This window comes from Marinobacter sp. UBA3604, assembly GCF_002375325.1.
Classification (GTDB): domain Bacteria; phylum Pseudomonadota; class Gammaproteobacteria; order Pseudomonadales; family Oleiphilaceae; genus Marinobacter; species Marinobacter salarius.
In genome coordinates this window covers 1-56552 of sequence record NZ_DFMB01000015.1, presented here as the reverse complement: position 1 = coordinate 56552, position 56552 = coordinate 1, and the positions used below count along the sequence as shown (strand labels likewise).

The window sequence follows — 56552 nt, the reverse complement described above, 5'->3', positions numbered from 1 at the left end:
CCAGGTACATGGTCACCGGGTCGCTGGTTTTCTCGCCCTGGGTAAAGGCCGGGGAGGGCGTGGTCGGGCTCATCAGCACATCCACTTCCTTGAAGGCGTTAATAAAGTCCTGCTGGATCAGCCGGCGAACTTTCTGAGCCTTGAGGTAGTACGCATCGAAATAGCCGGCGGATAGCGCGTAGGTGCCCACCAGAATCCGCCGCTTGACCTCGGTGCCGAAACCTTCGGCCCGGGTGCGTGTGTACATGTCCAGCAGGTCTTTCGGGTCTTCGCAGCGGTAGCCATAACGGGCGCCGTCAAAACGGGACAAGTTGGCCGAGGCCTCGGCCGGGGCGATAACGTAGTAGGCCGCGATGGCGAGGTCAGCGTGGGGAAGGGACACTTCCTTTACCGTGGCGCCGAGCTTCTCGTACTCCCGGATAGCACCCCGAACTTGTTCTTCCATGGCGGCACTGAGGTTGCCAGCAAAGTATTCCTTCGGCAGCCCGATGCGTAACCCTGTCAACGGCTCGTTCAGCGTTGCGGTATAGTCCGGAACGTCACGGTCAATGGAGGTGGAGTCCTTGGGGTCAAAGCCCGCCATTACATTCAGCATCAGCGCATTGTCTTCGGCTGTGCGGGCCATGGTGCCACCCTGGTCCAGGCTCGAAGCAAAGGCAATCATGCCGTAACGGGACACGCGGCCATAGGTTGGTTTCAGCCCGGTCACGCCACACAGCGCGGCCGGTTGACGGATGGACCCGCCGGTATCCGTGGCTGTCGCCGCGGGCACCAGCCGCGCTGCAACCGCCGCCGCGGAGCCGCCGGAAGAACCACCCGGCACCCGCTTCTCGCCCTGGCTCAGACCCCAGGGGTTGGCAGTGGCGCCAAAATAGCTGGACTCGGTAGACGACCCCATGGCGAACTCGTCCATGTTGGTCTTACCCAGGCACACAGCGCCCGCCTTGCGGAAATTTTCCGTGACCGTTGCATCGTAGGGCGGCACAAAATTCGCCAGCATCTTCGAGCCACAGGTGGTCGCTACGCCATTGGTGCAGAATATGTCCTTGTGGGCGAAGGGCACGCCCGTCCAGGGTGTGGCCTTACCCGCTGCCCGTTGCTCGTCTGCCGCATGGGCGTCGGCCAGGGCCTGTTCTTCCGTAATGGTGATAAAGCTATTGAGCTGCTCGTCTTCCTTTTCAAGGCGGCCCAGGAACTGCCGGGTCAGCTCCACGCTGGAAATCTTGCCGCTTTCCAACTCTCGGGAAAGCTCTGCTACGGATTTGTTATGCATGATACGTCCTGTTTACGTCGCTGTTTGTCGGGTCACTCGATGCCCTTTATTCAATCACTCGGGGAACCAGATAGAGGCCATTCTCGGTAGCCGGCGCAATGGCCTGGAAAGCCTCCCGTTCATTGGTTTCCGTTACCTCATCCGGGCGCAGGCGCTGGACGGCATCCAGGGGGTGGGCCATGGGCGCCACCGAATCGGTATCCGCCGCGCTCAGCTGGTCCACCAGATCCAGGATATTGCCCAGATCCTTTTCCAGCGCTGAAACCTGCTCCTCGTCCACCCGAATGCGGGCGAGCACAGCGACTTTTTCAATGTCCTTGCGGGAAATGGTCACACTTCCTCCCATATATATGAAGTTTCAGTAACTTAAATGCGCGCTTTATATCAACTGAAGTTTGCACGGATGATGAGGGTGCTTGAGAGACAGCCTTCCAAAACTGTGCGGAGCCATGGATGGCGGAGCCCAAGCGCCACACGGACGTGCTTGAGCGTGTTTTGGAAGGCTGTCTCTCAAGCGCCCATGCACCCAAGTTCAAAAAGAAAGCGCTATGGTAACAGATTCAAACAATCGCGGGAGGGGCCAAAACAAAGGAGAAAAGCGCGAAAGGCGCCTCGGGAGCCCCGATGGTGCCTTGCCTGCGGGGGTGCTCACTGCTAAAGTTGCCGCATCATTTTTGCGACTGCAACTCTCAGGTTGAAACTACACGAATGTTGATCAAAAGACTCCGAGGTTTATTTTCCAGCGACCTGTCCATCGACCTGGGCACCGCCAACACCCTTATATACGTGCGCGAACGCGGTATCGTACTCAACGAGCCCTCCGTTGTAGCCATCCGCACCGCTGGCTCACAGAAAATGGTCGCAGCCGTCGGCGCCGAAGCCAAACGCATGCTTGGCCGCACACCAGGAAACATCACCGCCATCCGCCCGATGAAAGACGGTGTGATCGCAGATTTCGTGGTTACCGAGAAAATGCTCCAGCACTTCATTCACAAGGTGCATGAGAACAGCTTTATCACCCCAAGCCCCCGCGTACTGGTTTGCGTTCCCAGCAAATCCACCCAGGTCGAGCGTAAGGCTATCCGTGAATCCGCCCTGGGCGCTGGTGCCAGGGAAGTGTTCCTGATTGAAGAGCCGATGGCGGCGGCCATTGGTGCTGGCCTGCCGGTGGAGGAAGCCAGCGGTTCCATGATTGTGGACATCGGCGGTGGCACCACCGAAATCGCTATCATCTCCCTGAATGGCATTGTGTACGCCGAGTCTGTTCGTACCGGTGGCGACAAGTTCGATGAAGCGATCGTTACCTACGTTCGTCGCAACTACGGCAGCCTGATCGGTGACTCCACTGCGGAGCGCATCAAACACGAAATTGGCTGCGCCTATGAGGGGCTGGATATCCGCGAGATCGACGTTCGCGGCCGCAACCTGGCAGAGGGCGTGCCCCGGGCGTTTACCCTGAACAGCGAGGAAATCCTCGACGCTCTCCAGGAATCCCTGGCTCAGATCGTCCAGACGGTGAAAAGCGCCCTGGAACAGTCGCCGCCGGAGTTGGCCTCTGATATCGCCGAGCGTGGCATTGTGCTTACGGGTGGTGGTGCGTTGCTGCGCGGTTTGGATAAACTGATCAGCGAGGAAACCGGCCTGCCGGTGATTATTGCGGAAGACCCGCTGACCTGTGTCGCCCGTGGTGGCGGCAAGGCGCTGGAAGTGATTGATCGTGGCGGAATCGGAATGTTCTCCCAGGAGGGCTGACCTTGACTCCGGCTTTACGCCCCGACATTGCCTTTACCCGGCCGCCGCTCGTGAATGATCACGGCGGCGGTTGTCGTATGGACACCTGCATGGAGTGCGGGAGGGTGAGCTATTAAAACCATCTTTGTCCAAGGCCCCGTTCCCGGTTTCAGGCTGCTACTGGTTATTGTGCTCTCAGCGATACTGATTGTTGCGGATGCCCGCTTCGATCAGGTAACGCCGGTTCGCAGCGCGATCGGTACCGGCCTTGCCCCGGTTCACTGGCTTGGCAATGCACCCTCCGAATTCAGCGACTGGGTCGCCAGCCTGTTTACCACCCGTGAAGACCTCCAGGAAGAAAACGAAGCTCTGCGTGCTCGTTTGCTGATACTGGAGCGCCGGGCGCTCAAGTATGCCGCCCTGGCCTCAGAAAACAACGAACTGCGCAAGCTGATGAACTCCTCAGAGGTCCTTGATGACCGGGTCATAGTTGGCGAAATAGTCGGTGTTTCACCGGACCCGTTCTCTCACGAAGTGGTGATCAACAAAGGCAGTCGCGACGGTGTTGTGGTCGGCCAGGCTATTCTGGATGCCAACGGCCTGATGGGGCAGGTCCAACAAACCAGCAGTTTTACCTCACGGGTTCTATTGGTATCGGACAGCAGCCACGCGGTGCCTGTGGAAGTGGTTCGCAACGGCTTGCGAGCTATCCTGCTTGGAAATGGGGACACCAGCACGCTTGAATTGGTGCATGTGCCGGATACCGCCGATATTCGCGAAGGGGATCTGTTGGTCAGCTCCGGGTTGGGGGGGCGTTTTCCCAAGGGCTACCCGGTAGCGGAAGTGGACCAGATTTCCAAGGAGCCGGGTGAACCGTTTGTGAAAATTCGTGCTACGCCAATGGCGGAACTGAACCGGAGTCGCCTGGTGTTGGTTGTGTTTTCACCGGAACAGGACGACGCCACGAATGACGCTGAAAGCTCGCCCGAAGGCTCCGATGCTGGATCACCAGAACAGGATGGGGTGCGCTAATGCTGTCGGTGATCAGTTATCCCGTTTTTGCCCTGAGCGTTTTGTTTGCCCTGGTGCTCAGCAGTTCGCTGTTTCCGCTGGGCTGGTTTGAGTTCCGGCCGGAATGGCTGGGCCTGATTGTGTTCTACTGGACATTCCGGGCACCGGCCCAGTTCGGCATCCTGTTGGCCTGGTGCCTCGGTCTGCTGCTGGACGTACTGGAAGCCACCCCGCTGGGCGTGAATGCCCTGGCCATGGGTGTTATTGCGTTCCTGGTACTGACCATTCACCAGCGGCTGCGTATGTACCCTTTGCCGCAGCAGTGCCTGATGGTGTTCCTGTTGTTGGGTATCAACCAGATGCTGGTGCATTTTATCAAGCAGACACTGGGAGCTGACAGCTCCGGTTTCAGCTACTTGTGGCCGGCGCTGACCAGTGCTCTGGTCTGGCCGGTGTTGTGTGTGTTGCTGGATAACCTGAATCGCAAGCTTGGCTAGGATTGGAGGGCGCTATGCAGTCTATTGTTCTTGCCTCAGCGTCTCCTCGAAGAGCCGAACTGTTAAGGCAGATCGGTCTGTCGTTCCTGGTTCAGCCGGCGGATATTGACGAAACGCCCGCGAGCAACGAGTCAGCCGAACACTATGTCGAACGCCTTGCCCGGGAAAAGGCTCTGGCGGGAAGTGCTTCCAAGCCTGGCTGCCTGGTGATTGGTTCGGACACCTCGGTTGTACTGGAGGGCCGGATCCTGGGCAAGCCAGACACCACCGGCGATGCGACCGTTATGTTACAGGCGCTCTCGGGAACCACCCATCAGGTCATGACCGGTGTTGCTGTGGTTCACAAGGGTATTTGTGAGTCGCGCCTGGTGATAGCGAATGTTCGTTTCCGCGAGCTGCTGGCGGCGGAAATCGCTGCCTATGTGGCAACTGGTGAGCCCATGGATAAAGCGGGCGGCTATGGCATTCAGGGGCGGGGTGGTATTTTTGTAGAGGAACTCCGAGGCAGTTACAGCGCCGTAGTGGGACTGCCCCTGCAGGAAACCGCAGCATTACTGGCCGGTGCCGGATACCCGGTATGGGAAACCTGGAACAGCAGGCAGGAGAGCCGCAATGAGTGAAGAAATACTGATCAATGTGACCCCGGTGGAAACCCGGGTGGCGCTCGTGGAGAACGGTATGCTCCAGGAGGCCTACATTGAGCGCACCAGCCGCAAGGGCATCGTGGGCAACATTTACAAGGGCAAGGTGGTTCGTGTATTGCCCGGCATGGAGGCGGCATTTGTAGACATCGGCCTGGAACGTGCGGCGTTTATTCATGCCTCTGATGTCGTCACCAGTCAGCAGCCGGCCAGCGAAGCCCCCGAGACACCGAAAACGGTTCCGGATATCCGCACCCTGCTCCGAGAAGGGCAGTCCCTCGTGGTTCAGGTCACCAAGGACCCCATTGGAACCAAGGGTGCACGGCTGACCACCCAGCTATCCATCCCCTCGCGCTATCTGGTATTCATGCCTGGCGTCCGTCATGTTGGTATTTCCCAGCGAATTGAAGATGAGACCGAACGTTCACGGTTGAAGTCACTGGTTGAAGAGGGTGCTGCCGCAGAACCGGACATCTCTGGCGGCTACATTATTCGCACCGCTGCAGAGGCTGCCTCGGAAGATGACCTGATCGGCGATATGACCTACCTGCACCGTCTGAACCAGGCCATTGAGGAGCGCATTACCCGAAGTCAGGCGCCTTCGGTGGTGTATCAGGATCTTCCCCTGTTTATCCGCACCATTCGCGACCTGATTCGTCCACAGACTGAGAAGGTGCGCATCGATAGTCGGGAAAGCCACCAGCGGGTGATGGAGTTTGTTGAGGAGTTTGTGACCGAGTTTTCCGACAAGGTCGAGTATTACCCGGGCGAACGTCCCATTTTTGACCTGTATTCCGTTGAGGATGAAATTCAGAAAGCCCTCAGTCGCAAGGTCCAGCTCAAATCCGGTGGCTACGTGATCATCGACCAGACCGAAGCGATGACCACGATCGATATCAACACCGGCGCGTTTGTGGGGCACCGCAATCTGGAAGAAACCATTTTCAAGACCAACCTCGAGGCGGCCCGTGCCATTAGTCGCCAGCTCAGGTTAAGGAATCTCGGTGGTATTATCATCATCGATTTCATCGATATGGAGGATTCCGAGCACCAGCGCCAGGTCCACCGAATGCTGGAGAAAATGCTGGAGCGGGATCACGCCAAAACGAAGATTACCGGGGTTTCCGAGCTCGGATTGGTGGAAATGACCCGTAAGCGCACCACCGAAAGCCTTGGTCAGATTTTATGTGAGCCTTGCCCCATCTGTGATGGACGCGGCTTTCTCAAGACCAGCGAAACGGTCTGTTATGAAGTATTCCGTGAAATTCTCAGGGTCAATCGCGCCTATGACGCGGAAAGCTATCTGGTGATGGCGTCCCAGAGCGTGGTGGATCGGCTGTTGGATGAAGAGTCCGACAACGTGGCAGACCTTGAGACGTTTATCAGCAAAACCATCCGTTTTCAGGTTGAGCCATTCTACAGTCAGGAGCAGTATGATGTGGTACTGCTGTAACGCCGGCCCGGCAGGCATTGGTTAGGCGTGGCGATTACCCCTGATGGCATCCAGTGTGGCTGATCAAACTCTGAAACATCTGTTACTTCGAATCGTCTCGGGCGCCGCCAGTCTGATCTGGTGGTTGTTGCTGGCGGTCGTCGTCCTGCTTGCACTTTATGCCGGAATAGGGCGCCAGGTTACTCAGAACATCAACGAATATCGCTCTTCGATTGAACAACGGTTGTCGTCTGAGCTGGGCCAGCCGGTCAGTATTGGTTCGCTTTCCTCTAGCTGGAACTGGCTGGATCCAACCATTGTCGCCCGCGATATCGTGGTCGTCTCCGAAAACGACCGTAGTGACGTTGCCGGGTCACTGAAGAGCGTCCGCATTGGCCTCGATTTTCTCGCCTCGCTCATGCGCCTGCGTATTGTGTTCGCTGATTTTGACGCCGATGGGCTGGAACTGACGATCAACCAGACTCCGAGGGGGGCGGTGACCGTCGAAGGTGTCGATATTCCCGATCCCGTGGCAAGCGACCTTGAACTCTGGCTGGATATTGCCGGCGAATGGCTGTCCGACCCTTCCGTCAAGATTACACGCCTGGACCTTGGTATTCGCGACGCCAATGGCACCCTGCGGCATGTAGAGGTGCCCCAGTTGGACCTGATCTACCGGCGCGGGCTGTTTCATGCATCAGGCCGTGCCATGCGGCCGGGAACGACCGAACAACTGGCCAGCTTCGAGCTGGTTGGTCGGCACTTCTTCCGTGGTGACTTCACGGGGCAGGTTTATGCAGATATTAACTCCGGCCGGTTGTTTGATGGACTCGCAGAGGATTACGCCTGGCGGAACATTCGGGCGGAAGGTTTTGATCTCGGAGGTCAGGTCTGGATGACGTTTCGGGATGGGCACATCGAGCAAGTCAGTGGCAACCTGGAAACACCGTATCTGCAACTCGGTGTCGGTCTCCAATCCCTGGCCCCACTAGAGAACATCAGGGCGAAATTTGGTTGGCGCAGGCACGACACGTTGGGCGAGCGTGAGCCAGAAGCGGCGGCTAAGCCCTGGTACGCCACCGGTGAGTTTCACGTAAAGGAACTTGAGTGGGAGTGGAACGGCAATACGGTTTCTCCGTTCAGCCTCCGGTTCAGTCATCGCGACGGGGGCCGAAGATTGATCGCTGATGCGCTTCCACTCCAACCCCTTAGACGGTTGGTCGCAGGCATGAACCTGTTGCCAGGCAGGGCTGAAAGGGCCCTTGAGAACTATCGCCCCACCGGCCGCCTGGACCGGGTGATGCTTAACCTGCCCACGGATGATAGCGGTGGCTTTGAGCTGACGGCAGCGTTGAACAATCTTGGCGTCAGGGCCCATGACGGTGCGCCGGGTGTGTCTGGTCTTGATGGTAGCCTGGTTATTGACCGGGAAGGCGGTTTCGTCAGAGTGAACAGCGAGGGGCTGTCACTCGGTTTTCCGGAGCTGTTCCGGGGGTTCTGGAGCCTCCGCGACGTCCGCGCAGGTGTGGCCTGGCGTTTTGAGGGAGGGGTAACCCGCGTATACGCGGATGATATCCGTATGGTTTATGGTGCCAACACCCGGCTGACGGGTGCCTTTGACCTGCGGATGGATCTGGGCGGGGAGGACAATTTGGGGCTGAGGGTCGGTGTGCGGGATGGTACGGCCGATATGCTTGCCGACTTCGTGCCAATGAAGGTTGTCGACCCTGACCTCTACCAATGGCTGACGACGTCGATCACCAAGGCCGATATTTCCAGCGGTGAGTTTTACGGTCATGGCCAGATTGATCGTGACGCCCCGGAAAATTCTTTCTCGTCCTCAATGGTTTACCGATTCGAAGAAGCCAGTATCCGCTACGACGAGCGATGGCCCGAGGTGGCGGATGCCAGTGGTGAAGTCTTTATTCAGGATGGTCGCACCCGGGTCGACATCCGCGCAGGACGAACGGGAGGGCTGGAACTGGAGCCCGGCGAGGTGAGGGTTGTCCCGGAGGGTGAGGACATTCAGGTGTACGTCGATGCGTCAGCCCCGGTTCCCGGGTCAGCGTTGGCTTTCTGGATGGACAACAGCCCCCTGGGTGAGCTGGCGGGAGAAGCAGGGCGGAGCATCGTCCTGGATGGCGATTTCCACCTGGATCTCGGGCTTGGTTTGCCTTTGATATCCGATGCGCCGCCCACCATCAACGCCAGCGTCAGAGCCGATTCCGGTACCCTGACTTATCCCGAAGCCGATCTGCAGTGGACCCAGGTCAATGGGGAACTGGGGTTTAACAGCGATGAGGGATTTTCCGAGAACCCCCTGCAAGCTCGGTTTATGGGAGCTCCGGTCACGGTTCTGATGCGGCGGAGTGAGAACGGTCAATCGCTCAATATCCGTCAATATGGTCGCCTTGACGTTCGCCAGCTCCTGGATCGAACTGAGTTGCCGGAGGGCATGGACATGGGGCTCAGTGGCGACATTGGCTACCAGGCAACGTTGGACGTCTCAACGGACACCGCTTCTGCCGTTACGCTGTATTCGGATCTGGCCGGGCTCTCGGTTGACTGGCCTGAACCGCTGGCAAAAGACATTGATGATGAAGCGCCCCTGAGGGTAACAGTCACGCCCCGACAAGAGTCCGGCGTTGATATGTCAGTCGACTGGCAAGATCGCGCCAACCTGGATATGACCTGGGAGTCGGGAATGGTAGACGTTGCCCTGAACGAACTGTTTCTGGGCGACCGCCAACTGACTGATATTACGGTGTCTGCGCGGCAAAGTGACAGTGAGTGGTTGATCACTACCGACTCGGAATGGGCGTCAGGCCATGTGCTCTGGCCCCAGGACGATCGACCGGTCAGCGTCGACTTTGAGCGCCTGATGCTCTCCAGGGGCAATAGTGAGTCGGGCGATGAACAGGAGCCCGAACAGCAGGCACAGACATTCCGTGACCTGGGCCTCGGCAACTGGCCGGACGTGGATGTCCATATTGCCGATCTCAACATGGATGGGGAAAACGCCGGTAGCTGGTCGTTCCAACTGAGGCCCGAAGCCACACAACTGCTAGTACAGGACATTGTTGGCACTCTCAAATCCCTGACCCTGACGGGAGAGCTGGCCTGGAGCATCGCAGCCGGGCGGGAAATCACCCGTTTTACCGGTGATATCAACGGTAAGTCGCTGGCGGACCTGGACACCTTGGTTGGCGCTGAGATTCCCTTCCGCAGCAAGAACACGGCCGTTAAGCTTGATGTTGACTGGCCCGGCCGCCCGGATCAGTTTGATGTTTCGGGCCTTAGTGGCTCGGTCAGTGTGCGTTTTGATGACGGTGTCATCCTTGAGGGCAACAATACGGCTCAGCTGTTCCGGGTGTTCAACCTGCTCAATGCTGACACGCTCTGGCGACGCCTCAAGCTCGATTTCTCCGATCTGTACGAAGCGGGTGTCGCCTTCGATGCCATCTCCGGCAAGGCCAGCATGATTAACGGCCTGCTGACGTTGGATCCAGAGCTGCAGGTGGTAGGGCCTTCCGGCGCGTTCAAGCTGACGGGCACCTCCAACATGATTGAGGAAACCCTCGACATGAGAATGGTGGTGGTGTTGCCACTGACTCAGAACCTGCCCCTCGCCGCTCTGTTGATGGGGGCCGGTGCTCCGATTGGCGGTGCGTTGTTTGTCCTCGACAAAGTGTTGGGCGACCCATTGAGCAAACTCACCAGTGCAACCTATAGTGTAAGTGGAAGCTGGGACGAACCAGACGTTCGACTGAGGCGGGTATTCGATACCGGCAATTGATGGTTTTGGCAGGAGGGCCACGATGTCAACGCAAAAAGACAACCCCGTCAAATGGCAGGCAAGTCGGGTGGCGGCGGTACAGATGGTCAGTACTCATGACATCGCCGCCAACCTCAACGAGGCAGCAAGGCTGCTGAAGGAGGCGGCTGACGCAGGCGCCAGCATTGCGGTGCTGCCCGAGAACTTTGCGGTACTGGCCACAAAACAGATGATCGGCTGCGGTCGACGGGAAGCAGAACCGGATAATGTGATTCGGCAATTCCTGGAGCAGCAAGCGGCCGAACTGGGTATCTGGGTGGTGGGAGGCTCTCTGCCCATTGCCTCCAGGCCGGACGGTTCCACCGTGACCGATCGGGTTCGTGCCTGCTGTTATGTCTATGACGACCGTGGCCGTGAGGTTGCCCGCTACGACAAGATCCATCTTTTTGACGCCACGGTGGAAGATGCCCAGGGGCAGTATCGCGAGTCGGATACCTTCGAGCCGGGTGAGGACGTGGTTGTGGTTGATACGCCGGCAGGGCGGCTCGGCATGGCCATCTGTTATGACCTGCGTTTCCCTGAGCTGTTCCGACAACTCCGGGAGCAGGACGCCGAATGGGTATCCCTGCCCAGTGCTTTTACCTGGCATACCGGTGACGCCCACTGGCATGCGCTGATACGTGCCCGTGCCATTGAAAATCAGGTCTGGCTGGTGGCGGCAGCCCAGGGCGGCCAGAACAGCGAGCGCCGGCGCACCTATGGGCACAGCGCGATCGTGGATCCCTGGGGCCGAATACTGTCCGAGATCGATGAAGGGCCGGGTGTCGTCGTTGGCGAGCTTGATCGCGAAACACTCAAGGACATCCGCACGCGGATGCCCGTCTGGGAGCACCGAAGACTTTAGTTTCCGGTGGCTTCCGCGTCGTCGATGCACTCCCTGAGGTAGCGAAACAGCTTTCGTGGCTGGCCGGTATTCTTTTCTTTCTGTACGTCCCGGCGAGCGTTGCGCGCGAGGTTGCGCAAATGCTGTATATCCGCCGTTGCGCAGTAGTTCAGGAATTCGCCGACGGCCGGGTCGCCTTCCTCAATCATCCGGTCACGCCAACGTTCAGCAAGGTGATGTCGGCGGGTGTGCTCTTCGCTCCCGGCATCGAAGGCGTCGATGGCTCGAGTCAGCCCTTCCGGGTCGTCTTCCTGGCGGATAATCTTGCCGATGTACTGCAGGTGGCGGCGACGGGCTTCGTTCTGGCGAATGCGACGGGATTCCTCGATGGCCGCCCGCAGGGTGTCGCTGATGGGCAGGGTATTGAGCTGATCGTTACTCAGATCCAGCATGCGCCTGCCAAGATCCTGCAACTGGTGCATTTCACGCTTGAGTTGGGATTTGCTCGGGCCGAGGTATTCCGGGGCGTCGTCTTGGGAGTCGTTCATTTTAAGTCCGTGTTGTCGGATACAGGTTATCCGTAGAATATCGTCGCCAGACCAAGGAAGGCCATAAAGCCGACCACATCCGTGACCGTTGTCAGTATAACGCTACCGGCCAGTGCCGGATCAATGTTGCGGGACTTCAGGAACAGAGGCAGCACGGTACCCACGAGGGCCGCAGCGATCAGGTTGATAATCAGCGCGGCGGCGATAATGGCGCCAATCATGATGTCGCTGAACCAGAGGGTTGCCGCTGATGCAACCACCACCGCCCACAGCAATCCGTTCAGGGCACCCGCAATAAATTCGCGGTTTAGCAGCCAACCCACGTTAGCGCCACTGATCTGTCCCACGGCCATGCCGCGGATGACCAGGGTAAGGGTCTGACTGCCGGCGATGCCGCCCATGGATGCCACGATGGGCATCAATACCGCCAGGGCCACAACCTTCTCGATGGTCGCCTCAAACAGCCCGATCACGGCCGAAGCGGTAAAGGCTGTGAGCAGGTTGATGCCCAGCCACACGGCCCTGCGCCGGGTGGTCTTCAGAATCGGCGCGAAGGTGTCTTCGTCTTCATCAAGGCCGGCCATGCTCATCAGGGAGTGGTCTGCGTCTTCGCGAATAACGTCAACCACGTCATCGATGGTGATTCGGCCCAGGAGTCGGCCTTCCTCACTGACCACGGGTGCTGAGATCAGGTCGTAACGTTCGAACAGGGTTGCCACCTTGGTGTCGGACAGCGTAACCGGTATCGGTTCGATGTCCGTGTCCATCACTTCCCGCACGGTTGCCGCCGGGTTGGATACGAGCATTTTGGTGATGGGCAACATGCCGATGAACTCGTCGCGCCGGCTGACCACGATAAGACTATCCGTCATCGGCGGCAGGTTGCGATGACGGCGCAGGTAGCGCAAAACCACGTCGATACTGATGTCCGGGCGCACCGTAATGGTGTCCGTGTTCATCAGGCCGCCGGCGGTATCTTCCGGGTAGGAGAGGACTTCCTCGACGCGTTGACGGTCCTGCTCGTCCATGGTGTCCAGGACTTCCTGGATGACCGTGTCGGGCAACTGCTGCAGTAAGTCGGCCAGATCGTCCGACTCGAAATCCTCGATGATGTCAGCGAGTTCCTGAGCGTTCAGCTGGCTCAGGAAGTAACCTCGGATATCGTCGTTCAGATACTGGAGAACTTCGCCTTCAAGCTGCTTGTCGACCAGGTTCCAGAGCAGGGCACGCTGGCGCGGTGGCGATGATTCCAGCAGGTGGGCGATGTCACTGGGGCTCAGGCCACCATTCAGGATGCGGGCAACCTGTTTCAGGGCGCCACTGTCCAGCGCTTCGCTCAGGGAGCGAAGGCGTTGGCGCGCTTGGCTTTTCTCCAGAATATCGGTCATGGATCACCCACGGTCAGAAAACCCTCGTATTATAGCGAAGTTAGGCAACATAGGTGAGGAAGAGTTGTAGGTGAATGCCGTAGACGGGCAAGGATGTCCAGTGTGGAGGTGGTTATTCGCCTTCCCCGAAGTAGTCGTTGATCAGCGTAACCAGCGCATCGACAGCTTCGGACTCATCCGGACCGTCTACAATCAGCTCTACCTCTGATCCCTGGCTGGCGGCGAGCATCATGACTGGCATGATGCTTTTGGCGTCCACCTGTCGCCCTTTGCGACTGATCTGAATGCTGCTGTCGAATTCAGATGCCTTGCCCACCAGTTTGGCTGCGGCCCGGGCATGGAGCCCAAGTTTGTTGATGATGGTAATGGGGCGGCGGATCATAGGCGGTTCAGCTTTCCCTGCTTTGCAGGTGGGGCAGTTCGGTGTGGCGAACCTGCACATTGCTGTATTTGCCCGAGAAATAGCGGCCGAGCTGATCGCAGATATAAACCGAGCGATGCTGGCCACCGGTGCAGCCGATGGATATGGTCATATAGCTGCGGTTGCTGTCTGAGAACGAGGGTAGCCAGTTTTCCAGGAATTGGGTCAGGTCCTCGACCATCTTACGGCTCAACGGTTCCTTTTCCAGGAAATCGATAACCGGCTGGTCGGTGCCCACAAACTGCCGAAGGCTGGTGTCCCAATAGGGATTGGGCAGACAGCGCACATCGAACACATAGTCCGAATCCAACGGTACACCGTGCTTGAACCCGAACGACTGGAACAGCAGCGCCAGTTCCTGGTGACGCCTGCCCGCAACCCGCTGCTTCACCATATCCCGGAGCTCATACATGGACAGCCCCGTGGTGTCGATGTAGAGGTCTGCCAGCTTGGAAAGCGGCTCCAGAAGCTTCTTTTCGTTACCGATGGCCTCCCTCAGGGAGGTCTTGTCATCACTCAGTGGATGCTTTCGGCGCGTGGCATGGAAGCGCTGCAGAAGAGACTGTTCATCGGCGTCGAGATAGATGATCTCGATGGTTACGCCAGTATCCTGAAGGCTGCGGTAGATATCCTCGAAGTTGCTCAATTCTCCGGAAAGGTTACGGGCATCGATGCTGACCGCCATCTTTCCCAGCCGGCTGGGAGAGTTCTGGTTGGTGGCTTCCTGCGTGAGGGGGAACAGGAGGCCAATGGGCAGGTTGTCAATGCAGTAAAAGCCCAGGTCTTCCAGAACATGTAACGCGGTACTTTTCCCGGAACCTGATCGGCCGCTGACGATGATCAGTTTCATAGCCCGTTCACCTTGGATGTGGAGTGGTTCAGCCTGTCTCGGCTGTCATCCGGCGATAGAGAGAGCCTGCATCAGTGCACTGACGCAGCTGGTCGCAGAATGCACGCTCGTTGAACTTTTCGGCAAGCTGGCTCAAAAGCTCAAGATGCTCGCTGGTGGCTTCCTTGGGGACAATCAAGGTGAAGACGAGGTCCACCGGCTGATTGTCGATAGCATCGAACGCAACGCCTTCTTCCAGGGTCAGCAATACGCCGACCACGTGATCCAGCCCTTCCAGCCTGCAATGGGGGATCGCGATGCCCTGTCCGATGCCTGTGCTCCCCAGTCGCTCCCGCGCGACCAGGTTGGTGAATATCTGGGTGTCGCTGAGCAAAGAGTCGTGCTGCTGGATCTGCTCGGCAATGGTTTCCATAACCCGCTTTTTGCTGGAGGCAGGCACCCGGCAAAGGGTTAGCTCCGGCGCGAGAATGTTCTCGATAGTCAGGGATGTGTCGGTCATGAATCGACTGCATTTCCGTAAAAAAAGGCTGCGGCACCTATTGCATGGTTAGCCAGTGCCGCAGCTCGATTAACTGTCATGCCGGGGCGTCGTCCTAGCGGGCGCCATTCCCGTGCATCCGGTCTACGTTCTTTTCCTTGTGCTTCAGAATCTGCCTGTCCAGCTTGTCTACCAGTCCATCAATGGCAGCGTACATATCGCTGTTTTCGGCCTTTGCGTGAATCTCACCACCTATCACGTGAAGCGTAGCTTCCGCCATCTGGCGCACTTTTTCCACCTCAAGGGTAACCTGGCAATTGCTGATATGGTCGAAGTGCCGCTCAAGCTTTTCAAATTTGCCTGATACGTAATCTTTCAGTGCGGGAGTCAGTTCTACGTGATGGCCTGAAATATTGAGTTGCATAGGCTTCTCCTGTTTTCAGCTTGCCGGCACCCGTTAGGATACCGGCTGTGTGCCACAGCGTTATGCTGCAGGCGGTATACTTTCAGGAAAGGGCTCTCCCCGTGAGGCCGGGAACAGACGCTTCCTACACCAATCGCTTTCGCTCGTTGGACGGAGGAATGTGCATTGCCTCGCGATACTTGGCCACGGTTCGTCTAGCCACCTTTATACCCTGGTCTCCTAGCATGGCTGCAATTTTGCTATCGCTCAATGGCTTTTTCGGAGTTTCCGTTGCAATCAGCTTCTTGATCATCGCGCGGATTGCCGTGGATGAGCACTCTCCACCTTCGTCGGTACTGACATGGCTCGAGAAAAAATACTTAAGTTCAAATATGCCCCGCGGTGTGTGCATGTATTTCTGGGTGGTGACCCTTGAAATGGTCGACTCGTGCATTTCCACCGCCTGGGCAATATCCGAGAGAATCAATGGTTTCATGGCTTCCTCGCCATGGTCCAGAAACCCCTGCTGGTGCTCGACAATGCGCGTGGCCACCTTGAGCAGGGTTTCGTTGCGGCTCTGCAGGCTCTTGATGAACCACTTTGCCTCCTGCAACTGGTCCCGCAGGTAGGTGTTGTCGGCGCTGCTGTCCGCACGCTTTATAAGAGAAGCATAGCTTGCATTCACACGAATGCGTGGTGCAATTTCAGGATTCAGTTCCACGCGCCAGCGCTCATTGTGCTTGCGCACGATCACATCCGGGATGACATAGTCCGGCTCGGCCTGGTCCAGGGTGTCGCCGGGGCGGGGGTTCAAACCGGTAATAAGTGCCAGGACATCCCGTAGCTGTTCTTCTTTCAGGCGGCTGCGGCGCAACAGCTGGGCGTAATCGCGGTTACCCAGCAGGTTTATGTAGTGGGTAATCACCAGTCGCGCCTGAGCCAGCCAGGGTGTTTCCGGGGGCAGTTGGTTCAGCTGGATCAGCAGGCATTCCTGCAGATCACGGGCGAACACGCCGGGTGGATCGAAGTGCTGCAGGCGATGAAGAACGGCTTCCACTTCGTCCAGTTCCAGCGGGTCTTCGTCGGATTCGTCCACCATGCCTGAATGAATTTCTTCAAGCGGAGAGGTCAGGTAGCCGTGGTTATCAACCGCATCCATCAGGGCATGGGCGATGGCCTGATCCCGCTCGCTCATGGGCGTCAGGTTCAGTTGCCATTCCAGGTGGTCCTGGAGCGTTTCGGTGGGGGAGTTACGGGTTTCGAAGTCGTGGTCGTTTTCGTCGTCGTTACGGGCTGCTGACGCGGGGGCTGACTGGTAAATGTCATCCCAGGCGGTGTCGACGGGAAGATCATCGGGAATGGTGTCGGGACTGTCCGTTTCTGATGACCAGTCAGGTCCATTTTCGGATTCGTCCCACTCAGTAGCAGTGTCTGAAGCGGTGTTGGATTCCTCGGTTGACGCTGTTTCAGACGACTCGTTGTCACTGTCCGTTGATTCCGGATTCTGGTTGTCGTCGTCTTCGGAGGTTTCCAGCATTGGGTTGGATTCCAATGCCTGCTGGATTTCCTGCTGGAGGTCCAGGGTGGAGAGCTGCAGAAGCCTGATAGCCTGTTGCAGCTGGGGCGTCATGGTCAGGCTTTGGCCCAGCTTTAACTGTAGTGAGGCTTTCATAACCATGGTTCAGGATCCGTCACTCGGTCTCTCTCTTCCGTCACTCAGGCTCTCTCTTTACGTCATCAGGGCGCTTTCTGGAGCCGGGGTTGCACAAAAACTCTTTGTATGCTGGCTACTTGCCGCACCAAGCAAGTTCTTTGCCGAGTCTACTACAGGCGAAACTCGTTGCCTAGATACACTTCCTTGACCTGTTGGTTGGCCAGTATATCGTCCGAATTACCAGAGGCAATGATGTGGCCGCCGCTGACAATGTACGCATTCTCGCAGATGTCGAGGGTTTCCCGCACGTTGTGGTCGGTGATCAGTACGCCGATACCCTTGTCCCGCAAGTGTCGGATGATCTGCTTGATGTCGCTCACGGAGATCGGGTCGACTCCGGCGAAGGGTTCGTCCAGCAGGATGAACGCCGGCTCCATCGCCAGCGCCCGGGCAATTTCCACCCGTCGTCGCTCGCCGCCTGACAGGGCCATGCCGACGCTATCGCGGATGTGGGTAATGTGAAACTCTTCAAGCAGTTCCTCTAACTTGGCCTCCCGGTCAGTGCGTTTGAGTTCGCGGCGGGTTTCCAGGATCGCCAGTATGTTGTCGCGTACGGTAAGCTTGCGGAACACGGATGCTTCCTGGGGCAGGTACCCGATTCCCTTGCGGGCACGACCATGCATGGGCAGCGGCGTTATGTCCTGATTGTCGATGGTGATTCGACCGTTGTCGGCGGGAACCAGGCCAACAATCATGTAGAAACACGTCGTTTTGCCCGCGCCATTGGGGCCGAGTAAGCCGACGATTTCGCCACTGCGAATTTCCAGGGAAACGTCGATGACGACCTTCTTCTGTTTGTAGCTTTTTGCGAGGTTACTGGCCCTGAGAACTGCCATCGATATCCTGTCCGTTAGGGTTGTTATCTGGATTGCTACCGGCGTTGCCGCGCGGCTGGATGACCATTTCGACGCGACCGCTGCCATCGCCCTGGTCAGCAGAGCCTTCTGCGGTCACCACGCGTTCGGCGCTGTCATAATGAATGACGTCACCCCGGAACAGGTTGCCGCCCTGTTCGATCACAGCTTCGCGCTGAAAGGTAACCCGGTTGTCGGAGGCGGACCAGGTGATCGTTAGCGCACGGGCGTCGGTTTCGCCCTGGCCTTCCATGGCAGGCTGGCGGTAGCGTGCCGGGGTACCGGTGGCTTCAATGCGGCTGACGCCATTCTCATCCCGGTGGAGTACAACTTTGTCCGCCATAAGGTTGGCATCGCCCTGGCTCATTTCAACCGAGCCGGTATAGGTTGCAATGCCCTGGCCTTCGTCGAGCCGCGCGTTGTCGGCATTGACCCTGATGGGTTGGTCAGACTCAAGATCAAAGGCCGCGGCGAACGGCATGCCCACGGTCATTGTCAGCGCCAGGACAATCGCTGAGACTGCCGGGCGCAATGCCACCGGTTGGTGCCTATTGCGGTGAGGGTTGGGCATGAATTTACTTGCCGGTCTCATAGCGTCCTTCCACGTCAGAGTCGAGTTCGAGGATTCGGTCATCAATCCAGGCCTTCATGCCGGTTGCGCGGGTCAGGCTGAACGAGTCGGTCAGTTCCACCGGGGCGTCTGTGTAAACAGTACGCTCTGTGTTATCCAGTGTCAGCGTTGACGTGGTTAATGTCAGGGGGCGCCCACCTTGGGCTTGCTGGGACACCCGAACATCCCCCGTCAAGTGGACCAGGTCGTCAGCTTCCATGAATTGGCCTTTGTTGGCCTGGACTTGCCAGGGTGCGTTGCCGGGGTCGCCGTAGAGCGTCGCATTCGGCGATTCCATAATGGTTTCGTTGCGGGCCTCGAATTGCTCGATACGTGGGCTTTCGAAGTGTGCGGTAAGCCGCCCGGTCTCGTCGAAAGACAGATAGCGACCATTGACCACGAAACCGTCTGGTTCCGATTCGCCTCTCAGCGCGGCGGCATCCACCGGCTCTGATGACTCGTCACTTTGCCAGAGCAGGAAAAACAGTGCCACTATCGTGACAGCCAGCCCCAGGGTTCGTACCCAGGGCCGGGTAAAGAGGGCTTCAGCGGCCATTCAGTCCTGCTCCAGGTAGGGTTGCAGGCTTGCGTTGAGCTGCCCGCAGGCGCAGAGCAGCAGTTCGCAGGCTTCACGGACCGCGCCGCTACCCCCTGCGGCCGACGTGCAAAAATCCGCGTGCTGGCGCACCAGCCAGTAGCCGTTGGGTACTGTTATGCCCAGTCCGGCGTAACGGATTGCGGGCAGGTCCGGCAGGTCATCACCCATGTAGGCAATCTGGTGTGGCGCGATCTCCAGCCGTGCCGCCAGTTCCCGCAGGGCGATTTTCTTGTCCTCTCGGCCTTGCATCAGGTGTGGGATGCCGAGGTCATTCATGCGTTTCTCTGTCAGCGGCGAGCGCCGTCCGGTAATGACGGCAACGTTGATGCCAGCAGCCATAACCTGTTTGATGCCCAGGCCGTCGAGAATGTTGAACCCTTTCATTTCATCGCCTGAAGCGCTGAACAGCAGCGTGCCGTCGGTCATGATGCCGTCCACATCCAGGGCCAGCAGGCGAATGGCAGCGGCTTTTTCAATCAGCTCCGCTGGCCATTGAGGGCGCAGAGTGTCGGCCATCAGATCACTCCCGCCCGCAACAGGTCGTGCATGTTGATAGCGCCGGTCAGTTTGCCGTCACGATTGATGACGGGCAGGGCGTTGATCTTCAGCTCTTCCATCATGTTCAGTGCCTCGGCGGCCAGTTGGTCATCGTGGATCACACGACCGTTGCGGGTCATGGCCTCGGCAATCGGCGTGTTGTGAATGTCCACGGAGCGGTCCAGGGTGCGGCGCAGGTCGCCGTCTGTAAATACACCGACCAGGTCGCCCTCGGCATTAATGACCGTCGTCATACCCAGCCCCTTGCGGGAAATCTCCAGCAATGCGCCGCTGAGGGTGGTGTCTTCCTGCACTCGGGGGATCTGGTCCCCAGTGTGCATAATATCGCTGACACGCAGCAGCAACCTGCGGCCCAGACTGCCACCGGGGTGTGAGAGCGCAAAGTCTTCGGTGCTGAACCCCCGGGCTTCAAGCAGTGCCACGGCCAGGGCATCGCCCATCACCAGAGTGGCCGTGGTGCTGGAGGTGGGGGCCAGGCCAAGAGGACAGGCCTCCTGGGCGACACTGATATCCAGGTTGGCAACGGCCTCCCGAGCCAGGGTGGAGTTCTCGTTGCCTGTCATGCTGATCAGCGGGGCTCCCATGCGCTTTATTAACGGCAAAATGGTCAGCACTTCGCTGGTGTTGCCGCTGTTGGAAATGCCCAGGACCACGTCCTGACTGGTGATCATGCCCAGGTCACCGTGGCTGGCCTCGCCCGGGTGTACGAAGAACGAGGGCGTTCCGGTGCTGGCGAGGGTGGCAGCGATCTTGTTGCCGATATGGCCGGATTTGCCCATGCCGGTCACGACAACACGCCCCTTGCACGCCATGATTACTTCGCAGGCGCGGACGAAACGGTCATCAATCCGGTCGGTCAGAGCGTGAATGGCCTCACGCTCGATCTCGATGGCTCGGAGGGCGGATTCTTTGAAGGTCTGGCTGGTTTCGGTGTTCATCTGGCTTCCGGGTTCGAAATGTTGATGCTTTCGTCGTGACAAAAGTATATCACTTCAAGGGCTTTGGCTGCCCTTCATGACAAGACGTTCAGCAAAACTGATCATTGACATCAGTTCATTTTGTGAAGGATGGATTGAGGTTCACGGCAGGTTGACATAATGTAGCGCACTCATTAAAGGCTGGGAATGCGGGTTCACCGACACTCAGGCGGTTTTGGAAGCAGGTATGGACACATCCCCCTACATTGAATTGAGAGACGTGGTTTTCAGTCGCGGGAATCGTCGTATTTTTGATGGCGTCAGCCTGGACATTCCCCGCAGCAAGATTACCGCCATCATGGGGCCGAGTGGCACTGGCAAGACTACCTTGTTGCGGCTGATCGGCGGCCAGCTGAAACCAGATTCGGGCAGCATATTCGTAGCGGGGGAGAACGTTCCTCAGCTCAAGCGCAAGGCGCTTTACCGTCTGCGGGAAAAGATGGGGATGCTGTTCCAGAGTGGAGCGCTGTTCACGGATCTCAGTGTCTTTGAAAACGTGGCGTTCCCGCTCAGGGTTCATACCACCTTGCCGGAGGACATGATCCGCGACATCGTTCTAATGAAGCTCGAAGCTGTGGGGCTTCGCGGAGCCCGGGATCTGATGCCGGCAGAGCTGTCAGGTGGTATGACCCGGCGCGTGGCCCTGGCCCGCAGCATCGCGATGGACCCGGAACTCATCATGTACGACGAGCCCTTTGCCGGCCAGGACCCGATTGCCATGGGCGTGCTGGTCAAGTTGATCCGGGATCTCAACAGTTCCATGGGCCTGACCAGCGTGCTTGTTTCCCATGACGTGCCGGAGTCCCTGAGCATCTGTCACTACGCCTGTATTGTTTCGGATGGCCGTATCATCGGTGACGGTACGCCCGAGGAGTTAAGGGCGCATCCATCGGAGCAGGTGCAGCAGTTCCTGCATGGTCATCCTGATGGGCCTGTGCCCTTTCATTATCCAGCTGCCGATGCGGGCCAGGACTGGGGCGTGAACGGGAGGAATGACTGATGGACAAGTTGGCGGCTTTCGGCCGATCGGGGCTGAACATGATTGCATCACTGGGCCGCTCCGGGCGTTTTCTCGCCGGTGCCCTGGGGGGTGTTCCGCGGCCATCGGTTGGCTTTCCGTTGCTGCTGAAGCAACTGTATTCAGTCGGCGTTCTTTCCCTGGCCATTATTGTGGTGTCCGGTCTGTTTATCGGGATGGTTCTCGGGCTGCAGGGGTATACCATCCTCAGTGACTACGGGTCCGAGGCTGCGATCGGGCAGATGATAGCCCTGACCCTGGTGCGGGAATTGGGCCCGGTGGTGACAGCGTTGCTGTTTGCCGGCCGAGCAGGCTCGGCACTGACGGCGGAAATCGGATTGATGAAAACCACCGAACAACTGTCCAGTATGGAAATGATGGGGGTTGATCCGCTCCGCCGGGTAATCGCCCCCAGGCTCTGGGCGGGTTTTATCTCGGTACCGATACTGGCGGCGGTATTTTCCATGGTGGGTATCTGGGGCGGCATGCTCGTGGGTGTGGAGTGGCTGGGCGTGTTCGAAGGCTCATTCTGGGGCAATATGCAGTCGTCCGTGAGTTTCACTACCGATGTCCTGAATGGCGTTCTCAAAAGCGTTGTCTTTGGGTTTGTCTGCACCTGGATTGCGGTCTACCAGGGATATGATTGTGTGCCCACCTCGGCCGGCATCAGCGCTGCAACCACCAAGACCGTGGTGTATTCGTCGCTGGCCGTACTCGGGCTGGATTTTGTGCTTACCGCCGTCATGTTTGGTGACTTCTGATCGCGGTATAATGGAACGTCAGGAAACAGGGGGCCGAAATGGCACAGAGAACAACCGAAGTGATTGTGGGGCTGTTCATGATCGCGGGCATCGCCGCCATGATGTTTCTGGCGTTGCAGGTCAGCGGGCTGACACCGAAAGCGCCGGAAAGCTCCTACACGCTCTACGCCAACTTCAACGATGCCGGCGGGCTGACGCCTCGCGCAAAGGTGTCCATGGCGGGAGTGACCGTTGGCAAAATCCGCGAAATAACCCTGAACCGGGAAACCTACCAGGCCCGGGTGGTTATTGATGTAAACGCCAGCGTGGACAATATTCCGGCGGACAGCTCAGCAGTAATACGTACATCCGGCCTGCTTGGCGAACAGTACATTGATATTTCAGTGGGTGGCGATATGGAATCCCTGGGTGACGGGGATACCTTCTATTCCACCCAATCCGCCATGAATCTTGAGCGGCTTATAACCAACTTTGCCTCTGGGCAGGCACAATGAAAGACAGTGGTTCACGGGAGACAACCATGGTTCAGATCAGACAAAGCCTGATGATCGTCGCGTTGCTGATGGTAGCGCTGGCAGCACCGGCCCACGCCGGTCCGGAGGAGGATCTCCGCGAGTATGTCGATAAGAACACCCAGCGCCTGGTCGACAAGCTGAATGAGGAAAAGGGCCTGTATGAAAAAGACCCTCAGGCGTTTTACCGGAGCATGGATCAGGAACTGAAGAACTTTGTTGATTTCCGCCGTATCGCCGCCCGTGTCATGGGCCGCTATGCGCGGCAGACGTCACCGGAACAACGGGATGAATTCGTGGAGAAATTCAAGCGCAGCCTGTTCGACAGCTACGCTCAGGCGCTGGTAAGTGCGGATGACTTCACCATTGAGGTGAAGGAAGCCACCATCAATCCGAATGACGACGGACGTGCCTCCGTACGCATGGAGGTGATCAGTGCCTCCGGCAACCGCTATCCGGTGACGTACTCCATGTATGAGGCGGAAGAAGGGCGCTGGATGATGGAAAACGTGATCGTCGAAGGCGTGAACATCGGTCTCGCTTTCCGTGACCGTTTCAGTCAGGAAATGGAGAAAAACGGCGGTGAGGTTCAGTCCGTTATCGACGGCTGGGGCGATGCGGTGGAGTCCCTGAAACTGGAAGGTGACGTCGACCAATCATGAGCGCGGATCAGCCTGTGGTGACTCTTGATGGCGACACGTTATTGGTGAGCGGCGCGGTTGATCCGCTCACCGTGATCTCCGTCAGGCAGGAAGGCGAGAAGTGGATACGGGCGAGCAAGGCGGATTTACAGGTGGACCTGTCCGCCATGGGCACCGCGCACAGCGTGGTGCTGTCTCTGCTGCTGTGTTGGCACCGCCTTGCAGTTGCCCACAGTCAGGCTCTGCGATTTACCGGCGTAAGTGAACGGCTGAACTCTTTGGCGGCCCTGAGCGGCCTTGATCGCCATTTGCCGGGTTTTTCCGCCCAGTCCTCTTCTGAAAACCTGCACCATAGCTGACCCGAATGCCATAATTGGTTACAATCTCGCCCCTGATTTAAAAACGCCCGAGGATTATTTATGGAAGCCACCGAAGTTGCCGAGTTGGTTAAAGAGGCGCTGCCCGGCTGTGAGGTCGAAGTGCAGGTCGATGGCAATCACTATCTTGTTGTTGTAGTGGGCGATGTATTCGAGGGTTTGCCAACCATCAAACGGCAGCAACTGATCAACAAGGCGCTGTTCCAGCACATTCTGGACGGTACCATTCATGCCCTGCACCCCAAGGCCTTTACACCGGCTGAATGGGCCGCGCGCCAGGGCTGACACGCCCGCAAACTACAGGACACCATTGTGGACAAACTTCTGATCAGAGGCCGCAAGCCTCTCGATGGCGAAATCCGGATTTCCGGCGCCAAGAACGCCGCCCTACCGATTCTGGCTGCCACCCTGTTGGCGGATGAGCCGGTGACCGTGGGCAACCTGCCGCACCTGAACGACATCACCACGATGATCGAGCTGCTGGGCCGCATGGGTGTGGAACTGATGATCGACGAAAAAATGAGCGTCGAAGTTCACGCCAACACCATCAAGCAGTTCCATGCGCCCTACGAGCTGGTGAAAACCATGCGGGCCTCGATCCTGGTGTTAGGGCCGTTGGTAGCGCACTTTGGTGAAGCGGAAGTGTCCCTGCCGGGTGGCTGTGCTATCGGTAGCCGGCCGGTGAACCTGCACATTCATGGCCTGGAACAGATGGGCGCCGACATCAAGGTCGAAAACGGTTATATCAAGGCAAAGACCAATGGCCGCCTGAAAGGCGCGCACATCTTCCTGGACACCGTGACCGTCACCGGTACGGAAAACCTGATGATGGCTGCCGCGTTGGCCGATGGTAAAACCATCCTGGAAAACGCTGCCCGGGAACCGGAAGTGGTGGATCTCGCTGAATGCCTGATCGCCATGGGTGCTGACATCAAGGGTCATGGCTCCGCAACGATTGAGATCAACGGTGTCGAGCGTTTGCATGGCTGTCACTACGATGTGCTGCCGGATCGCGTCGAAACTGGCACCTACCTGGTTGCAGCAGCAGCTACCCGTGGCCGGGTCAAGCTCAAGGATACCCGCGAGGATCTGCTGGAAGCGGTCCTGCTGAAGCTGGAAGAGGCCGGTGCCCACATTGATACGGGCAAGGACTGGATTTCGCTGGATATGAAAGGCAATCAGCCAAAAGCGGTTAGCCTACGCACAGCGCCATACCCTGCGTTTCCGACCGATATGCAAGCGCAGTTTGCGGCGATGAACGCGGTATCCGAAGGCACTGGCACCATCGTGGAAACGGTCTTCGAGAACCGGTTCATGCACCTGCAGGAGCTGATCCGCATGGGTGCGGACATTACTCTTGAGGGCAACGCTGCGATCATCAAGGGCGTGGATCACCTCACCGGTGCCCCGGTGATGGCAACGGACCTGCGGGCGTCCGCGAGCCTGGTCATTGCCGGGCTGGTGGCGGATGGAGACACCATCGTTGATCGCATCTACCACATCGACCGTGGCTACGAGTGTATCGAAGAAAAATTGCAGCTGTTGGGCGCCAGTATCCGCCGCTTGCCAGCCTGAACACATTGAACCGGAAAGACGCATGACCGATTCCATCACCATCGCGCTGTCGAAGGGGCGAATCCTCGACGAGACCCTGCCGCTGTTAAAAGAAGCGGGTATCGAACTGGTCGACGATGTTAAGAAGTCCCGGAAACTGGTGTTTCCCACCACGGACCCGAACGTACGGGTTTTGATCCTTCGGGCCACCGACGTGCCCACCTATGTGCAATACGGTGGGGCGGATCTGGGGGTAACCGGTAAGGATGTGCTGATGGAGCACGGCGGTGAGGGGCTGTATGAGCCACTGGACCTGAATATTTCCCGGTGTCGGTTGATGACGGCCGGGAAGAAAGACTGCAAAGCGCCAGAGGGCCGTTTGCGTGTGGCGACCAAGTTCGTAAATTTGGCACGGCGCTATTACGCGGCCCAGGGGCGGCAGGCCGATATCATCAAGCTCTACGGTGCGATGGAGCTTGCTCCGATTCTCGGGCTCGCCGACGAGATTGTCGATATCGTTGATACCGGCAATACCCTGAAAGCGAATGGCCTTGAGGCTCGCGAGCTGATTGAAAACATCAGTTCTCGCCTTGTGGTTAACCGTGCCTCGATGAAGATGAAACACCAGGGCATTAATCCCATAATTGAGAAAATGTCGATCGCCGTCGAAAAACGTCGGCAGGTTTCGGAGTAAGAACGGCTCAGGAAGGGCTTTCCAAAACACGCTCCTTCGGCACATCCATGTGGCGCTTGGACTCCGCCATCCATGGCTCCGTACAGTTTTGGAAAGCCCTTCCTGACCCGTTCCCGGGCCATTTCCTTGTCCTCAGACCAATGACACTTTTCAAACCGCGGAGTAAATTCGCAAAGCAGGAAAGAAGAAATGACTGATATCAGCATCAGACGATTGAACGCTTCCGACAGTGACTTTGACAGTGCGCTGGCCAAGCTATTGGCGTGGGAAGACAGTGTGGATCATCAGGTGAATGAGTCGGTTCGTCATATCCTGCATGAGGTGAAAACCCGTGGGGATGCTGCGGTTCTGGAGTTTACCGAGAAGTTTGATCGCTTGAAGGTTGGCACTGTTGCTGAGCTGGAAATGGGGCAGGATCGCTTGCGGCAGGCGCTGGAGGCTATTCCCCAGGGGCAGCGTGTTGCCCTTGAAAAGGCCGCCGAGCGGGTGCGTGACTATCACGAGCGTCAGAATCAGACGTCCTGGCAGTATGAAGACGATGACGGCACCGTACTCGGTCAGAAGGTCACGCCGCTGGATCGGGCAGGGCTGTATGTGCCCGGTGGCAAGGCGGCCTATCCCTCCTCCGTGCTAATGAACGCCATCCCGGCGAAGGTCGCGGGTGTGGGCGAGGTGATTATGGTGGTTCCCACGCCGGACGGTGTGGTGAACGAACTGGTTCTGGCCGCTGCGGCGATTGCGGGTGTGGATCGCGTCTTTTGTGTGGGGGGGGCCCAGGCGGTGGGTGCATTGGCCTACGGCACACAGACCATTCCTGCCGTCGATAAGATTGTTGGGCCGGGCAATATTTTTGTCGCTACCGCCAAGCGAGAGGTATTCGGAACCGTTGGTATCGACATGATTGCAGGCCCTTCGGAGATTCTGGTGATTTGTGACGGCAAGACTGACCCAGACTGGATTGCCATGGATTTGTTCTCTCAGGCCGAGCACGATGAGCAGGCTCAGTCCATTCTTATCAGTCCCGATGCCGATTTCCTGGATGCCGTGGAAGCCAGCATCAACAAGCTGCTGCCGACCATGGAGCGGGCCGGCATCATCGCTACCTCGATGACGGATCGGGCTGCGCTGATTCACGTGGCCGACTTGTCGGAAGCGGCTCGCGTTTCCAATCGTATTGCGCCGGAGCACCTGGAGCTTTCGGTGGAAGATCCGGAAAATCTGGTGGACGAGATTCGCCATGCCGGTGCCATCTTTATGGGGCGCTATACGGCGGAGGCGCTGGGCGATTATTGCGCCGGGCCGAACCATGTGTTGCCGACGTCCGGGACGGCGCGTTTCTCCTCTCCTCTGGGGGTTTATGACTTCCAGAAACGGTCGTCCCTGATTGGTTTTTCTGCAGCCGGTGCCGACAGGATGGGGCGAGTTGCCTCTGTTCTGGCGCGTGGAGAAGGGTTAACGGCTCACGCCCGTTCTGCAGAGTATCGGGTTCGGGAGGGCCAGTCAGATGAGTAAGTTCTGGAGTTCACGGGTCAAAGAGTTGGTCCCCTATGTACCGGGGGAGCAGCCGAAAATGGCCAACCTCGTGAAACTGAATACCAACGAAAACCCTTTCGGCCCGTCTCCGAAGGTGATCGAGGCGATCAACACGGAACTGAATGACAGCCTTCGGCTTTATCCGGACCCCGAAAGTGAAGCTCTGAAAAGCACCATCGCGAAGTACTATGGCGTGCAGGGCGAGCAGGTTTTCCTCGGTAACGGTTCCGACGAAGTGCTGGCACACATCTTTTATGGTCTGTTCCAGCACGGTGAGCCCGTGTTGTACCCCGATATCACCTACAGTTTTTATCCGGTGTATTGCGGCCTCTACAACATCGAAGGCAAGACCGTACCGCTGACCGACAGCTTTGAGATTGATCCCAAGGACTATAAGCAGCCGAACGGCGGCATCATCTTCCCCAATCCCAATGCGCCCACTGGGCGTTACCTGGCGCTGGATAAGGTTGAGGCTATCGTCGCCGCCAATCCCGACCGGGTTGTGGTTGTGGATGAAGCCTATGTGGATTTCGGCGGCGAGAGTGCGATCAAGCTGGTGGGGAAATACCCCAATCTGCTGGTTTGCCAGACGCTGTCCAAGGCCCGTTCCCTGGCCGGGTTGCGCGTCGGTTTCGCCATCGGCAGCCCGGAGGTCATCGAAGCCCTGAACCGCGTCAAGAACAGCTTTAACTCTTATCCTATTGACCGCCTGGCTCAGGTCGGCGCCATTGCGGCATTCGAGGATGAAGACTGGTTTCGAGCCACCTGCGAAGGCGTCATTGGCGAGCGAGGGTGGGTTACCTCGAAACTGGAAGCCTTGGGGTTCGATGTATTGCCCTCAAAGGCCAACTTTATTCTTGCGCGCCACCCGGATCATGCCGGTGAGGCGTTGGCGAAGGGGCTTCGGGAGAAGGGGGTTATCGTGCGTCACTTCAATAAGCCCCGCATCTCGGACTTCCTGCGCATCACCATCGGCACGGCGGACCAGAACAAGCGACTGGTCGAGTGCCTTAAACCGTTGGTGTAACACGAGACATTCAAGGCAAACCCACGGAGGCAGCATGGCTTCACGCAATGAGATACTCCGCACACTGAACGACTGGTTGGCCCCGCAAGACTTCAAGGACTATTGCCCTAATGGCCTGCAGGTCGAGGGCACTGAAGAGGTCCGTACCATAGTAAGTGGCGTCACGGCTTCCCGGGCGCTCGTGGACGCGGCGATCGAAGCCGATGCCGACATGATTCTGGTGCATCACGGGTATTTCTGGAAAGGTGAGGATCAGGCCATCCGTGGCATGAAACGGGTCAGGATCAAGCGCCTGCTGGAGCACGATATCAATCTGGTTGCTTACCACCTGCCGTTGGACGATCACCCTGAGTATGGCAACAATCGGCAGTTGGCCGACGTGTTGGGTATTCTCAATCCCCGGCCACTGGGCGGACTTGTGTGGCAGGGCGAACTGAGCGCCCCGATGGCGCCCCGGGTGTTCGCGGAGTTGATCGGAGAGCGTCTGGCCCGTGCTCCGCTTTGGGTCGGGGACGGCTCCGCAGAGATTTCCCGGGTCGGCTGGTGTACCGGTGCAGCTCAGGGGTTCATTGGCAGCGCCTTGGAAGCCGGGCTGGATGCCTACATCAGTGGCGAGATTTCAGAACCCACTACCCATACTGCCCGGGAATGCGGTATTCATTACTACGCAGCTGGCCATCACGCCACTGAGCGGTATGGCGTTCAGGCCCTGGGGCGAGCCCTGGAGCAAACATTTGGGGTAAGTCACCGGTTTATCGACTGCGATAACCCGGTGTAAGCGTCAGGCTTTCTGCTGCTTTTCGGCCAGGCCAAAGTCTTCGGCCAGGGTGCCTTTTTCCTGGGGGTCGCTCTTGGGGGCGTAGTCCCGGGGTGGCTCTGCATCATCCTTGCTGGCGGCGCCTTCCAGACGCGCCTTGGCGTTCTCTTTCTCGAGCTCCAACAGCCAGTCTTCGTCGTTGCACAGGCGGTTAGCGCCCCGCGCCATGTGCTGATTTACGTCCCGGTAGGTGTCGTTGAAGCGGCGCAGCAGATGCGCAGATTCCATAAAATGCTCGTTCACTTGCGCCTGATAGCGTGTGTACTCGTTTCTCAGCTCCTCGATCTGCTGTTCAGCCCGGCGCTGCCGCAGGGTGGAGCCTTGACCAGACCGGCCAACCAGAACCCCGATGACAATGCCAACAATCAATGCGGCGATGGCTGCCAGAATCAGGTTTGTCATAAGCTGTGTCATCCTTTTGATGAATAGGAATTCCTTCCTAAAGTATATCGTCTCAAGGCCCTTTCACGCACGAATGCTCAGTGCGCCAATCGTCGTATTGCGTCGTGTGTCGGGCTTGCCCCCCCGCTGCAGCGGTCTCCGGGAGTGCCGAACGTGGCGAATAAAGCCAAAATCGGCCACAATACGCCGCCGTTATGAATGACCATACTTCGGGAAACGCCTTAATGACACCCCAAAAGCGAATCCGTATGACCACTACCCATATGACCCCATGGGAACGATACCAGCAGGACCTTGAGCGGCCCGAGTTTCACAAAGACCCGGCCCAGGAAGATGCGGTCCGCCGTTTGCAGTCACTTTACGACAAACTGGTGGCGGCGGAAAGGGAGCGGGACAAACCGATGGTCAAACTTCGCCTCAAGTTCAAGAAGGGCAAAGAAGATCCGGTGAAGGGTTTGTATTTCTGGGGCGGCGTGGGTCGCGGTAAAACTTACCTCATGGATACGTTCTATGAAGCTCTGCCCTTTGATCGCAAGATGCGGGTGCACTTCCACCGGTTTATGCAGCGTGTTCACAAGGAACTGAAAAGCCTGAAAGGCGAGAAAAACCCGTTGGATATCGTGGCGAAAATGTTTGCGGACGAAACCCGGGTGATTTGCTTTGACGAATTTTTTGTCTCTGACATCGGTGACGCCATGATACTGGCAACATTGATGGATGGTCTGTTCAGCCGTGGTGTGACCTTGGTTTGTACCTCCAATATCGTGCCTGACGGGCTTTACAAGGATGGCCTGCAGCGTGCCCGCTTCCTGCCCGCCATCGCGCTGGTCAAGAAACACACCGAGGTGGTGAATGTGGATGGCGGTGTGGATTATCGCCTGAGAACCCTGGAGCAGGCGGAGCTTTACCATTTTCCGCTGGATGAAGACGCGGACAAAAGCCTCCAGAAGAGTTACGACGGGCTTGCGCTTGAGGCTGGCAGCCACAGCCTGGAACTGGATATCAATGGTCGTAAACTCACGGCTCTCAGCCATGCGGACGATGTGGTCTGGTTTGAGTTCAAAACCCTGTGCGACGGCCCCCGTAGCCAGAATGATTACATTGAACTGGCCCGCGAATTTCACGCCGTCATCATCAGCAATGTGCCGGTCCTCGGTAAAGACAAGGAAGACCAGGCCCGCCGGTTCATTAATATGATCGACGAGTTTTATGATCGAAACGTGAAGGTGATCATTTCCGCGGAAGCCCCGATTACCAACCTGTACGCCGGTGGGCGGCTCGGGTTTGAGTTTGAGCGAACAGAATCCCGGTTATTGGAGATGCAGTCCAGGGAATATCTGGAAGCGCCCCACAAAGCCTGATAAACAACCTGTCAATACGAGAGAGATCCCAATATGAGCACAGACAACGTCGTCATCGTCAGCGGTGTACGCACCCCCATGGGTGGATTCCAGGGCAGTCTGGCCGCCGTTTCAGCGCCGGAGCTTGGCGCCATCAGCATTGCCGAGGCGATTCGCCGTGCCGGGTTGCAGCCGGCCGACGTTCAAGAAGTCATTATGGGCAACGTGCTGCCCGCAGGCCTCAAACAGGGGCCTGCACGACAGGCCATGCGTCAGGCCGGACTTCCCGATAGCACCGGCGCTACCACGATCAACAAGCTTTGCGGTTCCGGGATGAAAGCCGCCATGTTTGCCCACGATGTGATCAAGGCCGGTACTAACGACATCATGGTGGCTGGTGGCATGGAAAGCATGTCGAATGCGCCTTACATCCTGCAGGGTGCCCGCAGTGGCTACCGCATGGGGCCCGGGCAGGCGCCACAGGACCACATGTTCCTGGACGGGCTTGAAGATGCGGAAACCGGTCGGTTGATGGGCGCCTTCGCCCAGGAAATGGCCGACAAGAAAGGCTACACCCGGGAAGAGATGGACGAGTACGCCATCACCTCCCTGACCCGGGCCAAGAAAGCCATTGAAGAAGGCCTGCTGAAAGACGAAATCATTCCCGTCACCGTCAAGACCCGAAAAGGCGAAGTGGTGGTTGAGGACGACGAGCAGCCCCACAACGCCAACATCGAGAAGATCCCGAGCTTGCGCCCGGCCTTTGCGAAAGACGGCACCGTCACCGCCGCCAATGCCTCCTCGATATCCGACGGCGCCTCCGCACTGGTACTGATGCGTGAATCCGAAGCCGAAAAGCGCGGCCTCAAACCGCTCGCCCGGATCGTTGCCCACAGCACCCAGTCCCAGCATCCGGCTGAATTCACCTGCGCTCCGGTGGGTGCCATCGAAACCCTTTTCGCCAAAACCGGCTGGACAAAGGACGACGTGGACCTGTTTGAGATCAACGAAGCCTTCGCCATGGTCGCCATGATGCCGATCCGCGAGCTCGGCCTGGACCCGGAGAAGGTCAATATCCACGGCGGCGCCTGTGCCCAGGGCCACCCGGTTGGCTCCACCGGCTCCCGCCTGCTGGTGACGCTGATGCACTCCCTCAATCACTACGGCAAGAAGAAGGGTGTTGCAGCACTGTGTATCGGCGGTGGTGAGGCAACGGCGATGGCTATTGAAATGCTGTGATTTGTGCCGGCTGGTTGCATCCAAATTTGTTGACTATAGTGACTCAGTGCGAGGGAAGTCTGCCGCAGAGAGGGGCGTAATAGAGAGAGGCTTAATCGTAAAATCATACTTTTGACTGATCAAAGCGTTCGATGGCGTTAGCTATAGTGCCAACATCACGAGCACTGTGCATGAAGCCTCCAAACATCGTGAACACCAATAATCAGAGCAGCGACTCAGAACAACAATGGAGTAGCCTTCCAATGACAAGAAAAACACATCAATGGCAGCAGTGGACTAAATTGCCGCTGGCCGTAGCAGTTGCAGCCGGAGTATCCGGGCAGGCAGCTGCCTATTCATTTTACGTGGGGGATGTGGAAGCCTCTTTCAACACGACGCTGTCGGCGGGCGTTGGCTGGCGAACCGAGTCACAGGACAGAAGGTTGATTGCCCAGGGTAACCTGGGGCCTGAATACGCTCCCGGTCAGCCCTTGGCCAACATCGGTGCTTCTACCAACAACTATGACGACGGTAACCTCAACTTCGAGAAAGGGGATACCTACTCCAAAATCGTCAAGGGTAACAGCGAACTTTTTCTCAGCTACGATGTGGATAGCGACACGCTTACCCGGATAGGTGGCTTTGCGCGGGGGCGTTACTGGTATGACTTCGAGTTGAAGGATGAGAGCAGAGCGGTTGATCCTGTTGGTCAGCGTCGCGAACTGAACGAAGAGGCCAAAAAATATGCCTCCGGCGGCGAAATTCTTGATGCCTACGTATTTTCCGACTGGTATTTTGGTAATGTGCCGGTCAGCCTGCGCTACGGCAAGCAGGTGTTGAGCTGGGGTGAGAGTACATTTATCCAGGGGGGCATAAATACCATCAACCCGGTTAACGTACCTGCCTTCAGGGCACCAGGCTCGGAACTGAAGGATGCGCTGTTGCCGGTTGAGATGTTTTACGCGTCCGCAGGTATTACGGAAAATGTGACTGTTGAGACCTTCGTGCAAGCTGACTGGGAGCCCGTTCGCCCAGATGATTGCGGCACATTCTTCTCCACAAACGACTTTGCCGCTGACGGCTGTGGCCCGGTTTTGTTGGCCGGTCAGTTGCCTGATTCCCAAGCGGAGGCTCAGGGCTTTATCGCTCCTCGTCTGGCGGACCGTGAGGCGGATTCCAAAGACCAGTTCGGTGTCGCACTGCGTTGGTACGTGCCGGCCCTGAACGATTCGGAGCTTGGTTTCTACTACATCAAGTACAACAGCCGTCTGCCGTATGTCAGTGGCCTGGTGAACAATCCGTCTTCGCCCAGTGGTAGCCAACAGAACGATCCGAATGAGCCGAACTCCCAGTTTCCGAGCTACTTCATCGAGTATCCCGAAAACATCAATCTCTATGGCATCAGTATCAACACCACGACCCCGGGTGGCTGGTCTCTGGGTGCTGAGTACAGCTTCCGTGATAACGTTCCGCTTCAGTGGAACGCATTTGAGCTGATTTATGGTGGTTTGCAGCAGCGTGGCCCAAACGGGGAAATTCTGAGCAAACTTGAAAAGCAGCGGCTTGAAGAGTCGGGCGGCGCCAATCTGGCCGGAAAGCCTGTTGACGGCTACGACCGGTTCAACGTTTCCCAGGCGCAGTTTACGCTGATCAAGTTCTTCGACCAGGTTATGGGCGCCAGTCGCCTCTCCCTGATCACGGAATTCGGTGCCACCTACGTTCACGATCTTCCGGACGAAGATGAAGCCCGTTACGGTCGCTCAGGCACCTTCGGTATCGGTACGTTGCCGGTGGACGGTTCCAGCTTCACGGGTGATTTCTGTGAGGCCGGTGCCAACATCAATACCAACTACTGTAACAATGATGGCTTTACCACGGCCTTCTCATGGGGCTACCGTACCCGTCTGGTGTGGAGCTACCTGAACGCGTTCTCTGGCATTAACCTTTCACCACAGTTGGCGTGGAGCCACGATGTGCAGGGTTACGCGCCTTCTCCGGGTGGTAACTTCAGCGAAGGCAACAAAGCCATTGGTCTGTCACTGCAGGCTGAATACCAGAACCGTATAACCGGTAATATCGGTTACACAAACTTTTTCGGTGGCAAGCCGTATAACGAGTTGACTGACCGTGATTTCGTGAGTGCGAGCGTTTCCTACTCATTCTGATTCGGCCTGAATTCGTTTAACGAGGTAATTTAAATGAAACTGAACAAGAAGCTACTGGCCACTGGCATCCTGTCCGCAACGTTGTTTGCGGGTAACGCCTTTGGCGCGGTTTCCGCAGAGGAAGCGGCCAAGCTGGGTGACTCGCTCACGCCAATGGGCGCTGAGAAAGCGGGTAACGGAGGCGCTATTCCGGCCTGGGATGGAGGTCTGACCACGCCTCCTGCCGGGTATAAAAACGATGGTATCTATGTGAACCCGTTCCCGAACGAAGAGCCAAAGTTCACCATCAACCAGAGCAACGTTGACCAGTATGCGGAAAACCTGTCCCCGGGACAGGTCGCAATGATCAAGCGTTATGACGATTACGTCATGCCGGTATACGAGACGCACCGTTCCGCTGCATACCCGGAACAGGTCATGAAGGATACTGTTGACAACGCCACGAGTGTGGAGTTGATCAAGAGTGGTAACGGCCTGGGTAATTACCAGACCGCTACGCCATTCCCGATCCCTCAGAACGGCCTGGAAGTTATCTGGAACCACATCACCCGATACCGCGGCGGTTCGGTCCAGCGTAACGTTGGGCAGGTGACTCCGACTGAGGACGGGTCCTTCAGCGTTGTAAAGTTTCAGGACGAGCTGACATGGAAGACGTATCTGGATGACTATGAGCCGGGAATGGACCCCAATGTTCTGTTCTATTTCAAACAGGCCATTACCGCGCCGGCTCGCCTGGCTGGTAACGTCCTGCTGGTTCACGAGACCATCGACCAGGTTCAAGAGCCGCGTCGCGCGTGGGTATACAACGCCGGTCAGCGCCGGGTTCGTCGCGCACCGCAGGTAGCTTATGACGGCCCGGGTACCGCTTCAGACGGCATGCGTACCTCCGACAACTTCGATATGTTCAACGGTGCGCCTGATCGTTACAGCTGGGAGTTGGTTGGCAAGAAGGAAATGTACATCCCTTACAATTCCTACAAGCTGGTGGACCGTGACCTGGATTATGACGAGATCATCAAGGCCGGTCATATCAACCAGGACCTGACCCGCTATGAGCTGCACCGTGTCTGGCACGTGCGTGCCACCCTGAAGGACGGTGAGCGTCATATCTATGCCCAGCGTGACTTCTACATCGATGAAGACTCCTGGCAGGCGGCGGTGATTGATCACTACGATGGTCGCGGAGAGCTCTGGCGTGTGGCAGAAGCGCACAGCATGCAGTTCTACGATCAGATTGTTCCCTGGTACGCCATTGAAACCCTGTACGATCTGTTGTCTGGACGGTATCTGGTTCTGGGTTTGACCAACGAAGAGTCCAACCCTTACGAGTTCGGTGTTGAACGCATGTCACGTGACTACACACCCGCTGCTCTGCGTCGTGCAGGTACGCGGTAAGTCACCGTTATTCGGGAGCAATCCCGGCTGACTGGAAAGCGGCGGGCCCTTGGGTCCGCCGCTTTTTTATTAAAGTCTTTGAATTTCCTCAAATGTTAGGAATTTGCCGGTATTTCGTTATCTTGCCGTCAAATTTTTGCAGCCTACCCCCGATTTGGTTTAACCTCTCCCTACTAATACTAAAGGCGTACCCGATGCAGGGCGCTGCAGCAACGACAAAGCAGAGATCACATTTGCCGGATAAGGGCCCATCGGGCTCATAGATTCCGGGCTTTCAACGGGGCAAAGAGTGAAACCATTCGATGATGGCCGTGCGGCCAACGATGAGTTCCAGTCAACACTAGGCGGCACTCATCGTGGCGAGTTGATCAGGGATTTGTTGCGCCAGCGGGTACGGATGCCGGAGCCCGTTCCGAATTACCTCAAAAGGCCAGCGCTGACCGAGAAACTGACCGCGGCAATAACACCGGGCTCGGTCCTGTTGCTTGAGGCACCGTCCGGTTATGGCAAAACCCATGCCCTGAGTGCGGCGTTCCGTGAAACCTCCCGTAGCCCCGACACCCTCCGATGGCTGGCTCTGACCGGACAGGAGAACGATTCCGGGCGCCTGTTGGCCTTGCTTGAAATTGCGCTGACACCGCCCGGTGCCACCTCACGACCGTCCGGGCAACAAAAAGCCTCCAGCAATACGGATGCGCTTGCCCTGCTATTGTCCGATGCTCACTGGAGCGACCCGGACCGCGACAGCGTGCTCGTGATTGATAACGTTGGCACTGTCGCCAATCCGGCTGCCATCGCCCTGCTGCAGCAGCTCGTTGAAAACATTCCTTCTGGTCTGGCGTTGGTGATGGTGTCCAGAAAACCGCCGCCATTTGAAACCCACACGTTCGAACTGGAAGGCCGATTCAACAGAATCGGCGCGGATTCCCTTGAGTTGACACGGTTGGAGACTTTTGAATTCTTTCACGCTGCGATCAACCGTAATCAACTGACCACGGTCGCTGTGGAGCATTTGTATTCGTTGACTGAGGGATGGATTACGCCTTTGGGGTTGTACCAGCGGGAATTGGACTCCGCGCCGGAATCCCGATTGCCGATACAGGAAACCTTCAGTGTTGAGCGTTTCCTCAGAGATGCCGTGCTGATCCATTTAACGCCTGGCCAGCAGCGTTCACTGAGGATCATGGCGGAGATGGAGATCGTCTCGGACGAACTGTTCCTGTCATTGGCTGACGCAGGGTGTGACCATGCCTTTCGGCCCTCTGCCGCTGCGGAAAGCGGTATCCCGCTGCGTCCATTGCCGGGTCGCGGGCGCTGGCTCCGCCTGAATCCTTTGCTGCACGACTGGTTACAGACACCGGCCCTCGATGAGTCGCAGGAGCGTGCCCTGAAAGCCAGTCGCTGGTTTAGTGACCGTCATCAGTTTCCCGAGGCACTGCGTTATGCGTTGGTCAGCGGTAGTCTTGAGGAGTCGGTCCGGATAGCCTCTGAAGGCTCAGAGGCCTTGCTGATTGGGCAGGATACCGCGTCATTGCTTCGGCTTCGCCGGTCATTGCCGTCGGGGCTGCTGGAGAAAAGCGCGCGCCTGAAGATTGTCTACGGTTGGGTCCATTCCATCGGTGGTCAGTTCAGGCAGGCAAGAATGTTGATCAACGATCTCGATAATGGCGAGCGTCCCGAACTTGCTGGCCGGGTCGATGCGCTCAGGGCTTTTATTCTCCGCGGCGAGGGCAGTGTTGATGAGGCCCTGATGGTCGCAGACAGAGCTCTGCAGGCGGAGGAGTTGTCTACTCAGGGCCAGCTGGTGACGCAGCTGGTTCGTTCCAGTGCGCTATGCGCCGCCGGCAAATTTGGCGATGCCCGGGAGGCCAACCGCATTGCCGCAAGGCTGGCTCGAGAGGCTGGAGACGCTGGTTCGGAAGTTCTGGCAGTCTATGCCCACGCGCGGATCGAGCTGGGTAAGGGATCGTTGAAGCACGCCGAGCAGCTGTTGCGCACCGGTCTGGATACCGCCATGAATGAGTCTTCGCGGCCTGCCCGTGTTGGTGAAACGCGGCTGCAATTGAACCTGGTGATGGTGCTCTGGCACCAGGGGCGACAAGCCGAAGCCGATCGCCTGTTGGTGACCTGTATTCGCCACGCGGAGCAGACCCGGGATCTCGGGTTGCTGCTGGCCATGGCACTACGGGTGCTGATCTGTCGCACCCAGAACCGGATGGACGATGCGTTTGCCTGGATTGGTCGTGCCGAACGAACCATGCAGGCGTGGCAGGTGGATGAGTCTGTCTACGTGCCTGTGCTTGAAGCCCTTAAAATCAGCGGTTGGCTGACGCTGGGGCAGGCGGATACGGCGGCGCAGGCGATGGAGCGGCTGCAACCATGGCGGGAAGTCAATTGCATACCGGAAATGTTCCCGATGATGCCGGGTATGTTGCAATGCCTTCAGGCGCGGATCGAATTGGCGCGGGGCGACGATATCAAGGCCGCCGAAACAGTCAGGAACATTCGAGCTAACAGCGGCGAGACAATGCCTTTTGGTCTGGACCTCTACTCCAGGCTTCTGGAAAGTGTCCTCAGCTGGCGCCAGAAAGGCCCGGCCGCTGCCCAGAAGACGCTGGCCGCTACGGTGCTCATGGCGGGCGAGGAACACTACATAAGCCCCTTCGCTGAGCTCAGGGGAGAGCTGCAGGAACTGCTCGAGAAAGCCTGGCCACAGTTGCCGGATACGCCGTTTGTCGAGGCCATTGGCGCGCTGTACGGACTCACGGACATGAAAGAGCAGGCGCCCCTGGCAGAGCCCATCAGTGACCGGGAGCAGGGCGTCCTTGAATTGATTGCCCAGGGGCTGTCGAATCAGGACATCGCCGATCATTTGCACATCTCCCTGCATACGGTGAAAACCCATGCTCGTCGTATCAACGCCAAGCTTGAGGTGAAGTCACGCACGCAGGCCATCGTCCGTGCCCGCGAATTGGGGCTGCTGTAGCGGGCACGCTACAGCCCAGCACTCAGGCTGAACGCTTCAGTTCGTCTATAAGCGCATCCTTTTCTTCCCATACCTGGCTTACCCAACGCTGGAAGTCCGCCCGTGTTTCACGGTTGTTTTCGTAGTCCATGCCCAGGAAACGGTGTGGAATTTCCCGCGTTCGAATATCAACCACAATCCGTTGGATTCGCCCGCACAGGTAATCCCAGATGCCGGATTTGCCATCCGGATACACGATGGTCACATCCAGCATGGTGTGCAGGGACTCCCCCATGGCTTCCAGTACAAAGGCTGTACCCCCTGCGCGAGGCCTCAGCAGGTGTTTGTAGGGCGAATTCTGACTTTGGTGTTTGGCCGGTGTGAGCCGTGTACCTTCCATGAAGTTGAAAATGGTCACCGGTGTATACCGGAACTTCTCACAGGCGGCTCGAGTGGCTTCCACGTCCTTGCCCTTCAATTCCGGACGCCGGGCTATCTGCTCTTTGGTGTGGCGCTGCATGAAGGGGAAGTCCAGCGCCCACCAGGCCACGCCCAGTAAAGGTACCCAGATCAATTGTTGTTTGAGGAAAAACTTCAGTAGCGGGATGCGGCTGTTCAATACGTGTTGGATGGCCGGAATATCGGCCCAGCTCTGATGGTTGCAGGTGACGAAGTACCAGTGTTCGCGGCTCAGGCCCTCAGCGCCGCGGACATCCCACTTGATGTTGTGAAGCACGTCAGCCAGCACATTGTTGAAGCCAATCCAGAACCACGCGATGCGGTTCAGAACGATGGTGCAGCCTTTGCGAACCGAAGGCGTCGGAACCAGCAACTTGATTACCGCAAACACCATCAGGATCGGGAATAGCCAAAGGGTGTTAAGAACAATACAAAGCACTGCGAGCACACCTTTGACGGGTGCGGGCAAGAACCTGGACATTGATCGATGTCTCCGGAATTCGAATTCACTCGGTTATGTGATGGTGGATTCAGCCTTCGCTACTGGTTTCGTCAGCGGTGGTGGCCCCAGGCAGGAGTGCCTTCTCCTGCTTTGCCGCAGCCAACTCAAGGAGCTCTTGGGAATTGGCTCCCCGAACAATGGCCTGGAAGTCTTCATCGTAATAGTCGAGGTTGTTGTGGCGGATCATGCTTCTAATTTCCTCCACATAGTCTTCACCGCGTTCGGAATACCCCAGCAAACCGGCAGCAAGGCTCGGGCCACTGGCGATATCATCACGATTGCGGGCTTTCAGGCGGATGTCCCTGAGCAACTGGTAGGTTGGATGGCGATTCAGGTTCTGGATGTAAGAGCGCACAGACAGATAAGGCGAAGAGAAGCTTGCGACTTCATGACTGGCACCCTCAACGCGTCCCCGGGGTACCAGACCGCAGCCCTGCGAAAAGCACCATTGTCCGAACAGGTTGTTGCCTCTACGTGCAAAACGGGAGGTGCCCCAGGCGGATTCATTGGCGGCCTGAGCCAGCACCAGCGAGGGCGGAATTACATCGAGGCGGTTTCGCAGGCGTCGGAACATGGTTTCGCTGCCGGGTTCTTCATCCACCCTCAGCCGCTCGGCCTGGTTCTTCAGCCAGGTCAGTTCCGATTTACTGAGCTCGTCCTTGCCGGCCAGGCTGTCGAGATAATCGCGCTCGATCAGAATACGGGAGTTTGCCAGCACGATACGTGGGTACAGGAACGAGAAAAACGCGGCTTTTTTCTCGGTGGTATCACGGTAGGCAGAGAAATCCGGCAAGTCCGCTCGTGACCAGCCAGGGAGTGAAGGCAGTTTGGCCAGGGCGACATCCGAGTCCTCGGCGTCGCGGTCGTGGTCCGGGTCGGGGGTATGCAGTATGCCCCACAAACCAAAAACCATCAGCGGAACTATCAACCACAGTGCCCGGATACCAGAAGACATAAAACCTCTCGTTACAATCGATATGACAGCAATTATAACAGGTTATACGCCAACGTCGCCCGGGTGGTTTGCTCCCCGCTATTCTGGCAAGCGTGTCGCCATGAGCAACCCCAGTACCTCTTCCTGGCCCTCTGTCTGCCTGAGTTGCAGGAAAAACTGATCCTGATCGCGGGTGAAAAAGCCGTCCAGCGTCAGGCTGCCGGCAATAAACGTTGCAGCCCCGGTGTTGCTGGCCGTGTACGTCAGGGATACCGTTCCGGGTGACTGTGCCTGTGGAGTGGAGACAGATTCGGCGTCGACTTGATGGACAACCTCGAGCGTCCGGCCCTCCAGACGGGCGCTGCCGGAAGATTCAATCACCAGCAGGGCGTTATCGAAATGCCTCAGTCGGTTATTGTCCTGCTCCATTCCCAACCCCACGCCCTGAAGGCGGTAGCGCCCCTGGCTGGGTGGAGAGGCATTGGCCTGCTCGGCAGCCACCAGAATTCCATCACCAATAGCGTTGGTGTCCAGGTTGAAGGCCATCAGGGAACCGTTCGGCGTTGATGCGCCGACGGCGATATCCGGTTTCTCATCCAGGCCGGAGGCACTGTCGCGGTCCAGATTCAGGCGCCCGTTACTGACGATACGGTTTCCGCTGTTTGGGTCATACACCCGCGACTGACGCTCACTGATGACCCAGTTGGCATCCCGCTGGCCGGGGTTGTCCGCCGGCACGGAAACAGTGACATTCCCCGTGTTGTCCCTGCGCAGGGTGGTGGTCGCCATGGTCTGGGTGACGGATGGGCCGCTGATCTGCCAGACCCCAACGCCGGACTCCACCACAAAGGGCTGGCTCTCATCGCCCATGCGGGTGGACAGGTAAGCCACGTTGTAGTTGCGGCCATCCAGTTTCTGACGCTCGAATCCTTCTTTCCTTAGCAGGTTCAGTTCAAACACGGACAGGTAGTGATCTTCCAGCGTGCGCTCGCGCTTCAGCTCGCCGCTTTCCGAGCGCAATTCAATGGCTTTCCCGGCACTGAAATACCCACTAATGACTCTATCGGGCTGCTCGGTGCCGCCACCGACGTACGCGTTCATGAAATAGGGGTTGCGGGTCCAGCCGATAATCCGGGAGCTACCACGGCCGGTGATGCTCTGGTAAAGGGCTCGACCGGCCAGCAGACGAATCTCGTCCTCCACCGTCGCGGCACCGGGTGAGGAAGAGTGGGTGTTCAGGTCCCAGGCCGGGCGGTTGAAGAATTCATTACCATCGGCGTGTATCAGGGCTCGACGGTCATAGGGGATGTCGCTGGCCAGGGAGGTGACCCGAATGTTGAAGGCGTCGAGGGAGGTTAACGTCATGCCCGGGTAAACATAGCCGGTACCGTTCTGGTCGGTTGTGGTTTCCTCGCGGGCGATCCGCACGCCCCATTGGCCGGAGCCGGCAATGCTGGACTCGAGAAACGTTTGCCCCAATTCGACGCCCCAGAACACCGAATGGTAATTCGCGGCGCTGGCTTCTATCTTGCCAGAGGAGCTTTCTCCCAATAGTGCATAATCGGCCATAGCGTCCACATATCGGGCGAAATCTCCCCGTTCCTCTAGCAGAGCGAGCGTCCCATCGACATCAAGATTGCCGGGGATATTGATCTCAAAGTCATGAACCTGATCGGCGAGGGTGGCCCACACATACTTATTCAAACAAAGGGTGCTGTTGGCATCGTTCACACAGTCCATGATCTGGGAGAACTCACCAGAGCTGTAACTGTCCAGCGAATTGGCCACTAGGTATTCCGAGAACGGATTCACCTTCACGTCCCGGTCCGCGTCCGCTGCCAGTGCCCGCATGCGGCTGTTGCCATAGGTGGCCTCGATCACCACGTCCGGCCCTATTGGTAGCCCATCTTCAAAGCGAATAACAGTTCGCCCGCTGTCTTCCCGGCGGGACCGGGTGTCTACGGAGCCGAGTTCGCGAAGGGTTTGGTCAGTCTGGTAAACCCGGATGGTCTCTGGCTCCACGATACGCAGGTTGCGGCGGGTCAACTCTCCGCCCGGGGCAACGGCTTCCGGAACCTCCATGGTAATCCGCACTTCATTTCGGGCCAGGCCGGAGGCGTTGCTGGAGTCACCGGTAGAGCCGGACGTAAAGTCGTCGTTGGCATTCTTGGCCGGCGGGAAGCTGTTTCCCCGGCCCGCCACGTCGTCGTTCGCGTCGCCGCTACCGTCGCAGCCGGCCACCAAGGTGATTGTGGATAGGGTGAAAGCAGCGGTAAATGCCCGCGCAGCTAGTTGAAACATAGGGTTGTCCATGCCAGATAAACGTTCCCGGAGCGTGAGCCAGAAGTCTATCAAGTTGGCAAGGCACAAAGAGTGAGGAAGGGCACGAAATGGGGAGTGGTAACCCCGCCCTGTTATGTGGTGCCCGCCATGCTACAATCACGATTTTTGGACAATGTTTAATCACGGGTAGCCAGGACGCTACTCAGCAAGGAAAGGAACTCTGACTATGAGTAATCTGATCGCCGCCTGTGTTGGCGACATGCACGTTTGCCCGATCAAAGGGCACGGATCTTCCCCCATCATGCCAAACGGCTCCAGTATCCTTGTGGAAGGTAAGCCCATTGCCCGAGTGGGCGATGTTACCGGTTGCGGTGCCGTTATTACCCAAGGCTATCCGCTGGCGCTGGCCGACGGTATGCCGGTGGCCTACCTTGGCAGCCCGACCAGTCATGGTGGTTCCATTGTCAGCGGTAACCAACGAGTCATACTGGGGGTCGGCACAACCACAGCGCCTGTCGTGGATTTTGCCATGGCGGGTGCGCTGGATGACAAAGGCAAGCTTACCCCCGCCGCCAAACAGTTGCTGGACAAAGACCCGCAGGAATTTGTTCGCAAGGCCGCCCAGAAAGGTGCGTTGATTGACGAAGGCTTACCGGACGGAGAACCGGAAGATTTCTCCGCAGAAGAAGATCGCCCAAAGGTTCGGGTAGAGGCTGGCATATTTTTCGACGGTACTGGCAACAACAGGGATAACACCCAAGCCTATCAGAGACAGATGGATGAGTGCCTGACGGCCCATGCCGCTGGCGCTATCTCCGAGGATGAGTGCGGTACCGAACTGTCGCAGATCATGGAGGGTAGTTACCTAAACGCTGAAACCAATGTCTCCAAGCTTGAGCGAATGTATCAGCAGGGTCAATTCCAGAGTGAGGAATGGAAGGAAGCTCACCGTATTTCCACCTATGTTTCCGGTGTTGGCACCAAGTCCGGCGAATCCGATGATGGCCCTAGCATGGGGCTTGGACTTGGTGAGCAAGGCATACTCAAGAAAATTGCCGAAGGGTCCGGTGATTTGGCGGCTGATATTATCCGTTTTGTGAGCGACCCCGTTGATGAGTTGGTTCTTGACGTTTTCGGTTTCAGCCGTGGCGCGGCCACGGCCCGGCATTTCATCAGCCGGGAAGTTCAGGATGAAGGCGGTGCGCTGGCCGCCGTCACAACTTTTCGCTCAACAGCCTCCGGGGTGAGTCCGGCAACCTGCCGGATCACTTCAGCGAATGGACGCTGCCGGGTGCTCATTCCGATATTGGCGGGGGTTACCCGGATCGCTTTCACGAGAGGATTGAGGTTCGCCCACCGCTGGTGGTCAGAGGAAAAGACCGCCGCAATCCCGAAGCCAGTTTCGAATTCTCCCGCATGTTGCAGGAACGTGCGCTGATCAAGAACGAGGACTGGATCGGGCCTTTGAATCCGCTGGCCTCGCTGGAGATTGAGCAGGAGCGTCCGCCCGGTCTGCCGGGCGGTGACATCACGCTTCGCCTCTGGCTGAAGCGTGAGGTTCGTGGCGAATACTCCCGGATTCCGCTGTATCTGATGCACAAGTTGGCGGTGGATGCTGGTGTGCCTTTCCAATCTATCAACCCAGAAGTGGACGGCCTTTCTCTACCGCAAGAATTAATGACCGTCGCCAGAAATCTCGCCGCCCACGTCTGGCATGGCAGTGAGCTGTTGATGGCGCCGGAGTCCAGAGCGTTACTGAAGCAGCGATACATCCATCATTCCGATCATTACCTGAAACTTGGCCCCCTGCACCCCTTTAAACCCGGTAAGTACGGTCGGCGGACCGTCCACCCGAACAAGGGACAATGGTCAGAGGGGGAATACCATGAGTATTAAGGCGCTTGCCATTAGCTTCTGTGTTCTGACAATGCTTGGGTGTTCGGATCAGAGCGAATCGGAACAACCAAGGTATGGCCCCGACCCAGACTACCGAAGTATCTCTGTTGTCGTGCCTCAGCATTACGATGCATGGGTCGAGACCTTTATTCTGGAATCGGTGTCGGGGGAGATCGGTTGGCGGGCACCTATTGGGATAATCACCTGCTGCTGGAAACATCCATCTGGTAAAAACGCCGATTGGCAGGCTATGCCGGGCCTGGTACTCATCAAGTGGTTCTCGTTTGCCGAACAGCAATCTTACCGGGCGTTGATCCAGCTTGAGAATGCCAGTGAGATTGAGGAGAAAATGAAAGAAATCGCTCCGATTGAACGCTACGGTAAAACTTATGACATGCCTCGCAACGACCTGACGTTTGGCCTGGCACCAGGCGGCACGGTGGTTGTCTGGATTATGAATGGGGCGGAGAATGCCATTGAGGTGGGGCGTTATAAGGCCGCACCGTTTACTAACGAGAAGTCTGATTATTCTCAATGGGTAGATGAATATATGGAGAAAGAAAGCGAATATCTCGAGGAAAATGGGATTAAACTGGATGGCTGGTAGGTGCATGGTCTTGTAGTTTGGGAGTCAGCCACCACATACAAGTGACTGTGGTGTCAACTCCATAAATTAAGCCATTTCACCTCGCCAGGATTCCTGATTTTTGATCATGGTATTGAGTACCACAATCATCTTTCTCAATACAGGCAATGAGGGCTACTTTTGGGATCTTTCCCTGGGCCTTCAGACGCTCGTAGAAGCGTTTGAAAACCGGATTGCATTGTATGGATGAGAGCATGGCCATGAACATCACTGTTCGAACTCTGTGTCGGCCACCTTGTATTCTCCGCTTGCCATTGAGCTTGCCGCTGTCTCGGTTGATGGGTGCCACACCGACGAGCGCAGCAATCTCCTTACGGTTCAGCGAACCGAGTTCTGGAAGCTCACTCACGAAAGTGTAAGCGAGCACTTTTCCAACACCAGGTACGCTGGTCATGATCTCTATTTTGGTACGCCACTGATCCACTTTGGCTACCTCTTGCTCAATCTGCAGGGTGACGGTTTCAATCTGGTTCTGCAGCATTCTGAGTAAGCTTTTGATCGACCGGTGAAGGGACCTTGGCAGGATCTGGAGACGGTTTTTCTCCATGGTGGACATTTCCAGAAGCTGAGAGCGCCGGACTAGCAAGTCCTTAATTTTCTGGGAGGTTTTGTCTGGAATAGGCTTGTACTCGGGTTTCAGCGTAGCGGCATATTGCGCGATGATCTGGGCATCAATGCGGTCAGTTTTGGCGAGCACGCCAATGGCCTGAGCGTAGCGTCGAACGCTGATGGGATTAACGATAATGATCGGCAATCCTGCTTGGTCACAGGCTTGGACCAAGGCATGTTCATACCGGCCAGAGGCTTCGACAACGATACGCTCGACCTCATAGTTCTTGAGAATTCGGACGAATTGGCGAATGTGGGCTTCGGTATTTGGAACGGTGTAGAACTGCCCGGAGGGATGGAGGGCGATGTCCAGATTGGCTTTACCGACATCGACACCGACGTTGACTGGGGTTTGGATTTCCGTGTTGTTCATAATAAGCTGACTCTGCCTTGCTATACGGGCTCGAGGCCCCGATGACTGTTCGAGTTATCGCTTAAGAGTCATGCAGCGCTACACACTTGTTATCGGTCTCTCGAAAGAGGAGCCGTCGCTCAACCGAGCTGCTGCATGAAGGCCCCCAGCGGCCACTGGGGGTGGGCCTCAATTTACCCAAACACGGCAGAAATTATCCATACAAAAGCGGTCAAGGGACGCTCCTGACGTCGCGCCCCTGCCGCACGCGATAGTGGCGGGCAGGGTTATCCTGCGGGATCAGGACCTGATCAGAAGAAGATCTTCATACCGGCCATGACGCCTTCATCCAGGTTCAGGTCACCACGACCGTCAAAGTCGGTATTCAGGTAGCGGTAACCGGCAAATAACTCGGCGTTGCGGATAACACGGTAGCTGCCGCGAAGCTCAAGGCTGGTGAGGTCATCGGAATCGCCAAAGGCAAGGATGCTGGGCGCGTAGTGAAGCCCGCCGGTGAACGACAGACCTGGTGCGTTGGGTACGTTTACGGTGGCAAAGCCGCCGAGAGCCACGGCACCGCCGTCCAGCCGATCATCATCCCATCCGAAGGCGCGAACACCAATGCCGGCTGTGGTGGGCAGGTTGCCAATGGCGGTGCGGCCCTGGGCGTGGAAATCCACGTTGCCAATGTGACGGCTGCCTTCGTGATAGGTATAGCCAGTGCCAACCTGGATGTCGGAATTGGTGCCGAAGAAGTTGACCTGGCCCTTGACCGAGTCGTTGGTCAGGCTCAGGTCCACATCGGAGGCGTATACAGGTGCTGCCGCAAGTGACAGAACGATAAGGGGAATTCGGGACGCTTTCATTCTTCGACCTTCTTAATGTTTGAATGTAACCGCCGGAATGTTAACGGTCCGGCCATGGTGGCTCAACTTAAAACGGGTTAAGGGCGGGTTAATGCGGGCAATCAATGGGTGGTTGTGTCGCCGCCCTGATCCAGATCGTCGGGGGACGCATTTTCTGCGGGAACACGATATTCCTCATTGGCCCAGGCGCCCAGATCAATCAGTTTACAGCGTTCGGAGCAGAAAGGGCGAAACGGGTTATTCTCATTCCATTCCGCGGACTTTTTACAGGTGGGACATTCTACGTTCATGGTGGCCTTGTGTCGGGTATTCAGGTGGATGCGGAGGCTTGGCAGTATTGTTCCAGAACCGCCCGCAACATTTCAATATTGACCGGCTTTGCAACAAACGAGTCCATGCCTGCCTCGCGGCAGCGCTCTTCATCCTTTTCCATAGCGCTTGCAGTCAGCGCCACCACAGGTACCCGATTACGGTTGTGGTCCTTCTCCCATTGGCGCAGGCGGCGAGTGGCCTCGAAACCATCCACCCGGGGCATCACACAATCCATGAAAATCAAATCAAAGGGGTGCCATTGCCAGAGACTGGAGGCGGCTTCGCCGTCATTCGCCGTCATCACATCACAGCCCAACTTTTCCAGCAGCCGGCGGGTGAGGGTGCGATTAACGGGGTTATCCTCCACCAACAGCACCTTCATGCGGCCGCAGGGCAACTCCTGCCGGCGGGTGTTATCACTGACCGCTTGCAGTGAAAAACGAGTCAGGAAGTGGCGCTCGTTCCGGGTGGAGTCCGAAAACAGCTGATGCAGGATGGGGGTCAGGCAAGACTCTCGCAGGGATTTGCTCAGGAACGCATCGGCACCGGCCTGTCGGAAATGTTCGGCATCCCCCCGTTGGGGATTGGACGAAAGAATCAATAGCCGCGTGTGGCCCCACTCCGGGTTACTGCGAATCTGGCGACACAGCAGGTCACTGTCCATATCCGGCACAAACCCGTCCAGCACGATGGCATCAAAGGGTTCCTGGTTGTCCGAGGCCAGCCGCAATGAGGTCAGCGCCTCACCGGCGGACTTCACCGCTTCGATATCCAGCTCGTGGCGGGACAGCATTTCCAGGGTGATCTTGCGGGACAGTTCGTAGGAATCCACCACCAGGATGTGGCGGCCCCGGATCATGCTGGTGTCCGGCCGGCCGCGAGAGGCGCTTTCAGGCGCAACCTGAAGGGAGAGTTCCATCCAGAACGTGGAGCCTTCGCCCGGTTTGCTCTCAAGGTCCAGGGAGCCGTCCATCAACTGAACCAGTTGGCGACAGATGGTCAGGCCCAGCCCCGCGCCCGGCAACTGGCGCTGAAAACGCTGACCAAGCTGGACATAAGGCTCATACACCAGCGGGATGTCCTCCGGGTTGATCCCCACGCCGGTGTCTTCAACCGCCATCCGCAGGCGTACATTGTTATCCCGTCGGCCCAACACCTCGATGCTGATCAGCACGTGGCCGGAATCGGTGAACTTGATGGCGTTGGAGGTCATGTTCAGCAGGACCTGCCGCAGCCGCACCGGGTCGCCCTTCAACGCCCAGGGCAGGTTCTCGTCGATGCGCAGTTCCAGTGCCAGGCCCTTTTCCCGAGCCCGGGCGCCCAGCATGTGCACCAGATCGTTCAGGGTGTCGCGAAGATCGAACGGAATGTTATCCAGCACCAGTTTGCCGGCTTCCATGCTGGAAATGTCCAGCAGGTCGTTAATGATGGCCGATAGCCCCTCTGATGCATTGAGCAGGGTATGGACATACTCCCTCTGATCCTGGTCCAGGGGGGTGTCTGACAGCAGATTGGCGTAGCCGAGCACGGATTGCAGCGGAATCCGCAATTCATGGCTGACATTGGCAAGGAACTGATTCTTGGCGTGGTTTGCCCGCACCGCTTCGTCCCGTTCGTCCTGGGACTGGATAGAGGTCTGGCGCAGAGAGCGGGTGTCTTCGAGCAGTTGCAGGCGCATGGTGTTCAGCGCCTGTTCCAACTCGCTCAGTTCGTCGCCTCGCTTTGGGCGCTTGCGGCGAAGTCTCAGCGGTTCAATCAACGCGTCCAGGTTCAGCCGGGCGGCGTAGTCGGCGATTGCCTCCAGATGGCGGGAAAGCGTCAGCCGAACAATAATCAGCAGCCCAAGGGTGCCCAGCATCACAATCATCGACTGGAACAACAATGTGAGCAGTGCCCGGTCCTTCAATTCGTTGTAGACGGTTTCCACGGACGACGTCACGGTCAGCGTACCCATGGCTTCCGGGCTATCGAAGGACGCTCGGTTGAAGACCAGGGGGAAAGATTGGCTAATCACCCGGCCATCCGGGTAGGTCCCTGTGCTGAACTCCTCGCCAGCGGCAGTGATTACGCGGGCATGCTGGATAACCGGAATGGCCCGCATGTCATCCAGGCTGTTGGCCACCTCGCTGTAATTCATCAGCCAGAGGTTGTTGCTCATACTGCCAGCCACCAGTTCCGCAGCGCGTTCCTGGGTGCTGCGCAACTCTTCGGTTCTACGCTCAAACTCGCCAATCATCTGTACGCCCGTGGCAGCCAGAGACAGGATAAGGCTGAACAACAGAACGTAAACTAGCAGCCTGGCAGCCAGTGGCCGTACACCTATTCGTCTGAATAACCGGATCGGAGGCAAGGCACGCATTCCCTGTGTCGAAAAAACAACCGATCTGCAGTTTAACAGACCGTTAGCACTTCGACACGTTCCTGTGACTCATTGTGTATAAAGCGAAAACGGACGTTTAAATCGTACAAGTGCGCACCGTAGATACGCGCCTCATCCCGACCGCGCCGGAAAGACGGGCGAGGGTCATAACTCACCACATCCTCGATCAGGCCCCGAAAATCCGGGTACTGTTCCGCTGGCAAGGCCGCGAGCTGTTGCTCGGCCTCATCCAGGAACACCACGGGTAACCGCTCTGTGGGCGCCGAATCGGCCCAGCCCAGTGTGGCATCCGGCACCGAATCCGAGAACGGCAGATAGGGTTTGATATCCAGGATGGGCGTACCGTCAATCAAATCATGGTCACGGATTCGCAACACCAGCCGACCATCCGCATCCCGCATCAGCCCCTCATTGCGTACTACCGACAGCCCCAGGCTGTTCGGGCGAAACGGTGACCGGCTGGCAAATACCCCAATCTTTTTATTGCCACCCAGCCTTGGCGGCCGCACCACGGGGCGCCATTCCGCTCGAATGGCCTCATGAAACTGAAACGTCAGCCATAGGTGGCTCGCCGTCTCCAGCCCTCGAAACGCATCCTCCCGGTCGAATGGTGGCTCAATTACAAGGTCGGCATGTGCATAGCGGGTTAACCCAGGCTGGCGGGGTACACCAAACTTGTCCCGAAAACAGGAGCGGGTGAGGGCAATCGGCGCCAGCGTTAAGGCCTCAGCGGCCGGGCGGGAAGGGTGTCGGCTCATAAACGTCAGCGCCCGAAGGCCGCCAGAAACGTTTGGTGCAATGCTTCGACCTGTTGTTCAACATCGGCCATGGGCAGGTTGTTGTCCACCACGTTATCGGCTTTCTGAAGCCTTTGCTCGCGTGGCATCTGGGCCGCAATGATTCGCTCAACCTGTTCCCGGTCGTTGGTATCCCTGGCCATGGTTCTTTGGACCTGCACATCCACCGGCACATCCACCACCACGATTTTCTCAACCAACTCATGCTGGTCGGTTTCCAGCAACAATGGCGACACTAGCAGCACGTAGGGCAGGGCATAGCTGTCTGGATGCAATTGCCGCATCAGTTCTTCGCGGATTACCGGGTGCAACTGCCCCTCCAGCCAGGCACGCTCCTCCGGCGCATCGAATACGATCCGCCGCAACGCCGCCCGGTCCAGCCCGCCATCCGGCAGCAGGATATCCTGCCCGAAGTGCTCCGCAATCTTCGCAAGCGCCGGTGTTCCGGGCTCGACGACCTCACGGGCAACGTCGTCAGCGTCTACCCAATGTACACCCAAGGCCCCGAACAGCCGTGCAATCGTGGATTTGCCAGAGCCAATCCCGCCGGTAAGGCCTATGACTGCCATTCAGACCCCCAAGTAGGCATACCAGGCCGCCTGAATCTCGGTACCAAACCAGAGGCACAGCAGCCCCGCCGCCGCTAAATAGGGCCCGAACGGAATCGGCACCTCACGCCCGTGCTTGCGGAACACCATCAAACTGATCCCCACAATGGCACCAACGACAGACGACAACAAAATCACCGCTGGCAGCAACTCCCAGCCCAGCCAGGCGCCCAGCGCCGCCAACAACTTGAAATCGCCGTGGCCCATGCCTTCCTTGCCCGTTACCAGTTTAAACAGCCAGTAAACCGACCAAAGCGAGAGATAACCTGCCACCGCGCCCCAGAAGGCACTGCTGAAATCCGTCAACACGCCGAAATAGTTCAGAATCAGCCCCAGCCACATCAGGGGCAGAGTCATGCTGTCTGGCAGCAGCTGGGTGTCAAAATCGATCACCGTCAGCGCGATCAACACCCACACCAGCAACAACGACCAAAGAGCAGCTTCTGTCGGCCCTATGACCAGAATGGTCACCACCGAAAACAGGGCGGTAATCGCTTCAATAATCGGGTAACGCGGCGAAATCCCGGATTTGCAGGAAGCACATTTGCCACCCAAAATCAGGTAACTGATCACCGGGATGTTCTCCCATGCGCGGATCTTGTGGCCACAGGACGGGCAGGTGGAAGCCGGCTTGGAGAGCGTGATCGGCTCATCACTCTTACGCTGCCCATCAGGAAGTTCAAGGAAATCCTCACACTGGCAACGCCAATCCTGCTGCATCATCTTTGGCAGGCGAAGGATGACTACGTTGAGGAAGCTGCCGATGCAGAGGGAAATAAAGATAACGACAGTGTAAAGCAGCCACGGAGTAGCAAGAAACGTATCAAGGGAAACCATCAAAACTCTCAATTTGCGCCATCAAAGCCCCTCTCCCCTTGCGGGAGAGGGGTTGGGGAGAGGGGGAGGGCGTAATCAACCAACAACCTGACCCATCTGGAATATCGGCAGGTACATGGCGATAATCAAGCCGCCCACAAGCACGCCCAATACGGACATTATCATAGGCTCCATGAGCGCAGTCAGGTTGTCGACCATGTCATCAACCACAGCCTCGTAATGCTCGGCCACCTTGGCCAGCATTTCGTCCAGATTACCGGATTCTTCACCAATAGCCGTCAACTGAACGGCCATCACTGGAAAAACATCCTGATGTCGCATAGAGGCCTGGAGTTGGGTGCCGCTTGAAACATCAGCCTTGACGCGCTGAATCGCATCCCGATAAACGGCGTTGCCGGTAGCACCAGCAACTGAATCAAGCGCATCCACAAGAGGTACGCCTGCAGCAAAGGTTGTGGAGAGCACTCGTCCGAATTTTGCTACGGCTGATTTATCTAGAATTTCACCAACTACCGGTAACTTGAGGACCAGCCTGTCAACAAGGTCGGAAAACTTCTGTGACCTGCGAACAGCCTCTTTAAAAAGGAAGATCGTGCCTACAATTGAAATCAGTACAACAAACCACCACGATTGCATCCATTCAGATAATTCAACAACCATCTGGGTAAAAACGGGTAACTCTGCGCCGAAGCCTTGGAAGAGGCTTTCGAACTGTGGTACTACTTTTACCAACAGAATTGCAGTCACAATGAGTGCAACAACGACAACTGCAATAGGGTAGGTCATTGCCTTTTTTACCTTCTTCTTGAGAAGCTCTGTCTTCTCAAGATACGTCGCAATGCGGTCCAGCATTTGTTCAAGAGCACCTGCTTTCTCGCCCGAATCAACAAGGTTGCAATAGAGGTCGTCGAAATGCTTCGGATGTTTTCGTAGCGCGCCAGCGAAACTGGTACCTGAGGAGATATCGTTTCGGATGTTGGTAACCAATTCCTGAAGGCCTCTGTTTTCAAGGCCGTCAGCAACAATATCGAAACTCTGAACCAGTGGCACGCCAGCTTTCATCATGGTGGCGAGCTGGCGCGTAAGCATGGCAATGTCGAAAGGCGTGATCTTTTTGCTGCCGCCAAACAGAGGTTTTGGTTTCTTCTTTACTTTGTCTGGAATAATGCCTTGCTTCCGCAACTGGGCCTTCACCAAAGCCAGGTTGGTGCCAGACACCTCGCCCTTGGTTTTGTTACCCCTGCGGTCTTTACCTTCCCAAACGAACGCCTGAAGTTTCTGTGCTTTTTCTGCCATGCTTAATCCTTCGTCACGCGATTGGCTTCCTCAAGGCTGGTCACACCCTCAATCACTTTCTTGAGAGCCGACTGCCGCAAATTCGGGAAGCCCTCGGCCAGTGCCTGCTTTGCAATTTTAATCGAGCTGGCTTCTTCCATAATCATGTTCGCCAGCTCGTCGGTAATCTTGACCACCTCGTAAATCCCGACGCGGCCTTTATATCCTCCATTGCATTTATCACAGCCCTTGGGGCGGTACAACGTGAACCCTGTATCAATTTGTTCCTGTGTGAACCCCTCCGCTAAAAGCACATCCTTGGGAATGTCGGCAGCCTGTTTGCAGGAGTTGCATAGTCTACGGCCCAGGCGCTGGGCAATAATCAGGCTCACTGACGTAGCGATGTTGAAGGAGGGCACGCCCATATTCATCATACGGGTCAGTGTTTCTGCTGCACTGTTGGTGTGAAGGGTTGAAAGTACCAGGTGGCCGGTTTGCGCCGCCTTGATTGCGATGTTTGCGGTTTCCAGGTCCCGGATCTCGCCCACCATGATGATGTCCGGGTCCTGGCGCAGGAACGCCCGCAGTGCCTCAGCAAAACCGAGGCCGACCTTGGTATTCACGTTCACCTGGTTGACGCCCTCCAGGTTAATCTCCGCCGGGTCCTCCGCCGTCGAAATGTTTCTTTCGGGCGTGTTCAGAATGTTAAGGCCGGTATACAGCGATACGGTTTTACCGGAACCGGTCGGCCCGGTAACCAGAATCATTCCCTGCGGCTGCTCCAGGGCATCCATATACAGCTTTTTCTGTTCTTCTTCATAACCCAGAACGTCAATGCCCAGCTTGGCCTGGCTTGGGTCCAGAATCCGCAGAACAATCTTTTCGCCCCAAAGTGTCGGCAAGGTGTTTACCCGGAAATCGATGGCCTTTGTCTTGGACAGCTTCATCTTGATCCGACCATCCTGGGGGACCCGGCGCTCCGAGATATCCAGTTGGGCCATGATCTTTATACGGGCAGAGAGCTTTGGAGCCAGCTTGATAGAAGGGCGCGACATTTCCTTGAGAATGCCATCCGTGCGGTATCGAACCCGGTAGGTTTTTTCATAGGGTTCAAAGTGTACGTCCGAAGCACCGCCACGAATGGCGTCAAGAAGCATCTTGTTCACATACTTTACGATGGGCGCATCGTCCACATCACTTGTCGCGACAACAGCGTCGTCTTCCTGCTCGCCGCCTTCGGTCTCAACCCCCTCCAGGTCCGCGTCGTCCAGATCACCCATCGACGTATCGTGGGACTCAAGATACTTGTCAATGGCTTCCCGGAGCTTGGCGTCGTCAACCAGGATGGCGTCTGTGCTCAGACCGGTATTAAACTTGATCTCGTCTAACGCCTGGATGTTGGTCGGGTCGGAGACCGCAATAAACAGCCGGTTCCCACGCTTATAGAGCGGCAGGGCGTTGTGTTTTCGTATCAGTTTTTCGTCTACGACCTTGTCGGGCATCATCTCCGGCATAAAGGCGTTGAGATCCAGAACCGAAACGCCGAACTCCATCGCGGCGGAGAACGCGAGCCCTCCGCTGTTCGCCAGGTTGTTCTGTACCAGGTAGGTAATGAGTGGAATGCGATTGTGAGATGCTTGAAGAAAGGCATCCTTCGCGACGGATTCATCAATAAGCCCGTCATCGACGAAGCGTCTCGCCAAGCCTGTAAGCGTTACATTGCTTTTATTGGTAGACATAAATTGTGTAAAAAACGCAGCCTAAGTGTCTGAAACGGATGTTGGTCTAATGGAGTGAGTTTAGATGGCTGGCAACGGTTTGGAAAGGCGTGCGGGTAATGAAGTGGTCGTATGCCCGGAAAACACGGTGTCTATGGATGTGTCATCTGACAAAAATTGTCACCCAGTGACGCGTCAGGGCATGGGGTCGACTTCTTTTGTCGATGCGATGAATTTCACAATGTTTTATAAAGTGCTGATAATAAGGCGTTTGTCGACGGCTGACTTTAGTTGGCACGAGCAATGCTTAACGAAATCCAGGCTCTAGATACCGGTCACGGGTGCGATTCCACCGGGCCTGGGCCGTATCGAGTAGATTAACGACAAACACAGAGGTCGACCAATGAAGAACATTCAAATGAATCACGCCCAGAAGGGTTTCACACTTATCGAACTGATGATCGTTGTTGCGATCATTGGTATTTTGGCCGCGATTGCTATTCCGCAGTATCAGGACTACATCTCGCGCACGCAAGTTAGCCGAGTAGTAGGCGAAATCTCTGCTTTGAAGACAGCTATGGAAGAAGAGCTGATGCGCGGTGATGCTCCGGACACTGTTGATACTACAGTAGCTCCGGTGCCAGCTAACGCGGCTGCAGAGCTGGGATGGACAGGTTCTGATTTGTTGGCCACTGCGCTCGGCATTAACATCCCCGCAAACGGCACGGGAACTGTAGTAGCTACTATGGACGGGAATGTAAGTTCCGGCATCAATGGCACGACCGTTACCCTTACTCGCACAGCTGATGGTGTCTGGAGTTGCGCGGTTGACGGTAGCTCAGCATCGGCGTTCAAGGAATCATTCGCGCCGGCTGGTTGTCCTGCATCGTAAATCGCTTTGAGGTAACCTAAAGCGGTTGGTTTATGTCGGGCAAATTATAAAAATTGCCCGACATAATTCTGAAAAGCCCGACGGCGATCCAAAGCCTCGGGCTTTTTTTGTTGTGCGCCAGGCAT

Annotated in this window: 54 protein-coding genes (1 of these 54 running past the window's edge); 27 read left to right on the top strand and 27 right to left on the bottom strand. The window is 57.1% G+C overall.

Features of this window, described 5'->3' with window-relative positions; translation table 11 throughout:
* Positions 1-1273, bottom strand: the 5' portion of a protein-coding gene (gene gatA, locus B2590_RS04370) for an Asp-tRNA(Asn)/Glu-tRNA(Gln) amidotransferase subunit GatA (protein WP_286810878.1). 185 nt of this gene lie to the left of the window's left edge; 1273 of the gene's 1458 nt are visible here — the first part of the coding sequence; it begins with the start codon at positions 1271-1273; its stop codon lies off the left edge, out of view.
* Between the two features lie 46 nt (positions 1274-1319).
* Positions 1320-1607: an Asp-tRNA(Asn)/Glu-tRNA(Gln) amidotransferase subunit GatC gene (gatC, locus tag B2590_RS04365; RefSeq protein ID WP_036210332.1), complete on the bottom strand. Its 288-nt coding sequence runs from the start codon at positions 1605-1607 to the stop codon at positions 1320-1322.
* A 377-nt stretch (positions 1608-1984) separates the two neighbouring features.
* On the opposite strand from gatC, the gene B2590_RS04360 reads away from it, so the two are divergent.
* From B2590_RS04360 to B2590_RS04330, 7 genes are all read left to right on the top strand, one after another.
* On the top strand, positions 1985-3025 hold the full coding sequence (locus B2590_RS04360; protein WP_286810905.1) for a rod shape-determining protein: 1041 nt from the start codon (positions 1985-1987) through the stop codon (positions 3023-3025).
* 120 nt (positions 3026-3145) lie between these two features.
* Positions 3146-4036: a rod shape-determining protein MreC gene (gene mreC, locus B2590_RS04355; protein ID WP_075196514.1), complete on the top strand. Its 891-nt coding sequence runs from the start codon at positions 3146-3148 to the stop codon at positions 4034-4036.
* A complete protein-coding gene (gene mreD, locus B2590_RS04350) occupies positions 4036-4512 on the top strand; it encodes a rod shape-determining protein MreD (protein WP_036209841.1) in 477 nt (158 codons plus the stop codon). Before mreC ends, mreD begins: the two co-directional genes overlap by 1 nt.
* Positions 4513-4526: 14 nt before the next feature.
* Positions 4527-5132 (top strand): Maf family protein, encoded by a 606-nt coding sequence (locus B2590_RS04345; protein WP_278366598.1) that lies wholly within the window; start codon positions 4527-4529, stop codon positions 5130-5132.
* Positions 5125-6606 carry a ribonuclease G gene (gene rng, locus B2590_RS04340; RefSeq protein ID WP_036209846.1) on the top strand — a complete coding sequence of 494 codons (1482 nt, stop codon included), beginning with the start codon at positions 5125-5127 and terminating at the stop codon, positions 6604-6606. Before B2590_RS04345 ends, rng begins: the two co-directional genes overlap by 8 nt.
* A 55-nt stretch (positions 6607-6661) precedes the next feature.
* Positions 6662-10381 (top strand): YhdP family protein, encoded by a 3720-nt coding sequence (locus B2590_RS04335; RefSeq protein WP_286810877.1) that lies wholly within the window; start codon positions 6662-6664, stop codon positions 10379-10381.
* Between the two features lie 22 nt (positions 10382-10403).
* Entirely contained in the window at positions 10404-11264 is an 861-nt protein-coding gene (locus tag B2590_RS04330; protein WP_286810876.1) for a carbon-nitrogen hydrolase family protein, read from the top strand.
* On the opposite strand, the gene yjgA is transcribed toward B2590_RS04330, so the two are convergent.
* The 12 genes from yjgA to B2590_RS04270 form a co-directional block, all read right to left on the bottom strand.
* On the bottom strand, positions 11261-11791 hold the full coding sequence (gene yjgA / locus B2590_RS04325; RefSeq protein ID WP_127401702.1) for a ribosome biogenesis factor YjgA: 531 nt from the start codon (positions 11789-11791) through the stop codon (positions 11261-11263). The two genes, B2590_RS04330 and yjgA, sit on opposite strands and share 4 nt — an antisense overlap.
* Before the next feature lie 26 nt (positions 11792-11817).
* Positions 11818-13179 (bottom strand): magnesium transporter, encoded by a 1362-nt coding sequence (mgtE, locus tag B2590_RS04320; RefSeq protein ID WP_007155323.1) that lies wholly within the window; start codon positions 13177-13179, stop codon positions 11818-11820.
* Positions 13180-13291: 112 nt separating this feature from the next.
* Positions 13292-13561 carry an HPr family phosphocarrier protein gene (locus tag B2590_RS04315; protein ID WP_036209856.1) on the bottom strand — a complete coding sequence of 90 codons (270 nt, stop codon included), beginning with the start codon at positions 13559-13561 and terminating at the stop codon, positions 13292-13294.
* Positions 13562-13568: 7 nt separating this feature from the next.
* A complete protein-coding gene (rapZ, locus tag B2590_RS04310) occupies positions 13569-14450 on the bottom strand; it encodes an RNase adapter RapZ (protein ID WP_127401701.1) in 882 nt (293 codons plus the stop codon).
* Between the two features lie 28 nt (positions 14451-14478).
* The gene (gene ptsN, locus B2590_RS04305; protein ID WP_127401700.1) at positions 14479-14949 is read right to left on the bottom strand and encodes a PTS IIA-like nitrogen regulatory protein PtsN; all 471 of its coding nucleotides are present in this window, start codon (positions 14947-14949) and stop codon (positions 14479-14481) included.
* 94 nt (positions 14950-15043) lie between these two features.
* A complete protein-coding gene (hpf, locus tag B2590_RS04300; RefSeq protein WP_126812032.1) occupies positions 15044-15352 on the bottom strand; it encodes a ribosome hibernation promoting factor in 309 nt (102 codons plus the stop codon).
* A 124-nt stretch (positions 15353-15476) separates the two neighbouring features.
* Positions 15477-17003, bottom strand: a complete 1527-nt coding sequence (locus B2590_RS04295) for an RNA polymerase factor sigma-54 (RefSeq protein WP_041336355.1) — start codon at positions 17001-17003, stop codon at positions 15477-15479.
* A gap of 152 nt (positions 17004-17155) precedes the next feature.
* Positions 17156-17881: an LPS export ABC transporter ATP-binding protein gene (gene lptB / locus B2590_RS04290; protein ID WP_036209864.1), complete on the bottom strand. Its 726-nt coding sequence runs from the start codon at positions 17879-17881 to the stop codon at positions 17156-17158.
* On the bottom strand, positions 17859-18392 hold the full coding sequence (gene lptA / locus B2590_RS04285; RefSeq protein WP_075196506.1) for a lipopolysaccharide transport periplasmic protein LptA: 534 nt from the start codon (positions 18390-18392) through the stop codon (positions 17859-17861). The genes lptB and lptA overlap by 23 nt, the downstream gene beginning before the upstream one ends.
* A gap of 82 nt (positions 18393-18474) precedes the next feature.
* Entirely contained in the window at positions 18475-19065 is a 591-nt protein-coding gene (lptC, locus tag B2590_RS04280; protein WP_075196505.1) for an LPS export ABC transporter periplasmic protein LptC, read from the bottom strand.
* Positions 19066-19623 (bottom strand): KdsC family phosphatase, encoded by a 558-nt coding sequence (locus tag B2590_RS04275; RefSeq protein ID WP_036209871.1) that lies wholly within the window; start codon positions 19621-19623, stop codon positions 19066-19068. It abuts the gene before it with no gap.
* The gene (locus tag B2590_RS04270; RefSeq protein WP_036209873.1) at positions 19623-20603 is read right to left on the bottom strand and encodes a KpsF/GutQ family sugar-phosphate isomerase; all 981 of its coding nucleotides are present in this window, start codon (positions 20601-20603) and stop codon (positions 19623-19625) included. The genes B2590_RS04275 and B2590_RS04270 overlap by 1 nt, the downstream gene beginning before the upstream one ends.
* Before the next feature lie 226 nt (positions 20604-20829).
* Between B2590_RS04270 and B2590_RS04265 the strand changes: the two genes are divergently transcribed.
* From B2590_RS04265 to B2590_RS04215, 11 genes are all read left to right on the top strand, one after another.
* Positions 20830-21642: an ATP-binding cassette domain-containing protein gene (locus tag B2590_RS04265; protein WP_286810168.1), complete on the top strand. Its 813-nt coding sequence runs from the start codon at positions 20830-20832 to the stop codon at positions 21640-21642.
* Positions 21642-22421 carry a lipid asymmetry maintenance ABC transporter permease subunit MlaE gene (gene mlaE, locus B2590_RS04260; RefSeq protein WP_414673542.1) on the top strand — a complete coding sequence of 260 codons (780 nt, stop codon included), beginning with the start codon at positions 21642-21644 and terminating at the stop codon, positions 22419-22421. Before B2590_RS04265 ends, mlaE begins: the two co-directional genes overlap by 1 nt.
* Before the next feature lie 38 nt (positions 22422-22459).
* Positions 22460-22915 carry an outer membrane lipid asymmetry maintenance protein MlaD gene (mlaD, locus tag B2590_RS04255; RefSeq protein ID WP_286810167.1) on the top strand — a complete coding sequence of 152 codons (456 nt, stop codon included), beginning with the start codon at positions 22460-22462 and terminating at the stop codon, positions 22913-22915.
* Between the two features lie 26 nt (positions 22916-22941).
* Positions 22942-23595, top strand: coding sequence for an MlaC/ttg2D family ABC transporter substrate-binding protein (locus tag B2590_RS04250; RefSeq protein WP_414673541.1), 654 nt, complete (start codon positions 22942-22944; stop codon positions 23593-23595).
* The gene (locus tag B2590_RS04245; RefSeq protein ID WP_286810166.1) at positions 23592-23933 is read left to right on the top strand and encodes an STAS domain-containing protein; all 342 of its coding nucleotides are present in this window, start codon (positions 23592-23594) and stop codon (positions 23931-23933) included. The genes B2590_RS04250 and B2590_RS04245 overlap by 4 nt, the downstream gene beginning before the upstream one ends.
* Positions 23934-23993: 60 nt before the next feature.
* On the top strand, positions 23994-24236 hold the full coding sequence (locus B2590_RS04240) for a BolA family protein (RefSeq protein WP_036209886.1): 243 nt from the start codon (positions 23994-23996) through the stop codon (positions 24234-24236).
* Between the two features lie 27 nt (positions 24237-24263).
* The gene (murA, locus tag B2590_RS04235) at positions 24264-25526 is read left to right on the top strand and encodes a UDP-N-acetylglucosamine 1-carboxyvinyltransferase (protein ID WP_036209888.1); all 1263 of its coding nucleotides are present in this window, start codon (positions 24264-24266) and stop codon (positions 25524-25526) included.
* A 22-nt stretch (positions 25527-25548) separates the two neighbouring features.
* On the top strand, positions 25549-26199 hold the full coding sequence (gene hisG, locus B2590_RS04230; RefSeq protein ID WP_036209892.1) for an ATP phosphoribosyltransferase: 651 nt from the start codon (positions 25549-25551) through the stop codon (positions 26197-26199).
* Positions 26200-26388: 189 nt separating this feature from the next.
* On the top strand, positions 26389-27711 hold the full coding sequence (hisD, locus tag B2590_RS04225; RefSeq protein ID WP_286810164.1) for a histidinol dehydrogenase: 1323 nt from the start codon (positions 26389-26391) through the stop codon (positions 27709-27711).
* Positions 27704-28759: a histidinol-phosphate transaminase gene (hisC, locus tag B2590_RS04220; protein WP_041332430.1), complete on the top strand. Its 1056-nt coding sequence runs from the start codon at positions 27704-27706 to the stop codon at positions 28757-28759. Before hisD ends, hisC begins: the two co-directional genes overlap by 8 nt.
* Before the next feature lie 34 nt (positions 28760-28793).
* The gene (locus B2590_RS04215) at positions 28794-29537 is read left to right on the top strand and encodes a Nif3-like dinuclear metal center hexameric protein (protein WP_286810163.1); all 744 of its coding nucleotides are present in this window, start codon (positions 28794-28796) and stop codon (positions 29535-29537) included.
* 3 nt (positions 29538-29540) lie between these two features.
* Here the strand turns inward: B2590_RS04215 and B2590_RS04210 are convergent, their stop codons facing one another.
* Positions 29541-29978: a YhcB family protein gene (locus B2590_RS04210; protein WP_007155665.1), complete on the bottom strand. Its 438-nt coding sequence runs from the start codon at positions 29976-29978 to the stop codon at positions 29541-29543.
* 263 nt (positions 29979-30241) lie between these two features.
* Between B2590_RS04210 and zapE the strand changes: the two genes are divergently transcribed.
* From zapE to B2590_RS04185, 5 genes are all read left to right on the top strand, one after another.
* Positions 30242-31339 (top strand): cell division protein ZapE, encoded by a 1098-nt coding sequence (gene zapE, locus B2590_RS04205; protein ID WP_286810170.1) that lies wholly within the window; start codon positions 30242-30244, stop codon positions 31337-31339.
* Between the two features lie 33 nt (positions 31340-31372).
* Entirely contained in the window at positions 31373-32557 is a 1185-nt protein-coding gene (locus B2590_RS04200) for a thiolase family protein (protein ID WP_286810162.1), read from the top strand.
* Positions 32558-32799: 242 nt separating this feature from the next.
* Positions 32800-34701, top strand: a complete 1902-nt coding sequence (locus B2590_RS04195) for a DUF1302 domain-containing protein (RefSeq protein ID WP_286810161.1) — start codon at positions 32800-32802, stop codon at positions 34699-34701.
* A gap of 33 nt (positions 34702-34734) precedes the next feature.
* On the top strand, positions 34735-36096 hold the full coding sequence (locus B2590_RS04190; protein WP_041332434.1) for a DUF1329 domain-containing protein: 1362 nt from the start codon (positions 34735-34737) through the stop codon (positions 36094-36096).
* 289 nt (positions 36097-36385) lie between these two features.
* Positions 36386-39082 carry a LuxR C-terminal-related transcriptional regulator gene (locus tag B2590_RS04185; RefSeq protein WP_286810160.1) on the top strand — a complete coding sequence of 899 codons (2697 nt, stop codon included), beginning with the start codon at positions 36386-36388 and terminating at the stop codon, positions 39080-39082.
* Between the two features lie 22 nt (positions 39083-39104).
* Here B2590_RS04185 and B2590_RS04180 read toward each other — a convergent pair whose 3' ends face one another.
* The 3 genes from B2590_RS04180 to B2590_RS04170 all read right to left on the bottom strand — a co-directional run bounded on the left by B2590_RS04180 (position 39105) and on the right by B2590_RS04170 (position 43257).
* On the bottom strand, positions 39105-40001 hold the full coding sequence (locus tag B2590_RS04180) for an acyltransferase (RefSeq protein ID WP_199448746.1): 897 nt from the start codon (positions 39999-40001) through the stop codon (positions 39105-39107).
* A 49-nt stretch (positions 40002-40050) separates the two neighbouring features.
* On the bottom strand, positions 40051-40977 hold the full coding sequence (locus B2590_RS04175; RefSeq protein WP_286810159.1) for a glucosaminidase domain-containing protein: 927 nt from the start codon (positions 40975-40977) through the stop codon (positions 40051-40053).
* Positions 40978-41055: 78 nt separating this feature from the next.
* Complete coding sequence (locus B2590_RS04170; protein ID WP_286810158.1) at positions 41056-43257, bottom strand: hypothetical protein; 2202 nt, start codon at positions 43255-43257, stop codon at positions 41056-41058.
* Positions 43258-43465: 208 nt separating this feature from the next.
* Here B2590_RS04170 and B2590_RS04165 point away from each other — a divergent pair, with 208 nt between their 5' ends.
* From B2590_RS04165 to B2590_RS04155, 3 genes are read left to right on the top strand one after another with little or no spacing between them, the layout of a single operon-like run.
* The gene (locus B2590_RS04165) at positions 43466-44677 is read left to right on the top strand and encodes a PAAR domain-containing protein (RefSeq protein WP_286810157.1); all 1212 of its coding nucleotides are present in this window, start codon (positions 43466-43468) and stop codon (positions 44675-44677) included.
* Positions 44656-45135 (top strand): hypothetical protein, encoded by a 480-nt coding sequence (locus tag B2590_RS04160; protein WP_286810155.1) that lies wholly within the window; start codon positions 44656-44658, stop codon positions 45133-45135. Before B2590_RS04165 ends, B2590_RS04160 begins: the two co-directional genes overlap by 22 nt.
* Positions 45125-45742, top strand: coding sequence for a DUF2931 family protein (locus B2590_RS04155; RefSeq protein WP_286810154.1), 618 nt, complete (start codon positions 45125-45127; stop codon positions 45740-45742). The genes B2590_RS04160 and B2590_RS04155 overlap by 11 nt, the downstream gene beginning before the upstream one ends.
* A 76-nt stretch (positions 45743-45818) precedes the next feature.
* On the opposite strand, the gene B2590_RS04150 is transcribed toward B2590_RS04155, so the two are convergent.
* From B2590_RS04150 to pilB, 9 genes are all read right to left on the bottom strand, one after another.
* The gene (locus B2590_RS04150) at positions 45819-46763 is read right to left on the bottom strand and encodes an IS110 family transposase (protein ID WP_414673540.1); all 945 of its coding nucleotides are present in this window, start codon (positions 46761-46763) and stop codon (positions 45819-45821) included.
* 290 nt (positions 46764-47053) lie between these two features.
* On the bottom strand, positions 47054-47608 hold the full coding sequence (locus B2590_RS04145) for a YfaZ family outer membrane protein (protein WP_075196493.1): 555 nt from the start codon (positions 47606-47608) through the stop codon (positions 47054-47056).
* A 101-nt stretch (positions 47609-47709) separates the two neighbouring features.
* Positions 47710-47898, bottom strand: a complete 189-nt coding sequence (yacG, locus tag B2590_RS04140; RefSeq protein WP_036209919.1) for a DNA gyrase inhibitor YacG — start codon at positions 47896-47898, stop codon at positions 47710-47712.
* Between the two features lie 20 nt (positions 47899-47918).
* Positions 47919-50156 (bottom strand): response regulator, encoded by a 2238-nt coding sequence (locus B2590_RS04135; protein ID WP_414673539.1) that lies wholly within the window; start codon positions 50154-50156, stop codon positions 47919-47921.
* Between the two features lie 155 nt (positions 50157-50311).
* On the bottom strand, positions 50312-51058 hold the full coding sequence (gene tsaA / locus B2590_RS04130; RefSeq protein WP_286810153.1) for a tRNA (N6-threonylcarbamoyladenosine(37)-N6)-methyltransferase TrmO: 747 nt from the start codon (positions 51056-51058) through the stop codon (positions 50312-50314).
* 5 nt (positions 51059-51063) lie between these two features.
* Positions 51064-51666: a dephospho-CoA kinase gene (gene coaE, locus B2590_RS04125; RefSeq protein ID WP_286810152.1), complete on the bottom strand. Its 603-nt coding sequence runs from the start codon at positions 51664-51666 to the stop codon at positions 51064-51066.
* A complete protein-coding gene (locus B2590_RS04120) occupies positions 51667-52542 on the bottom strand; it encodes a prepilin peptidase (protein WP_286810151.1) in 876 nt (291 codons plus the stop codon). It lies immediately after the preceding gene.
* Between the two features lie 75 nt (positions 52543-52617).
* Complete coding sequence (locus B2590_RS04115; RefSeq protein ID WP_286810150.1) at positions 52618-53838, bottom strand: type II secretion system F family protein; 1221 nt, start codon at positions 53836-53838, stop codon at positions 52618-52620.
* A 2-nt stretch (positions 53839-53840) separates the two neighbouring features.
* A complete protein-coding gene (gene pilB, locus B2590_RS04110) occupies positions 53841-55556 on the bottom strand; it encodes a type IV-A pilus assembly ATPase PilB (RefSeq protein WP_286810149.1) in 1716 nt (571 codons plus the stop codon).
* 382 nt (positions 55557-55938) lie between these two features.
* Here pilB and B2590_RS04105 point away from each other — a divergent pair, with 382 nt between their 5' ends.
* Positions 55939-56427 carry a pilin gene (locus B2590_RS04105; protein WP_286810148.1) on the top strand — a complete coding sequence of 163 codons (489 nt, stop codon included), beginning with the start codon at positions 55939-55941 and terminating at the stop codon, positions 56425-56427.
* Positions 56428-56552: the final 125 nt, after the last annotated feature.

What these genes read in the sequence shown, in the direction of transcription:
- mreD (WP_036209841.1), top strand. Translation starts at nt 4,036, where the DNA reads ATGCTGTCGGTGATCAGTTATCCCGTTTTTGCCCTGAGCGTTTTGTTT.
- B2590_RS04345 (WP_278366598.1), top strand. Translation starts at nt 4,527, where the DNA reads ATGCAGTCTATTGTTCTTGCCTCAGCGTCTCCTCGAAGAGCCGAACTG.
- rng (WP_036209846.1), top strand. Translation starts at nt 5,125, where the DNA reads ATGAGTGAAGAAATACTGATCAATGTGACCCCGGTGGAAACCCGGGTG.
- B2590_RS04330 (WP_286810876.1), top strand. Translation starts at nt 10,404, where the DNA reads ATGTCAACGCAAAAAGACAACCCCGTCAAATGGCAGGCAAGTCGGGTG.
- yjgA (WP_127401702.1), bottom strand. Translation starts at nt 11,791, where the DNA reads ATGAACGACTCCCAAGACGACGCCCCGGAATACCTCGGCCCGAGCAAA.
- mgtE (WP_007155323.1), bottom strand. Translation starts at nt 13,179, where the DNA reads ATGACCGATATTCTGGAGAAAAGCCAAGCGCGCCAACGCCTTCGCTCC.
- B2590_RS04315 (WP_036209856.1), bottom strand. Translation starts at nt 13,561, where the DNA reads ATGATCCGCCGCCCCATTACCATCATCAACAAACTTGGGCTCCATGCC.
- rapZ (WP_127401701.1), bottom strand. Translation starts at nt 14,450, where the DNA reads ATGAAACTGATCATCGTCAGCGGCCGATCAGGTTCCGGGAAAAGTACC.
- ptsN (WP_127401700.1), bottom strand. Translation starts at nt 14,949, where the DNA reads ATGACCGACACATCCCTGACTATCGAGAACATTCTCGCGCCGGAGCTA.
- hpf (WP_126812032.1), bottom strand. Translation starts at nt 15,352, where the DNA reads ATGCAACTCAATATTTCAGGCCATCACGTAGAACTGACTCCCGCACTG.
- B2590_RS04295 (WP_041336355.1), bottom strand. Translation starts at nt 17,003, where the DNA reads ATGAAAGCCTCACTACAGTTAAAGCTGGGCCAAAGCCTGACCATGACG.
- lptB (WP_036209864.1), bottom strand. Translation starts at nt 17,881, where the DNA reads ATGGCAGTTCTCAGGGCCAGTAACCTCGCAAAAAGCTACAAACAGAAG.
- lptA (WP_075196506.1), bottom strand. Translation starts at nt 18,392, where the DNA reads ATGACCGTGGGCATGCCGTTCGCCGCGGCCTTTGATCTTGAGTCTGAC.
- lptC (WP_075196505.1), bottom strand. Translation starts at nt 19,065, where the DNA reads ATGGCCGCTGAAGCCCTCTTTACCCGGCCCTGGGTACGAACCCTGGGG.
- B2590_RS04275 (WP_036209871.1), bottom strand. Translation starts at nt 19,623, where the DNA reads ATGGCCGACACTCTGCGCCCTCAATGGCCAGCGGAGCTGATTGAAAAA.
- B2590_RS04270 (WP_036209873.1), bottom strand. Translation starts at nt 20,603, where the DNA reads ATGAACACCGAAACCAGCCAGACCTTCAAAGAATCCGCCCTCCGAGCC.
- B2590_RS04265 (WP_286810168.1), top strand. Translation starts at nt 20,830, where the DNA reads ATGGACACATCCCCCTACATTGAATTGAGAGACGTGGTTTTCAGTCGC.
- mlaE (WP_414673542.1), top strand. Translation starts at nt 21,642, where the DNA reads ATGGACAAGTTGGCGGCTTTCGGCCGATCGGGGCTGAACATGATTGCA.
- mlaD (WP_286810167.1), top strand. Translation starts at nt 22,460, where the DNA reads ATGGCACAGAGAACAACCGAAGTGATTGTGGGGCTGTTCATGATCGCG.
- B2590_RS04250 (WP_414673541.1), top strand. Translation starts at nt 22,942, where the DNA reads ATGGTTCAGATCAGACAAAGCCTGATGATCGTCGCGTTGCTGATGGTA.
- B2590_RS04245 (WP_286810166.1), top strand. Translation starts at nt 23,592, where the DNA reads ATGAGCGCGGATCAGCCTGTGGTGACTCTTGATGGCGACACGTTATTG.
- B2590_RS04240 (WP_036209886.1), top strand. Translation starts at nt 23,994, where the DNA reads ATGGAAGCCACCGAAGTTGCCGAGTTGGTTAAAGAGGCGCTGCCCGGC.
- hisG (WP_036209892.1), top strand. Translation starts at nt 25,549, where the DNA reads ATGACCGATTCCATCACCATCGCGCTGTCGAAGGGGCGAATCCTCGAC.
- hisD (WP_286810164.1), top strand. Translation starts at nt 26,389, where the DNA reads ATGACTGATATCAGCATCAGACGATTGAACGCTTCCGACAGTGACTTT.
- hisC (WP_041332430.1), top strand. Translation starts at nt 27,704, where the DNA reads ATGAGTAAGTTCTGGAGTTCACGGGTCAAAGAGTTGGTCCCCTATGTA.
- B2590_RS04215 (WP_286810163.1), top strand. Translation starts at nt 28,794, where the DNA reads ATGGCTTCACGCAATGAGATACTCCGCACACTGAACGACTGGTTGGCC.
- B2590_RS04210 (WP_007155665.1), bottom strand. Translation starts at nt 29,978, where the DNA reads ATGACAAACCTGATTCTGGCAGCCATCGCCGCATTGATTGTTGGCATT.
- zapE (WP_286810170.1), top strand. Translation starts at nt 30,242, where the DNA reads ATGACCCCATGGGAACGATACCAGCAGGACCTTGAGCGGCCCGAGTTT.
- B2590_RS04200 (WP_286810162.1), top strand. Translation starts at nt 31,373, where the DNA reads ATGAGCACAGACAACGTCGTCATCGTCAGCGGTGTACGCACCCCCATG.
- B2590_RS04195 (WP_286810161.1), top strand. Translation starts at nt 32,800, where the DNA reads ATGACAAGAAAAACACATCAATGGCAGCAGTGGACTAAATTGCCGCTG.
- B2590_RS04190 (WP_041332434.1), top strand. Translation starts at nt 34,735, where the DNA reads ATGAAACTGAACAAGAAGCTACTGGCCACTGGCATCCTGTCCGCAACG.
- B2590_RS04180 (WP_199448746.1), bottom strand. Translation starts at nt 40,001, where the DNA reads ATGTCCAGGTTCTTGCCCGCACCCGTCAAAGGTGTGCTCGCAGTGCTT.
- B2590_RS04175 (WP_286810159.1), bottom strand. Translation starts at nt 40,977, where the DNA reads ATGTCTTCTGGTATCCGGGCACTGTGGTTGATAGTTCCGCTGATGGTT.
- B2590_RS04170 (WP_286810158.1), bottom strand. Translation starts at nt 43,257, where the DNA reads ATGTTTCAACTAGCTGCGCGGGCATTTACCGCTGCTTTCACCCTATCC.
- B2590_RS04165 (WP_286810157.1), top strand. Translation starts at nt 43,466, where the DNA reads ATGAGTAATCTGATCGCCGCCTGTGTTGGCGACATGCACGTTTGCCCG.
- B2590_RS04160 (WP_286810155.1), top strand. Translation starts at nt 44,656, where the DNA reads ATGTTGCAGGAACGTGCGCTGATCAAGAACGAGGACTGGATCGGGCCT.
- B2590_RS04155 (WP_286810154.1), top strand. Translation starts at nt 45,125, where the DNA reads ATGAGTATTAAGGCGCTTGCCATTAGCTTCTGTGTTCTGACAATGCTT.
- B2590_RS04150 (WP_414673540.1), bottom strand. Translation starts at nt 46,763, where the DNA reads ATGAACAACACGGAAATCCAAACCCCAGTCAACGTCGGTGTCGATGTC.
- B2590_RS04145 (WP_075196493.1), bottom strand. Translation starts at nt 47,608, where the DNA reads ATGAAAGCGTCCCGAATTCCCCTTATCGTTCTGTCACTTGCGGCAGCA.
- yacG (WP_036209919.1), bottom strand. Translation starts at nt 47,898, where the DNA reads ATGAACGTAGAATGTCCCACCTGTAAAAAGTCCGCGGAATGGAATGAG.
- B2590_RS04135 (WP_414673539.1), bottom strand. Translation starts at nt 50,156, where the DNA reads ATGATTGGCGAGTTTGAGCGTAGAACCGAAGAGTTGCGCAGCACCCAG.
- tsaA (WP_286810153.1), bottom strand. Translation starts at nt 51,058, where the DNA reads ATGAGCCGACACCCTTCCCGCCCGGCCGCTGAGGCCTTAACGCTGGCG.
- coaE (WP_286810152.1), bottom strand. Translation starts at nt 51,666, where the DNA reads ATGGCAGTCATAGGCCTTACCGGCGGGATTGGCTCTGGCAAATCCACG.
- B2590_RS04120 (WP_286810151.1), bottom strand. Translation starts at nt 52,542, where the DNA reads ATGGTTTCCCTTGATACGTTTCTTGCTACTCCGTGGCTGCTTTACACT.
- B2590_RS04115 (WP_286810150.1), bottom strand. Translation starts at nt 53,838, where the DNA reads ATGGCAGAAAAAGCACAGAAACTTCAGGCGTTCGTTTGGGAAGGTAAA.
- pilB (WP_286810149.1), bottom strand. Translation starts at nt 55,556, where the DNA reads ATGTCTACCAATAAAAGCAATGTAACGCTTACAGGCTTGGCGAGACGC.
- B2590_RS04105 (WP_286810148.1), top strand. Translation starts at nt 55,939, where the DNA reads ATGAAGAACATTCAAATGAATCACGCCCAGAAGGGTTTCACACTTATC.